Origin of the sequence: Nonlabens sp. (assembly GCF_965660805.1) — a bacterium.
GTDB lineage: Bacteria > Bacteroidota > Bacteroidia > Flavobacteriales > Flavobacteriaceae > Nonlabens.
Genome location: NZ_CBFIBE010000016.1, coordinates 1 through 49,525 on the forward strand (window position 1 = coordinate 1; position 49,525 = coordinate 49,525).

A 49,525-nucleotide genomic window follows, 5' to 3' on the forward strand; every position below is an offset into this window, starting at 1 on the left:
GTGGACACCTGCGTCAAGTAAATTCTTGACTTCTGTGTTATTTGCCATGTTATTGTAGTTTACGTTCTGTCAGATAGCAATGGTTGAGTGGTCATCTCTAGTGTATAGAAAATCGCCAAAACCATTTAGATGCTAAACTAGGTCCCGACGGCAATCGGGATGACAGCAAATTAAAATTAAAAAAAAATATAAGAACAAATCCCATCGCGATGTAATCGGGATGGGATGATAGTTTTTCTCTGAATATTAACGTTTCGAGAATTGGAATTTCTTCCTTGCTTTCTTCTGACCGAATTTCTTACGTTCCACCATTCTTGGGTCACGGGTCATCAATCCTTCAGGTTTTAATACCTGACGATTCTCAGCGTCTATTTCTACAAGAGCTCTGGAAAGTGCTAGGCGTATAGCCTCTGCCTGTCCAGTGATTCCTCCACCATAAACGTTTACTTTAACGTCATAAGTTCCAGTAGTTTCAGTTAAAGCAAATGGTTGATTTACTTTATATTGAAGAGTACCAGTAGTGAAGTAATCTTTAAGATCTTTATTATTAATAGTGATATTACCTTTTCCATCGCTAAGGTAAACACGAGCTACGGCAGTTTTTCTTCTACCTATTTTGTGTAAAGTTTCCATCTTACTTGATCTCGTTTAAGTTGATAGTAGTAGGTTGCTGTGCATCGTGACCGTGCTCAGTACCATTATATACTTTTAGGTTACGGAAAATTGCTGATCCTAATTTATTCTTAGGCAACATTCCTTTAACAGCTTTTTCTACAACACGTGATGGGTCTTTATCATAAAGCTCCTGTGCAGTAAGACTGCGCTGTCCACCTGGATAGCCGGTGTGGCGTATGTATGTCTTTTCAGACCACTTATTACCTGATAGTTGAATTTTATCAGCATTTATAACAATTACATTATCTCCACAATCTACGTGTGGTGTAAAATTAGTCTTGTACTTTCCTCTTAATAGTTTTGCAACTATTGAAGACATACGACCTAGTGGCTGATCTGCTGCATCTACAAGTACCCATTCCTTGTTTACCGTAGCGCTATTTGCAGAAACTGTTTTGTAACTTAACGTATTCACTTTGAACCTGTTTTAAATTGTATCGATTTCATTGGTTAAAATCGGGCTGCAAATGTATGATTTTATATTTGATTGACAAGCAGTGACATTCAAAAAAAATCAAGATGTTTTTTATCTGTGACAAATTTAGTAGAATTCTTGAAGGTTTTGGAATATGCTTTCGCGCAAGCGGGCTCTAGGTTACAACGGTTTTTTCCTTATTTAATTGCGCTCTAATAGTTTCGTTTCTAGAAGTTTATTATTCCTTATATTTATCAAAAATTTATAATGATGAAAAAATTAATACTACCATTACTAGCTACAGCCATGATTTTTATGGGTTGTGAAGATTCTCCAGCACCAGCATCAAATAATAACGCCGCCATAGCTGGGACTTATGTTTTAAGTACCTTAACGGCTGATGTTGCTGTGGACTTAGATCAGGATATGAGTTCAGACGTGGAGCTTACTAATGAGACGAGCTGTTTTGATACCATGACCATTACCTTTAATTCAGATGGGACCTTTTCAAGTACGGTTGCTGAGGTGAGTTTTGATGCTTCAAATAATTTACAGTGTAATACTGCGGTTGAAACAGGTACTTACTCTTATGCAGCTGGAACATTAACGATCACTGTAAATGTGAACGGTGGAACAATAACCGAGTCTCAACAAGTAGTGTTAACTGCAACTACTCTGTCTTTTAATGTAGATGATAATGATGTGGCGCAATACTTTAGTGGTGCTCCGGGAACTCCTGCCGCTTCTATTTCAAGTTTAGACTTTGTTTATGACAAGAATTAAAGTTAATTTTTTTTAAAATTTATGAGATAGTCCCAAGTTGAATTTTTCAACTTGGGATTTTTTTTATTTCAAATACATAATCTTTGAACATTTTATCCTCATCTTCAAAGATATTTGCTATTTCTAGTCCTGATTCTTTTGCAAGCCATTCTACAATATCATCATCATACTTCTGGGAGATCTCACAGTGAATTGTTTCCCATTTTTTAAAGGAAGCTGTTATGTCGAGTTTTTTTAAGATGACTTCACAGGGCTCAGTGGCTATTAAATAACTTTTTGCAGTTCCTGTTTCTGGATCATAAGATTCCCAGTGTTCAAATTGTTCTACTGGAAAATTAGCATCCATTTCCTTGTTAATGCGATGCAGTAAGTTGCGATTAAATTCTTGAGTTACTCCTTGTGAGTCTGCATAAGCATTTTGAATAGTAAGTGGATCTTTCTTCTGGTCAAAACCCATGAATAGAAAATCCTCACATGACATGACCTCTTTTAGTTTTTTTAGAAAATCTATGGCCTGTGGATGTTGTAAGTTACCTATGTTAGAGCCTAAAACAATAATGACCTTAGGTCTTGTATTATAAGTAGCGAGTCTTTCTAACACCTTAAAGTAAGTGCCTTGCTCTCCTTTAACTTCTAGATGAGGTAGTAACTCAGTTAAGGAGTTGCTTAAATCATCTATAGCATGTTGACTTATATCTACAGGAATATAAGTGAAGTTCACTTTGTTTTCTGCTAGTTCTTTGAGGAGTACCTTAGTTTTTTTACCATCACCAGCGCCTAATTCTATAAGGTCAAAAGCTCCTTGTGCGCTAAATAATTCCCGCAACTCCGATTTGTGTTGGTTCATAATATTATACTCAGCTTGCGTGAGATAATATTCAGGCAGCGCCATGATTTGCTGGAAAAGTTCATCACCACGCTCGTCATAGATATATTTAGAGCTTAGGTATTTAGGAAATGCCGTTAGTCCTTCTTTTACGTGGTTTTCAAATTCTAATTGAAAGGTTGCTTTTTTAGTCATAAAGATTGTACGAGTCTTAAACTCGTGAATTGCCATCTTAAATTAGGATGGAAAAAGTTTCTATAAGTAGGTCTAGCGTGTTGTGGTGGTGTGGCTATGGAGCAGCCTCGCAACACTTTCTGGTTGACCATAAATTTACCATTATATTCTCCTAGTGCGCCATCAGGTTTTTTATAATTAGGGTATGGTAGGTAAGCGCTTTCAGTCCATTCCCATCTTTTTCCCCAGTTGAATTGTTTTTGTGCAGCTTCCCATTCAAATTCTGTAGGTAGTCTCATGCCTTTCCATTGTGCAAATGCAAATGCTTCATAATAGGAAATATGAGTAACGGCGCTATTTTTGTCTACTTTTTGAATGCCATTTAGGGTGTATTGTTTCCAGTCGTTTCCTTCTTGATACCAGTACATAGGTGCTGTGATATTGTTTTTTTGAACCCAATCCCAACCTTCAGTATGCCATAACATAACATTTTTATATCCGCCAGCACTTATAAATTCTATCCACTCGCCACAGCTTACCAGATTGCTTGAAATGCGATAGGATTCTAGAAATACACGGTGTTTAGGTTGCTCATTATCATAACAAAATTCACTGTTTGAATGGCCTATTTCATAGATCTGAGCTGGGATTTCCTGCCATTTTTGAGCATCAGAATTTATAAACACTTCATCCTTAACATCACCGTATATAGGTAATAAAGGGTTGTTTCCTAAAATATATTTAATGTCTGTGAGTAATAACTCTTGGTGCTGCTTCTCGTGATGAATTCCTATTTCTAGTATGGGTAAGAGTTCTTCTTTCCAGTGGTTTTTTAAAAGTTGCTCCATGTGGTAGGTGACGTGGGCACGGTATTTATAAACTTCATCCACGCTAGGTCTGGATAAATTACCGCGATCTGTGCGCACTACTCGAGCACCTATACTTTCATAATAACTATTGAAAACATAAGCATATTGCTCATGATATCTCTGGTAGCCAGGTAAGTTCTTATCTAGCAGGAACTCTTCAAAAAACCAGGTGGTGTGACCTAAATGCCATTTAGGCGGCGATACATCTACTATAGGTTGTACCACATAATCCTCTTTTTCAAGAGGCTCACATAACTTATGAGTATGTAACCTTGTGGCTGTAAATAGTTTGAGAAGTTCGTGTGCTGAGTTCATCTTCTCAAAGTTAAAAGGAATTTATTAAAGGCTGTAATAAAAAGGGATCCTTTTATAAATTACTTGGGGTTTGTGTGGTTACGCTTTCGCGAAAGCGTGTTGAAAAACATATTATTTACAAGAAGATTTATGGTTTTCTATTGCGTCTATCATAATCTTTAAAGTCGTTCTCTTGCTTGCCAGCAAATCTAGAAATGATACCAATGAGTAGTGCCAGTAAACCAACTCCACGAAGAACCCAGCGCCATGGAAAGTCACTTGAGTTAGACGTTGTATCATAATTATTGAAATCGTTTTGGTTTTGTAGCTGTTTTAAAGCTTTTTCAAAATCTTTGCGCTGTTGTGCTTTGGTCTTATAAGTTGAGGCAGAAAGGGTAGTGCTTTTAGGTTTTCCTTTCAGGTTAAGGTGTATGGGAGAGACTGTTAATCTTGCACTGGCTGGTATAGAAATAGATTTGTCTCTATAGATTTTGCGGTGGAATAATTCATTAGTCGTAGGGTCATGAAGTTCTACTAAAAACTTAGTAAGGGATTTATGAGCGTCCCAACTTGCGGTAGCCATACCAGGTTCTGAGGCGATCATTTTTAAATCTACCACATAAAAACTAGGTGAGTCTTTAAACTCTGTGTTATCGATTTCTTTAAAATCTGCATAAGCAGGATCACTATCTTGAGCCATAGATAGGCCACAAAGAAAGAATGTTAATGCAAGTAATAAATATCTCATATTATATAGCTACGGCTCCTTTAATAGCTGGATGCGGATTATAATTTTCTAAGGTAAAGTCTTCAAATTTAAAGTCAAAGATGTCCTTTATATCAGGATTCATTTTCATGGTAGGTAACTCACGTGGTTCTCTGCTCAATTGTAACTTCACTTGATCCATGTGGTTAGAGTAAATATGCACGTCACCAAAGGTGTGGATGAAGTCTCCATATTCAAAACCGCAAACCTGTGCCATCATCATAGTGAAAAGCGCATAGCTAGCTATGTTAAAAGGAACACCTAAAAAAACATCGGCGCTGCGCTGGTAGAGCTGGCAGCTTAATTTATTATCAGAAACATAAAACTGAAAAAACGCGTGGCACGGTGGTAGTGCTGCTTTACCGTTTGCTACGTTTTCTGAAAAACTAACACTGGTGTCTGGCATTACACTTGGGTTCCATGCGCTTACCATCATGCGACGGCTATTAGGGTTGTTTTTTAAAGTTTCTATAATCCCTTTTATTTGGTCTATGTCTTCACTATTCCAGTTGCGCCACTGGTGTCCATAAACAGGTCCTAGATCTCCATTCTCATTTGCCCATTCATTCCATATACGTACTCCATTATCTTGCAGGTATTTCACGTTTGTGTCTCCAGTTAAGAACCAGAGCAACTCGTGAATGATCGATTTTAAATGGAGTTTTTTAGTAGTTACCATAGGGAAACCTTCTTGCAAGTTAAAACGCATTTGATATCCAAAAACACTTCTTGTTCCTGTTCCTGTGCGGTCACCTTTATCTATTCCTTGGTCTAATATGTGTTGAAGTAAATCGTGATATTGTTTCATTTGTAAGTTCTTGTAAAGTAGAGTCCTTTATAGGGATTTCAGATCACAAAATAGCAGAATAAATTATCTTATCAAGAAATAAACGGATTTAAAAATGAAGACTTTATTAACTAGTTCTTAATACCCTAAATGATAAATGAGTATTAAACTTTTTGATGGAACCTTTCTAACTGGCTATTTTATGAAACGTGTTAGCCCATGCTATTGCGCTATCTACGTTTTTAAATAGTCCAAAAGAGCCATTATATAAGGATTGTTCTTCTATGGCACGCTCTATTTCTTGTTCAGATATAGAAACAACGGCTATACCGATAAGCTTCTTAGGGTTTATTAATTTGTATACAGACAAATCTATTTGATGAGAAAAGACTCTATTTGCGATATATACAAAGGGTTGTGATGTAAAATAGTTATGCAGGTCATTAAGTAATGTTTTTGCAACTTTTGTGCCTACAGTAATACCATCATTAATGATGCTAACGGCATAGTGATCGTAACAATAGAGGTTTCCAAATTCATATTGAAAATGATGTTTTGCACTATCAATATAATTAAAAGGCTCCATAAGGTTAAACACTATTTTAAGAACTCAAAGTTATTAAAATTATCTTAAAAACCTATTTTTTGTTTAATAAAATGAAGCAAACTACAAACAAAATAAAAATAATGAAGCTAGAGTTTTAGGTTTTTAACCAAATAACATTCCAGCAATGGTAGCGGTAAGTAATGCAGCGCAGGTTCCACCTATGAGTGCCTTAATTCCAAAAGCTGCTAGTGTTTTGCGCTGTCCTGGTGCTAGAACTCCTATTCCGCCTATTTGTATTCCTATAGAGGCAAAGTTTGCAAAGCCACATAATGCATATGTAGCTATAATGATAGATTTAGGGTGCATAATTTTACCAGCCTCTTTAAGATCCTTAAGCGAGCTATAAGCGATAAATTCATTAAGGATCGTTTTTTCTCCTAGTAATTGACCTACTAAAACTATGTCCTCACTGTGCACGCCGATGATCCAAGCTATAGGGGCAAATAAATTCCCTAAAATATATTGCATAGAAAACCCATCATAACGACCATTACTAGAGGATTCTATGACTCCATTAAGACCGGAGTATGCTCCTATTAAATCCTTAAGTCCAAAATTTATTACTGCGATAAGAGCGGTAAATACTAATAACATGGCACCTACATTTACAGCTAGTTTTAACCCGTCAGTTGTACCTCTGGAAATAGCGTCTAAGATATTAGAGCCTATTTTATCTTTAGAGACTTTAAGAGAACGGTCTATGTCTGCAGGGTTTTCTTCAGGAAACAACATTTTTGCAATAACGATAGCGGCTGGAGCACTCATTATGGATGCTGTTAGTAAATGCTTTGTGAAAAGGATTTGTTGTGCTTCACTTTCTCCTCCTAAAAAGCCTATGAAAGCAGCTAATACTCCACCAGCAATAGTAGCCATTCCACCTACCATAAGACATAACATCTCTGACTTGGTCATTTTTTCTAAATAGGGTTTAACGACTAAGGGCGCTTCGGTCTGACCTATAAAAATATTTGCTGCTGCTGCAAGTGATTCTGCACCACTTAAGCGCATGGTTTTACTCATAATCCAAGCGAGTACATAGACTACTTTCTGTAAGATTCCTAGATAATATAACAAGGATGTAAAAGCCGAGAAAAACACAATGGTAGGAAGGACTTTAAAGGCAAATACATAACCCCAACTTTGGCTAGGATCTATAAAGTTACCAAAAACAAACTCTGCTCCAGCTTCACTTACAGCAAGAAATTTTACGACTCCTGTAGAAATAGCATCAAAAATAGAAGCAACACTTTCAAATTTAAGAACCGCAATGGCAAATAAAATCTGTAATGTCAGTCCTACACCTACTAGTCTCCAGTCTATTTTTCTTTTGTTTTTACTAAGGATAAAGCATAACCCTAAAATAAAAATGATACCTATAACGCCTCGATAAAAACTCTCAAAACTAAATCCCAGATCATCTGATATCTCGAGATTAGTAGAAACCGTTTCTTGAGCAAATCCTATAAAACCAGTGCCTATGATAAATAAAAAAGTCAGAATGGTTTTAGAAAAGGAAGGTAGAGTCATAATAAGTAATGGATTTATCGCTTAGATATTTCATCACGCAAGCGTGCGGCGAGTTCATAGTTTTCATTAGAAACAGCTTCATCTAGCATTTTATGAAGTTCCTTAGTGCTTAACTGGCTGTAGTTATCAGTTTTTGATGATTGAGCATTCATAAGTTCATCAATAAAGTCGTCTTCATGAAGGTCTATTGGGTCTTCTCTCAATTCTTTATCAGGTCTTATGTGGGATTGTACACCTGCCTCATCAAGGATGTTTTCATAAGTAAAAACGGGAGCTTTAAACCTTACCGCTAGGGCAATAGCATCACTGGTTCTAGCGTCTATGATTTCTTCAATTTTATCACGTTCACAAATCAAGCTAGAGAAAAACACACCATCTACAAGCTTATGAATTATTACTTGTTTTACCACAATTCCAAAACGCTCGCCAAAGGTTTTAAACAAATCATGAGTTAATGGTCGTGGTGGGCTTATTTCTTTTTCTAGAGCGATAGCTATACTTTGAGCTTCAAACGCACCTATTACTATAGGCAGCTGTCTGTCACCATCTACTTCTTTAAGTACAAGGGCATATGCGCCGTTTTGCGTCTCACTATATGAAATACCTCTTATGTTAAGTCTTTTTAGACTCATAGTTTATGACTCTTTAAAATAAAAAAAGCTGTGCAAAAATGAGTGTTTTTCTCATAATGCACAGCCTTAAATTTAAGAAAATCTTTATAAGTTATTAAGGAATAGTTTTTTTAAGCTTAAAAACCATAATTCAAATCACAAATCAACATTTACCTAACACTTACATTTTGTAGTTACTATGATATTAAAATTGAAATAAGATAGATTATAAGGTTTTAGTAAAACAACTTAGTTTAGTTAGATGGAAGGATTCTAAAATCACAAATTCAACTAATAACTAATAACTAATAACTAATAACTAAGCGTTTGCTGCTTTAAATGCTTTTAATTTTTCAATTAAAGCAGGTACTACTTCAAACGCATCGCCCACTACACCATAGTCTGCCGCTTTAAAGAACGGAGCTTCTGGGTCTGTATTAATAACTACTTTTACTTTTGAAGAACTTACTCCTGCTAGGTGCTGGATTGCTCCAGATATTCCTATAGCAATATATAAATTAGTGGCTACTGGCTTACCAGTTTGTCCTACGTGTTCTCCATGAGGTCTCCATCCCATATCACTTACGGGTTTAGAACAAGCGGTTGCAGCTCCTAAAACAGCAGCAAGCTCTTCTACCATTCCCCAGTTTTCTGGACCTTTTAATCCACGACCTGCGCTTACTACTACTTCGGCATCGGCTATGGAGACTTTATCTGTTGCTTTATCTACTGATTGTACTTCAACTTTAAAGTCGTCATCACTAAGTGATGGACTAAAAGCTTCGGTTGTACAAGCAGTTGCATTTTCTTTCAAACCATAAGAGTTGTTTGCAAGGCCTACTAATTGATGAGCTGTAGAAATCTCAGTCATGGCAAATGCCTTATTTGTAAAAACAGATCTTTTTACAGTAAAAGGATTTGTAGATACCGGTAATTCCATCACATTAGTCGCATAACCTGCTTCTAGGTGCACGCTTAATAAAGCGCCTAAATATTTAGAATTTGCACTAGAGCTTATCACTACAGTTGTTGCTCCTACTGCTTTTGCAGCTTGTGCAATCGCATCAGCATAAGCCGCTGCATTAAATTTCTCAAGTTTTGAGTCGGTAACATTTAATTGTTTTGAGACTCCATAGGTTCCTAAATCTCCTGCGCCATCTGCATGAAATGAAATAGCAGCAACGTCTGTTCCTAACTGGTCTGCGATCCCTTTTCCATAGCTCGCAACTTCATAAGCAGCCTTTTTAAAAGAGCCACCTTCAGTTTCTGTATATACTAATACTGACATAGTTAAAATATTTTGAGAAGAGCACTACGCTCTTACTATTAGTTATGATTGTTGTGGTTCCGCTTTCGCGAAAGCGTATAAAATTATTTCTAGATAGCCTTTGCCTCGTTGTGTAACAAGTCTATAAGCTGGTCTAGGTTATCTGCATCAACTAGTTTTACATCTCCTTTAGGAGCTGGTTTTTCAAATGACACTGTTTTAGTTTCGGTCGCTGTTGCTGAAGATGCCACAACGTTTAATGGCTTTTTACGCGCCATCATAATTCCACGCATATTAGGAATTCTTAAGTCACTTTCTTCTACAAGACCTTTCTGTCCTCCTATAATAAGTGGTAGTGTAGTGGTAACGGTTTCTTTCCCACCATCTATTTCTCTGGTAGCAGTTGCGCTAGACCCATCTATTTCTAAAGAAATACAAGTATTTACAAAGCTAGAACCAGTCATGGCAGCAACCATTCCTGGAACCATGCCGCCGTTATAATCTATAGATTCACGACCAGCAATTACTAAGTCATAACCACCATTTTTAACAACCGTAGCCAGCTCTTGAGCAACGGCATAACCGTCTAAGGCAGGCGCGTCCACTCTTATAGCACTGTCTGCACCTATCGCAAGTGCTTTTCTTAAGGTAGGTTCTACCTCAGCACCTCCTACAGTGACTACTTCTACACTAGCGCCTTGTTTTTCTTTAAACCACATGGCTCTAGTAAGACCAAATTCATCATTAGGATTAATAACATATTGAACACCGTTAGTGGCAAACTGAGTATTATTTTCAGTAAAATTAATCTTTGAAGTGGTATCTGGCACGTGGCTTATACAGACTAATATCTTCATATTTCACAGGTTTTTTATAAGTTTTGAAAACGATTGCGAAAGTAAGCAAAAAAGCCTAAAAAAACTATGCATGCATAGTAAATTTTATCGCTTTAGTACACTAAATCTATGATATGTTTCTTTTTAACGGATTAGTGTAGCTTTTTTAACTTAATTGTAACAGCGTTACGAAATCGTTTTCAATTTTGCAGAATGTATTTTTATGCCTCTATAGGAACATTTTTTATCTTAAAATGTAGCGTACTATCGTTGGGTAAGTTATTTTTGTTGTCCGTTTGTTTTAAAACAGAAGTATATATGAAGACTATACAATTCCGCGAGGCGATTTGCGAAGCGATGAGTGAAGAGATGCGACGCGACGAGTCCGTTTATTTAATGGGTGAAGAAGTGGCAGAATATAATGGAGCTTATAAAGCTTCAAAAGGTATGCTAGACGAGTTTGGCCCTAAGCGTGTGATAGACACGCCTATTGCTGAGTTAGGATTTGCAGGTATCGCTATAGGAAGTACCATGACAGGTAACCGTCCTATCGTAGAATACATGACTTTTAACTTCTCTCTGGTAGGTATTGATCAAATTATCAATAACGCAGCAAAAATACGCCAGATGTCTGGTGGACAGTTAAAATGTCCTATCGTTTTCCGTGGTCCTACGGCAAGTGCTGGACAGCTTGCGGCTACGCACTCACAAGCATTTGAAAACTGGTTTGCAAATACACCAGGTCTTAAAGTAATCGTTCCTTCTAATCCTTATGATGCAAAAGGTCTACTTAAAGCAGCTATACGTGATGATGATCCTGTAATTTTTATGGAGTCTGAGCAAATGTATGGTGATAAAGGTGAGGTGCCAGAAGGTGAGTATGTATTACCTATAGGTGTTGCAGAGTTAAAAAGAGAAGGAACAGACGTAACGATCGTTTCCTTTGGTAAGATTATAAAAGAAGCCTATAAAGCGGCAGACGAGCTAGAAAAAGATGGAATTTCTTGTGAGATCATCGATTTAAGAACTGTACGTCCTTATGATAAAGAAGCGATTTTAAAATCTGTTAAGAAAACTAATAGACTTGTGATCCTGGAAGAGGCGTGGCCATTTGGTAACGTGTCTACTGAGATTTCTCACATGGTACAAGCTGAGGCATTTGACTACTTAGATGCTCCTATATATAAAATTAATACGGCTGATACGCCAGCACCATATTCCCCAGTATTACTGGCAGAGTGGTTGCCTAATCATAATGACGTGGTAGAAGGTGTAAAGAAAGTGATGTATAGAAAGTAAAAATAGAATTATATCATAATAAAGAATAACCGTTCCTTTTAAGGAGCGGTTTTTTTTGTGACTTAATGACTTTTTACCATAGTTCTATTTAAAAAAGGCTAAACAACCTTTATTTCATAACGTTAAACCATTAAAACAACCTTTGTTTTGTTACAAAACAAATAACTTAAAAAGTAGTTTTATATTCGGCGGTTCTTAGTTATATATGAATATGAGTTATTTTCAAGACCTCTTTTTATTACGCTTTCGCGAAAGCGCAACACAAAGAAATTCCCGTTTTTCTATATCGCAGCTTGCAACACTATTGCTCTTTACCTTATTGCTGGCAGCCGGAACAGTAACGGCTCAAACTAAAGTAGGTGGTGTGATTTATGATGAATATGGCGATGGAGTACCGTTTGCAAATGTGCTTTTTCCCGGTTCCAGTGAAGGAACGATTACTAATGATAACGGGCGTTTTTACTTGCAGTCAGATAATAATTATGACACCATTCAAATTTCATTTATAGGTTATGAAACGCTTACTTATACACTCGAAAATAAAGTAAGTTTAGAACTTAATCTTACCCTTAAAACTGAGGCTGCGGCGCTGGATGCAGTAGTGATTTATACCGGTAAAACTTCTAAAAAGAACAATCCGGCACTGGATATCTTAAGAAAAGTATGGGAAAATCGTCGTAAAAATGGATTGAAACAGTTCAAACAATATCAGTACGATAAATACGAGAAACTAGAATTTGACATGAATACCATAGATAGTCAGATGGTAAATTCTAAACTTTTCCGTGGAATGGAGTTCATATTTGATTATGCAGACACGAGCAGTGTAACTGGTAAAACCTATTTGCCTATTTTTATTAATGAATCGCTGGCTACCGTTTATGGTGATAATGAGAGGAATAAAGAGAAAACGGTCGTTAATGCAAATAAAAATTCTGGATTCTCTGATAACCAGACCATCATCGCTTTTGTAAAAGACCTCTATGCAGACATAGACGTGTATGACCGTTATTTGAAGTTTTTTGATAAAAGCTTTACCAGTCCAGTAGGTAAAAGTGGTATAGATACTTATAACTATATTTTAAGAGATACTGCGATAGTAGATGGAGTAGAGGCATATAATATTATTTATTACCCGCGTAGAAAAGGAGAGCTTACCTTTAAAGGAGATTTTTGGGTCGCTGCAGATTCTTATGCGATTAAAGAAATTAATCTTCAGGCTACTAAAAGTGCTAACGTGAACTGGGTAAAAGAAATCTACATGGAACAAGAGTTTGATGTGTTGAACGATAGTTTATTTTTAATTACTCGGGATTACTTTATGAGTGATTTTGCCCTTAATAAAAAGGAGGAATCTAAAGGGATGTATGGTAAACGTACCACGCTATTTAATAACTATGAGTTTGATGTTAAAAAAGAAGAAGATTTTTATAAACGCCGTGTAAATGATTATGATCCTGAAATCTATGATCGTGATGAGGCATACTGGGATGAGAACCGACTGGAAAAATTAAATAAAGACGAGAAGCAAATCTACACTATGCTAGACACGCTTAAGACTAATAAAAAGTTCAAACGTTTATATAACATAGGATCTATTCTCGCTTCTGGTTATTATGAGGTGGATAACTTTGATATAGGTCCAGTCTTTAGTGTTTTTGGGTTTAATGAAGTAGAAGGGTTGCGATTAAGAGCTGGTGGGCGCACGTTTTTTAGTTCTAATGATATGTGGCGACTAGAAGGTTATGGAGCTTATGGTTTTAGGGATAACCAGTTTAAATATGGAATCGCGGGAAAATGGTTGATAGATAAGCAGAGTCGTCTTACCATTTCTGGAGGGAACCGTAGAGATATAGAACAACTAGGAGCTAGTTTAACAAATACTAATGATGTGCTAGGTCGCAGTCTTGCATCTAGTGCCTTAATTACCGCAGGAAATAATAATAGCTTATCGAGTATTAATTTAACAACCTTAGGGTTAAGTTTTGAACCTAAGTATAACCTTGAATTTAGACTGGGAACAAGTTATAGAACCATAAAAAGCGGTGCGCCAGATGTGTTCAGTCTTGATTATTTTGATCCAGAATCAATTACAGGAATAGCAAATGAAACCCGTCAAGCAGATGCTAGTTTAACGATGACCTTTTCACCAGGACGTAAAACCTCTAATTATGGCGTGGATAGAACTATAATTAATAGTGGTGAATATCCTATTCTTTTTGCCAGTTACACACGTGGTTTTAAAGGACTTTTTGATAGTGACTTTGATTTTGATAAAGTACAGTTTTACTACAGTCATCCATTACAAATAGGAGCTTTTGGGAGACTAACGGCTCGTGTAGAAGCTGGTAAAACCTTTGGAGAAGTACCACTTGCTTTATTAAATGTCGTTCCAGGAAACCAGACCTATTTTAATATTAGTGGCGCTTTTAATACCATGAATTTTTATGAGTTTGTGACAGATGAGTATGTTACGGTTCACTTAAATCATAATTTTAACGGTCGCTTATTTTCGAGAATACCTTATTTAAGAGATCTGAATTTAAGAGAACTAGTAGGCGTGCGTGCTGTTTATGGACAGATTAGTGATGAGAACATCGCTTTAAACGCTAGTGGTTTAACTTATCAAGCACCAGAAGATATTTACTGGGAATACAGCGCCGGGATAGGAAATATTTTTAAAGTACTACGCCTCGATGTAAGCTTTAGAGGTGGCTATAATTACTTACCCGATGCTAGATCCATGGCTATTACGGGTAGTTTTGGGTTTAGTTTTTAGAGTGGAAAAGTTTCCGTTATCTATCCCTAAAAAGGTGCGCTAACACATTAATGTCATACATACTCGGAGTAATGGTAACATCGGTACATGTTGGTTTAGTCAGCTTGGTTTAAGCAAATCGACTTTTAAAACTTATAGCGTTGTATAATAATTCTGTTACAATTTCTTAGATATGAGCCTATTCTTATAGAGGTCATTAAAATATCGTTATAGTACCTTTAACATTATTTTATTACATTAGCGAGATTTTAAAAACCAAACAATATTATTTATGGAATCATACATGATTTATATGCCACTCGTACTGGCAGTTCTAGGATTACTTTACATGTTTATTAAGAAATCTTGGGTATTAAAACAAGATGCTGGAGATGGAAAAATGAAAGAGATTTCAGATTACATCTATGAAGGCGCTCTCGCATTCTTAAAGGCAGAATATAGATTACTAGCCATTTTTGTGGCAGTGGTTAGTGTGTTACTCTTTGTGGTATCACTTGTAGTACCTACTACACATTGGTTAATTGTGTTCGCTTTTATCTTTGGAGCGATATTTTCTGCTTATGCAGGAAATGTAGGTATGAAAATCGCAACACAAACTAATGTGCGTACGACTCAAGCAGCACGTACTAGTTTGCCTAACGCGTTGAAAATCTCCTTTGGTGGTGGTACCGTTATGGGATTAGGTGTTGCTGGATTAGCAGTTCTAGGGCTTACAGCATTCTTTATCTTCTTCTATCATTACTTTATGGGTGGCACCTGGACTGATACTGATGCTATGACCATTGTTCTAGAAACACTAGCAGGTTTCTCCTTAGGAGCTGAGTCTATTGCGCTTTTTGCGCGTGTAGGTGGTGGTATTTATACTAAAGCGGCAGACGTAGGTGCTGACCTAGTAGGTAAAGTAGAAGCAGGAATTCCTGAAGATGATCCTCGTAACCCAGCTACTATTGCTGATAATGTAGGTGATAACGTAGGTGATGTAGCCGGAATGGGTGCAGACCTTTTTGGCTCTTATGTAGCAACCGTTCTTGCGGCAATGGTTCTAGGAAATTATGTCATCAAAGATATGGGTGGTGATATTACCTCTCATGGATTTGATGGTATAGGACCAGTTCTTTTACCTATGGCTATTGCTGGTGTAGGAATTATTATTTCTATTATAGGAACCATGCTGGTAAAAATTAAAAATAATGATGCTAAAGAGTCTCAAGTAATGGGTGCGCTTAACATCGGTAACTGGACTTCTATTGTGCTTGTAGCAGCGGCTTGTTTCGGCCTTTGTATGTGGATGCTTCCTGAAACCATGCAAATGGAATTCTTTGGAGAAGGTTTAATGGAGATTTCTTCTATGAACGTATTCTTTGCAACATTAGTAGGACTAGTAGTAGGAGCAGTGATATCTTCTGTAACAGAATATTATACGGGATTAGGTAAAAAGCCTATCCTTAAAATTGTACAACAATCATCTACAGGTGCTGGGACTAACATTATTGCAGGTCTGGCAACAGGAATGATTTCTACATTCCCATCAGTATTATTATTTGCTGGTGCAATCTGGGCATCTTATGCTCTTGCAGGGTTTTATGGAGTTGCACTAGCTGCAAGTGCTATGATGGCAACTACAGCCATGCAATTAGCCATTGACGCCTTTGGTCCTATATCTGATAACGCCGGTGGAATAGCCGAAATGAGCGAGCAAGAACCTATCGTACGTGAACGTACGGATATTTTAGACTCTGTAGGGAACACTACAGCAGCAACTGGAAAAGGATTTGCAATTGCAAGTGCAGCATTAACTTCACTAGCTTTATTTGCCGCTTATGTAACCTTTACAGGAATAGATGGTATTAATATATTTAAAGCTCCAGTACTCGCTATGTTATTTGTAGGTGGAATGGTGCCAGTAGTTTTCAGTGCACTAGCTATGAATGCCGTCGGTAAAGCAGCTATGGAAATGGTTCAGGAAGTAAGACGTCAGTTTAAGGCTATTCCTGGAATTATGGAAGGAACTGGTAAGCCAGAATATGATAAATGTGTAGCTATTTCTACACAAGCATCTTTAAAAGAAATGATGCTGCCAGGTTTATTAACCATAGGCTTCCCATTAGTGATCGCTTTCTTACCATTATTATTTGGTATGGAAAAACTAGCTATCGCTGAGATGTTAGGTGGATATATGGCAGGTGTAACAGTAAGTGGAGTGCTTTGGGCGATTTTTCAAAACAACGCTGGTGGTGCCTGGGATAACGCAAAAAAATCTTTTGAAGCTGGAGTAGAAATCGACGGTGAGATGACTTATAAAGGAAGTGATGCTCATAAAGCAGCAGTAACTGGTGATACCGTAGGTGACCCTTTTAAGGATACTTCTGGTCCATCTATGAATATTTTAATTAAGTTAACTTGTTTAATAGGTTTAGTAATTGCACCTATCCTAGGTGGTCACACTGAAGACGGTCATGCCACTACAACTCCAGCGGTACAACAAGAGGTCGCTGCCACAGCAAGTGCTCAAAACAACAGTTCTATAATTAAAAACACTGATATTCAAAAATCTGTAGATGAGGAAACGGGAATCGTAACAGCTCATGTTTCTTACCGCAGGTCATTAAATGGTGCAACCATTACTAAGACTCAAAAATTTATAGGGACTGAGAATGAGGTAAATGCTAAGATTGCAGCCTTAAATAAAAGTATTTCTGAGTTTAAATAAAAACTTAGTTATTTATAAAATCCCATTCTGGCACAGCTGGAATGGGATTTTTTATTTCAGTAATTTATTACCTATTTTCACATCATGGCAATTTTCAAACGTGACCCATGGATATTAAACGTTTATCGCACTTACAGCGGTAGTCGCCACCTCTACATACGCGGTCGAGCCCTAGAAGACCAGCCGCTCAAACACTACGAGCAGCAAACTATTTATCAAACGCTGCGCAATACTTGGAGAACCTTTAAGACTGATGAGATACGCAACGCGCTTGTGGTACTTAAATTACCTAACGGTCATACATATGAAACTCGTGCAGACCATGAAGGATATTTTCTATTTGATATCGCCATAGAAAATGATCTACGATCACTCACTGATGATGAAGGATACTTGCCTCTTTCAGTAGAATTTGATGAGGATAATGCCGCTTTTGCAAAAGCTAAAAAGCAAAAACGTATTACTAATAATAGTTTTAAAGGCGAGACACTCATACCGCCCAGTAGCGGGAAGTATGGAGTGATTAGTGACATAGATGATACCATTATGCATACTGGGGTAACCAGTTTTCTAAAAATACGGGTAGCCTTTAATACTTTTTTTAAGAATTACGATCGTAGACTACCGCTTAAAGGTGCCGCAAATCTGTATCAATTATTACATAAAGGAGCTTCTGGAAAGGATCAAAATCCCATGTTCTACCTTAGTAATAGTCCATGGAATTTATATAAGTATCTTGAGAAATTCTTAGATTTTCATGGGTTCCCTAAAGGTCCTATTCTATTGCGAGATTTTCCCACGCCATGGGATAGAACTCCTAAATTAAAACGTCCACATAAGGCGCATGAACTGCTTAATATTTTAAAGCACTACCCGTTTATGAAGTTCATACTCATAGGTGATAGCGGTGAGCATGATGTAGATTATTATAAAGACGTTGCTGAGCAATATCCAGACCGTATTATGGCCATTTATTTAAGATCAGTGAACCATGAAAAGAAAATGGCCCGTGTAAAATCCATCGCTGACTCGTTTAAAATATGTCCCATGTTACTTGTTCAAGAATCTACTGAGGCTCTTGATCATGCTCGTGGAATGGGATGGATTGTTTAGTTTCAATCATTCAGTCTACAGTCAGAATTGATAATTATACCAATTTATGTTTCTCTTATCTAGTGGAGCGATGAAAACTTTTCATGTACATATTTACTAAGCAAAAAGCCCAGTAAGCTCACCATCTATTCTATTGATTATATCACCTAGATCCTCTGGGTTATTTACAAAGTCTATGTCATCTACATCTATAATAAGAAGATTTCCTTTATCATAACCGTGGATCCATGCTTCATAACGCTCATTCAAGCGGCTTAGGTAATCTATGGAAATTGTGTTTTCATAATCGCGTCCACGTTTATGAATCTGGTTCACGAGATTAGGAATAGAACTGCGCAAATAGATCATCAAATCTGGAGCAGCCACAAGTTTTTCCATTAAGTTGAAAAGGGTAGAGTAATTATCAAAATCACGCTGCGATAACAATCCCATAGCATGAAGGTTAGGAGCAAAAATACTGGCATCTTCATAAATCGTGCGGTCCTGAATGATCTTTTTACCACTTTCACGGATCTCCAGTATCTGACGGAAACGACTGTTCAAGAAATACACCTGTAAATTAAAAGACCAGCGTTCCATATCTGTATAAAAATCTTCTAGATATGGATTCTCTAAAACGTCTTCAAATTGAGGTGTCCATTTATAATGTTTAGCAAGTAATTTAGTAAGAGTAGTTTTTCCAGCTCCTATATTTCCGGCGACTGCGATATGCATAAGATTATTTCTTCAGGTTGATTGTATCAACAATTAAACGATTGCGGTTGTAAATATAAAGTTTATTGCCTTTTATATAAAGAGATTCTGGCACGTATTCTTTAGAAATTGGTTGTTTTAGTTCGCTTTCGCTAAAGCGGAATTCCTTATCAAATCGGTACCATTTCCAGCCATTACTATTTTTATAGACTAATAGCTCAAAGTCATAAGCCACAGGAAGTTGCACTTCTGCACTAATACGGCTGGTTTCACTAGCATAAGTATTAAAAGAGATAATAGAGTTACTGGTAATTAAATGGCAAAAGTTGTAATCACACTGCATTTTTACCACAGGATTGCTTGTGGGTGTGGTGCTGTTAATGAGTCTATTGTTCACATAATCATAAAGTTCTAACCGCGACATATCCATGTTATAGAGCCACAAACGACGTTCACCAGCGAGCCGTGCATGTTCTATAAATCGCTGAGGTTGTAGCGTGTTAAGATTAAGCCTTAATTGCTCATTCAAGCGGTTATCCAGGAAAACTATGGTTTGCATGTCTCTATAAAACACAAGTATTTTTAATGGATTAATAATATCTACACTGGCGATATCGCCTAGTTGTAGATCATAAAACTCCATACGATCAGTAGGTGATTTTTTATACAAAACGTTATTAGTGCTGTAATACAAATTTTCAAAATCGTCCACACCATAAAATTCATCGCATATAAGCGATATACTTTGTGTAGAGCTCTGTTGTGCTTGTGTAGTAAGCAAACTTGTGAAAAATAAAATCAATAACCATTTCATGCGGTTAAAATACAACCAATTATCGAACCAAGATTCCATTGCAGTAGCAACCTCACCCGTTTTAACTTGAAAAGTAGCAATCGCACTTTACTTTGGCTTAGGTTTTTGAGGCATCGGTATGTAATCAGTTTAAATTAGAATTGTTTAAATTCACTCATCTTTGAACAAGTTAAATAAACATGTTATGAATAGATTGCATATTACACTGATCAGTTTTTTGGTTCTCGCTTTCGCGAAAGCGCATACCGCACAAGCTCAACAAGATTTTAAAGCAAAGGCGACGTACCTGTCACTGACTAAAATCAAAATGAAAAATGACTCTGCCATGAGTAAAAAAGCAGAGAGTGACCCGATGGTAAAAGCGCTCATGGAGCAGCTTAAAAAAGGAAGTCAACAAGAGTTTGAACTAGAGTTTACCAGAACAGAATCTTCTTATGATAAAGTTCAAGAATTAAAAACACCTGGTGGACCGAGTAGTGGAATATCATTTTCATTAACTACTAGTGGTGGTGTGGGAAGTACCATTTATAAAAATATAGAAGATAATACCTATATTAAACAAGGGAATATCATGGGAAAAGATTTTGTGATAAAAGATGAGCTGCCAGAGTATGAATGGAAACTATTGAATGAAACTAAAAAAATAGGAAAATATAACTGCTTTAAGGCTATTTATGTCCCAGAAATAAAACAAGATGAGCAAGAAGTGACTCAAGAAGAAGCTACTGAGGCAGCCGAGTCTGGATTATTAAATATGATGGATGATTATGACCCAACAATTAGCGCATGGTACACTCCAGAAATTCCTATAAGTAATGGACCTGGAGATTTTCATGGACTTCCTGGACTTATCATAGAAGTACAGGAAAACGACACTACCATTTTATTAACGGAACTGGTTTTAAATCCAGATCAGGACTTAAAACTAAAAAAACCTAAAGCTGGTAAGGAAATGAGTCAGGAAGATTTTAATAAACTTCAAAAAAGGAAAATGGACGAGATGATGGAACGACAGGGAAATGGTAAAGGTGGTTTTATCATTCAGAGTTTCTCTACAGGTGGTTAATTAAACCTTTATACTTTTGGATAGTCTTAACTGTTAAGTTAAAGAATCTGTCTAATTTTGCCAGGTTAATATTAAAAGGATTATGAAAAAGATAGTATTATTTATTGCAGTTGTTTTAAGTGGAGCAACTATGACAGCCCAAGATATGTATGGAGAGGCAACCTATATGTCTAAGGTTAAAATGGACAACAGCTGGATGGATAACAATCGCGACATAACACCAGAACGTCGCAAGCGCATTGAAGAGAACATGAAGAAGATGACTGAGAAAACTTATGTCCTTAAGTTCAATCGCACAGAGTCCACTTATAAGGAAGAAGTAGCGCTAGAAGCTCCTGGACAGCGTCGCGGCTGGGGCAGCATGATGGGAACCATGATGGCTGGAGAAAAGTATAAAGACATTACCGGTGGAACTTATACAGAACAACGTGATATGATGGGTAAAACATTCTTAATTCAAGATTCTATACCACAACTAGCATGGAAAATTACTGGTGAGTCTCGTAAAATAGGAAACTATATGGCTATGAAAGCTACAGCTACTATGCCTAGTGGAGAATTTGACTGGGCAAACTGGAGAAGAAAAGGTAGAGGTAAAGATGAAGCAGCAGCCGCTGAACAGAAGAGAAAAGATAGTATAGCCCAAGCAAGTGGTGATTTAACCGCTATGTTTGAAAAACCAGATGAGGTACAAGTAGTCGCATGGTTTACACCAGAAATTCCTGTACAGCACGGACCTGGAATATATGGAGGTTTACCAGGATTAATACTAGAAGTAAATTCTGGAAATACAACGCTGCTGTGTTCTCAGATCACCATTAATCCTGAAGAGCGAGATGAAATCAAGCCTGCAAAAAAAGGAGACGTAGTTACTCAAGAAGAATATGACAAAACTTTAAAAGTAAAAATGGACGAAATGAGACAGCGATGGAGTGGTGGAAGAGGCCGCAGTCGCGGTCGATAATAAGTTAAAATTATAAAAATTGTCTAGATGCGAGACTGACCATCTCGCATTTCTTTAACTAAAAAGTGAGATTCTCATAACCGGTGAATCTACAACCCTATTATGAAAAACAAATTACTCTTATTATCGCTTGCCCTGATTATATCAACAGGTACAGCAATGGCCCAAACTTTTAAAATTACTGGAACTGTAGTAGACAGTTTAGGGACACCATTACAAATGGCAAATGTGATTGCCTACCAGCAAGATAAAAACCTAGGAGCCTTTGGGATTACTAATCAGGCTGGAAACTATAAACTAGAAGGACTCAAAAAAGATAGTACTTATACGATTAAAGTTTCTTTTCTAGGACTCAAACAAATCGAGGAAAAAGTAGAAAACTTACAAGCTGACCTAGTTAAGAATTTTATGATGGTCGCAGGAGCAGATGAGCTCGATGCCGTGAATTTAACGTATCAAATGCCCGTTTCTATAAAAGGAGATACCATAGTCTATGATGCAGATAGTTTTACAAACGGTACTGAAGATAAACTAGGTGATGTGCTTAAAAAATTACCAGGTGTAGAGGTGAATGAAGATGGAGATATAAGCGTAGAAGGTCAGCAGGTAGAAAAAGTTCAAGTAGAAGGAAAGGATTTTTTTGAAGGTGATTCTAGACTCGCCACAAAAAACATCCCTGCAGATGCGGTAAGCAAAGTTCAAGTACTCAAAAATTATAACAATCAATCTCAGCTTAAAGGGTTAGGAAATGATCAAGATCGCTATGTGATTAATATCAAGCTCAAAGAAGGGAAGAAGAAATTCTGGTTTGGAGAAGCTACCGTAGGTGCTGGTTATGGTGGTAATGCTGAGCGTTATCTTATACAGCCCAAAGCTTTTTATTACAGTGAGAATTTCTCCGTAAATATTTTAACTGATTTCAACAATTTAGGTGTGCCTGCTTTTACAGGAAGAGATTTTAGAAGATTTACTGGATTTAGTCGTAGAGATACAAGGCAAAATAACGCGTCTATTAACGTTAGCCAAGCAAGCTCTTTTAATGGAGGAGCAACTAACAGAGCGCTTTCTATTGATAGTAGATTCTTAGCAGGAAATGCTTCTTGGAAAGTAAGTGATCAATTAGATATGAGTGCTTTTGCTATTCTTTCTAGTTCTGACACTCGCGCAAGAACTGTAAATAATCGTACTTTTATTGATAGCGGTTTGGTAGAAGATACAGATGATCAATCTACAGAACGTATTGAGTTAGGGATATTCAAGTTAGGAGCTGAGTATAATCCCAACTCAGACCTTTCTATAAATTATGATGGTCGTTTTAATATCACAAACGAGCGCGAACTTTCAGATTTTGTCTCACAACGTCCAGAGAATTTAACGGGAAACCCTGGAGACCCGTTAGTTGATATTACAGAAGATATAGGACAAGAAAATAGTCAAACGCCTATTTCATATAACCAGTCCCTAAACGCATATTACACCGCTGGAGAAAGACATATTTTTGCCTTAGAGTCTCAATTCTTAAATCAAGAAGAAGACCCATTTTATAATGCGATCCGAAATATTAGAGATCAACAGGATCCAGAACCTTTCAATGGTCAGCTAGGACTTGAACAGGCAGATCCTTTTAACATCAATCAAGAACGTTTTGTTAACACTAATAAGATTGATGCAAAACTGGATTATTTCTACGTGCTTAATAAGAAAAGCAATATTAATTTTACTCTAGGAACTACCGTTTCTCAACAAAATTATAGTTCAGATATTTTTCAAATTACAGATGCTGGAGAAAGGAATGAATTACAAGATGTACAATATAGAAATAATAATGTGCAGTATAATTTTACAGACTTATTTGCCGCAGTACATTATAAGTTTATTACGGGTAAGTTCACCTTTACTCCTGGTGTAACGGCACATAGTTTTAGAACTTATGATTTGCAAAATGGTGTAGAGAATTCTATAGAAACACAACGGTTAGTACCCGATTTTGAAGCGCGATTTGATATAAAAAGTTCGCAAAAGTTGAGATTAAATTATACTCAAAATGTAACCTTTAATGATGTAAACAGTTATGCAGAAGGTATTATTTTCAGAAATTATAACAGTTTAAATAGTGGTAATAACCAGCTAGAAGGTCAGCTTAATGATAATATAAGATTAGTGTACACAAACTTTAATATGTTTAATCTAACTAATATTTATGCCTTTGTTAACTACTCTAAACAGCGAGATGCCATTCAGTCTCAGGTTCAACTTGATGGAATAAATCAGGTAATTGCCCCTATAAATGGTTTGTTACCTAATGAGTCCTTAAACGGTAATGTGGGTTATAGTAGAGAAATTAAAAAAATTAGATTAGGAGCAAATGTCTCGGGAAGCTGGTCTAGTAATAACAACCTTATTAATGGTGTTGAACAGGAATCAGTGAATATCAATCAGTCCTATAGAATAGATGCAAGGTCTAATTTTCAGAAAGGCCTGAATTTTGATTTAAGCTATAATTTAGGAATTAATAATAGTGATAACGGCGCCTTTCAAATTGATGGTACGACAAATACTTACAGTGCTGGTATAGACCTGCAGATGGGTAAAAGATGGTTGCTCCGTGCAGATTATGACTTTAATGACTTCTCAAATAATGCCGGACAGGAAAACACTTTTGAATTCCTCGACGCATCTATTCGTTATCAAAAACCAGAATCCAGATGGCAATACTCCTTAATTGCCACTAACTTATTAAATGCTGAGTCCATTGTAGCAAATAACTTTGGTCAGATTGCAACATCTACTACTCAAACTTTTGTATTACCACGTTACATCTATTTCCAGATGCGATTTGATATATAGACAGTAATTTGTTTTTAATGATAATATTCAAAAGAGCTTCTTCGTAACTAACGAAGGAGCTCTTTCATTTTGATAAATTTATCTCTTCAATGGAGCTTTTTTGTAAAACCTGTTCTTTGTAATAAATCAACGTATCTTCAAGTTTTCAATTTCTTTTCAATTTCTTTTTGATTTTGATTTTGTTTTTAGCTTTAAGTTTGTTTCATGAGCGGTATCTATATTCACATTCCATTTTGTAAACAGGCCTGTCACTATTGTGATTTTCACTTTAGCACCAGCATGAAATATAAAAATGAGATGATTGCTGCACTGTGTGAGGAAATAAGACTAAGCAAGGAGCACCATGTTTTGGAGTTCGCTTTCGCGAAAGCAGATTCTCAAAACTCCATACAAACCATCTACTTCGGTGGTGGAACGCCTAGTGTGCTCGATACTTCTCAGATCAGTCAAATTATTGATACAGTTTATGAGAATTATCAAGTCACTGAAAACCCAGAAATCACACTAGAAGCAAATCCAGATGATTTAACCGAAGCGAAACTCAAAGAACTATCACAATCGCCCATCAATAGATTAAGCATAGGAATTCAGTCTTTTTTTGAAGAAGATTTAAAACTGATGAATCGAGCGCATAATGCTCAAGAAGCTCAGGAATGTATTCTTACAGCAAGATCCTATTTTGATAATATCTCCATAGATCTTATTTATGGTATTCCTGGAATGACTGTAGAGCGCTGGAGAGAGAATATCTATAAAGCCATAGACTTGCAAATACCACATATCTCTAGCTATGCACTGACCGTTGAGGATAAAACACCGCTCAAATCATTTATAGAAAAAGGAATTATAGCTCCAGTAGATGATGAACTTGCTCAACAGCATTTCCATATTTTACTCGATGCGATGCAACTGCACGGTTATAGTAATTATGAGTTCTCTAACTTTGGTAAAGAAGGCTATTTTTCTCAAAATAATACCGCATACTGGACCGGTAAAAGTTATTTAGGAATAGGTCCCAGCGCGCACAGCTTTGATGGTATAAAACGAGGATGGAATATTAATAATAATGTAAAGTACCTTAAATCCATTCAGGCAGGTGAATTGCCTATGGAAATAGAAGAACTCACCACGGTAGATCGTTATAATGAATATATTATGACTGGTTTGCGCACTATTTATGGCGTTTCACTTGAAAAAGTGAGTAAAGATTATGGAGCTAATTTTAAAACTTATTTACTAGATCAAGCTGCCGGTTATATAAAAGACCATTTACTATATTTAGATGGCGATACCTTACAGGTCACGCGCAAGGGGAAATTTTTAAGCGATGGCATAGCCAGTGAGTTATTTATGTTGAATTTGAATTAAAAACTATGAATGTTGTTGAAGAAATAAGACAAGAAAAAATAAACGCTATTGAAGTTGCTAAAGAGAAAAACAAGCAGTTTGAAGAGGCTTACCATCAGATCTATCAGCACAAAATTGTAAAAATATCTAAGAATGTCAGTTTCGGTATGGTAAGAGTATTGCTTATTGTGATTGCTGTCATTTTATTTGTTGCTGCTCTTTTTTGTTTTTTCCCAGGTGCTTTTATAACTGCTATGGAGGAAAGTGGAGAGTATTTAACTCAAACCGACAAAGAAGAAATTAGTTTGTTACTCCTAGTCATAGGATTAATTATTATAACCTTAAGCTTGTTTCATCTCTTCCTAGCTTATGTGATTAAGAGTAATAATAAAAAACGTACTATTATTTTTAAGCTCTCTGGTTTACTCGAGGAAATATTAGAATATCAAGAGAATGATATAAAGGAGCAAAAAAAGAGGTATGAAGTGTATGTAGATGAACATCTAAAAACCACCAAGTAGAAATGAAGAGATGGTATTTCATAGTCTTTTTAACACTAGGTTTATATTCTTGTCAGGATAAAAATGAACTACTCACCACTATCACTTATGATGAAATGGTAGAGTTGCTTACTGATAATAGCCTTACTATACCTAATGATGTTCCTTATTACAGTGTTAATGGTAAATTACTCACCATTAAAGAACGTACTCAACTAGCAAACCATTTACCCTTTGCAGACTGGATGATAAATGCTGATACTGTGCTTGTAAAAGTACAGTTACAAGACCCAGATAAAGTGCGCATCGCTCAAAAGATCAAACCATTACTAAAAAATGGTTCGAGTGATATAAATTGCGATCATCTAGAAGAACTTCTTAAAAGAATCTACACAAGAGATCAAGACGCAAGAACAGATAATCTTAAGGTTCAGGAAATTGATGAGAGTAACCTCACCGTTGTGGAACAAATCATTGAAAAATGTGGTATGCCTACACAAGAAAGCGCAGGGGAATTAGGTCATACCGCCATATGGCTCGTTATTCAACACGCCAGTGCAACAAAACGTAAACAATATTTTCCTATGCTCCTAGATGCCGCAAAAAACGGACTGCTAGAAAGGCAAGACATCGCCTTAATGCAAGATCGCATGCTTATGGATGATGGGAAACCACAACTCTACGGCTCACAAGTGTTCATGAATGAAGACGGTACTTATGAGTTATACGAGTTACAAGATCCAGAAAAAGTAAATGCTCGCCGTATAAAAATGGGCATGGGACCCTTACACGAGTACTTATCTTTTTTCCAGTTAGAGTTTAATGTCCCACAAAAAGATTAGTATGAAAAGAATAATTGTTTTATCTATTTTCATACTTATATCATGTCAATCTAAGAAACATACTATGCAAACTACCATACAGTTAGAAAACGAGCAAATTAATATACATCTAGACCAGCCCATAGACATCAGTCTTGCGGTACAAAATGATGCTGGAGTAGGAGCGTGGTACATAGACCAGCCGCAAATAAGTTATGTTGAGGTAGATGGATATGTGGGAAATGTAAAATTAGGTGGCTCGACTAATTTTAATAATGTTCATTTTAATCCACACAGTCACGGGACACACACAGAATGTGTCGGTCATATTACTGAAGCGTTTCACAGTGTGAATTCAGCTTTAAAAAAGACGTTCTTTAAAGCACAGTTGTTTAGTGTAACTCCAGACCGGCAAGGTGAAGATCTAGCCATTACTACAGCTCATTTTAAAGATTTACAAGCTGGAGTTGAGGCTGTTGTTATCCGTACTTTGCCTAACGCGGTAAGTAAAAAGTCTAAAAACTATTCTAATAGTAATCCACCTTATATCCTGGAAGATGTTATGATACGCTTTCGCGAAAGCGGCATAAAACACATCCTTATAGACTTACCTAGTGTAGATAAAGAAAAAGATAATGGTGCGTTACTGGCTCACAAGGCTTTTTGGGATTTTAACGGGACACAGCGTTTAGACGCTACCATTACAGAGTTAATTTATGTTCCTGACGCTGTAGTAGACGGACTTTATATGCTAGATTTACAGGTCGCGCCATTAGAAAATGATGCGGCACCATCACGACCAGTTCTATATCAAATATTGTAAATTTGAACCATGGAATTACTGTTTATAGGACTTGCCGCAGGTGCTGTGATTGCTTTTTTTGCTTTCAGGGCATTTATGGGAAAGATGAGTAAAAAAGAAAACACGCTCGAACAAAGTGTGGTGCTCATGGAAAAAATACGTTCTGTTTGCAAGTTCATTACCGTAGAAGGTGATTTTGCTGAGATTTATCATTACGAGATCGTAAAGGAGAAAATGATGAGTTTACTGCTGGGTAAAAAGAAAGCTATTATACTCATTAATGCAAAGGCTCACATAGGTTTTGACCTCACAAAAATAACTATGGATAGTGATCCTAAATCTAAGACGATCAGGCTGACTAACTTTCCGCAACCGCAAGTGTTAAGCATCGAGACAGATTTTAACTATTATGATAAAAGAGAAGGCTGGGCAAATTCTTTTACCAGTGAAGACCTTACTGAAATTTCTCGTAATGCAAAGCAACATATCATAGATAAAATTCCTGAAAGTGGTTTAATGCAACAAGCCCGTCAAGAGGCCTTGCAAACGATCCAACTTATGGAAGGACTGGCAGCTACCATAGGCTGGAAACTGGATTATTCTACACTGGTACTGGATGAGGTGGCAACGACTAAAAAACTAGAAGTTTAATGCACATCGATGAATTAAGAGATTATTGCATGAGTAAAAAAGGAGTTACTGAAGAGTTTCCCTTTGACGAGGTCACGCTGGTCTTTAAAGTAATGGGTAAGATGTTTTGCCTAGCTGGACTGGATCGCTGGGAACGTGGTGAGCCAGCTGTTAATCTAAAGTGCGATCCTGAGAAAGCGATTAAATTAAGAGAAGAATTTGATGGTACCGTGATAGGTGGTTTTCACAGTAATAAAAAACACTGGAATACCATTTTTACAGATCAAGCGATGGACACACCAGAACTTAAAAAATGGATAGATCACAGCTATGACTTAGTGGTTACAAAATTAACTCGAGCTCAAAAAGATGCTCTTAAAAACTTATAATTGAAAGATTCCCTAGTAGAAATTTATAAAAAACGCATAGATCGATTTAAGAAGCAGCGAGATATCTTAAAGAATCAATTGCGATTATCTAGCACGCTCAGACTTTTATTATTTATAGCTGGAGCCGCTGGAATTTACTTTTTCTGGTCACAATGGCAAGTTGCTCTCGCTATTGCGGCTGTTACTTTTATAGGTTTTTTAGTGCTTGTTTCCAGGCACGAGAATTTACGTAGAAAAAGAGATTTTCAACAAGCGCTACTAGATCGCAATAAACTAGAATTACAACTACTCGATCGTGATTTCTTACATAGACCTGATGGTGCTGAGTTTTTACAAGAGGAACATGAGTATAGTAGAGATATAGACCTCTTTGGGAATGGTTCTTTTTTTCAGTACATGAACCGTAGTGTCACTAAAGACGGTATCCACACTCTAGCACAGCAGTTTTTATCTAACGATATCGATCAAATACAGAGCAAACAAGAGGCTGTTCAAGAATTATCTCATAAGATAGATTTCAGGCATAACTATGGTGCAACTGCAACCTTGCTTAATAATGAAAAGAATCCTAAAACCATGCTGGCATGGATTAAAGGATATGAGATTTTTGTACCTCAAGTTTTTAAGTGGTTACCATGGGCATGGATCGCAGTGTCGGTTCTTTTAGGAATAGCATATTTTAAAGGTTGGGTAAATGGATACGTATTTGCAGCTTCTTTTTTTGGAGGACTTGCCATTACGGGTAAGTATGTAAAACGCATTACTGCTTTCAGTACAAATATTAGTGAGTTAGAATTATTTTTCCAGCAATACAGTCAGCTCATTCTTGCTGTAGAAAATGAAAATTTTGAAAGTGAACTGTTGAAAAAAATGAAATCTAGGATTATAGTAGGAGACGTTCCAGCCTCTGCTAGATTTCAGGAATTGGCTAGAGCTATAGGTAGATTAGACCAGCGCAATAATATGCTGTTTGGAGTTCTGGCAAATGGTTTTGGGCTATGGGATTTAAAACAAGTACATACCATAGAAGGCTGGTTAAAAGAAAACGCAAATCATATAGAAAACTGGCTAGAAACCGTAGCACAAATAGATGCTATGAACTCGTTAGGAAATTTTGCCTACAACCATAAGGACTACATCTACCCAACCATAGAAACTGGTGATTTTAAGTTACAAGTAAAAGAGGCGATACATCCTTTACTAGATCCAGTAAAAGCGATAGGAAATGACATTAACATATCGAGTGGAGAATTCTTTATCATCACCGGAGCAAATATGGCTGGAAAAAGTACGTTCTTAAGAACTGTTTCCATGAAAATAGTCATGGCAAATGTAGGACTACCCGTTTGCGCACAATCCATAGTGTACAGTCCTATTAAACTTATCACCAGCATGAGAACCAGCGATTCACTGACCGATGACGAGAGCTACTTTTTTAGCGAGTTAAAACGCCTCAAATACATCGTAGATAAAATAGAAACCGAACGGTATTTTATAGTCCTGGACGAAATCTTAAAAGGAACCAACAGTCAGGATAAAGCAAATGGCTCCAGAAAACTCATCGAGAAACTTTCCAGAAAACATGCTACAGGAATTATCGCCACACACGATTTAAGCCTTACTGAAGTTGCTCATGAATATGACAGTATCTCTAACTACTTCTTTGATGCTGATATTACAAATGACGTGCTCACCTTTGACTATAAATTCAAAGATGGCGTTGCCACTAATATGAATGCGAGTTTCTTGTTGAGGAAAATGGGGATTGTGGATAGTTAGGAAAATGAAATTGAACACTGAATTTTTGTTTTTTAAGATAAATCTTGATATTCTTAAATTCAAAGACATTTATATGCTGGCTTGGCTTCTTTTAATATTTTTTCAATTCCCATCCTTTCACTTTTTATCTTTGGCATTATATACTTGTTCATTTTTTTCAGAATACATCTTCAAAGAATTTACTCCATTTACAAGCATGATTTGAACGCCTTTGTTCCCGTTCTTTTGGATAAATGTTTTAGCCTTAGAAGCTGATACTTTTTCATTATTTATATAGTAATTCATGTCATCACCATAAAAATCTATATGATCTAGCGGTGTAGGAAATGATGAAGTGCGATTGTTTTTTACTCGCCAGTTTTCAAAATCTGTATTTTGCTCTAAATCTGAAAATACCATATTACCAAAATAGATATGTTTTACATTTCCGATAATTTCCTCACTATAGCTAGAAAAAGATACATTGATATTTTCTTTACTATCCAGATGATTTTTAATTTTTTGAATTTGGCCACTAGTTTGTTCTACATCTCCTATAAAAACTTTTATTGTTCCTTTTTTAACACCATAGATGAGTTCATTAAAGTCAACTGGAGCTGGCGGCGGCGGTGGCAGTATTTCTGCTATTTTTTCAGAATCTGTTTTATATAGATAGCTCCACGGTTCTACTTTAGAGAGCTGCTCTGTACTCATAGAACTATATAGTGCAATCATTCTCTTAGTATCTTCTTTAAAAATGACGATCCTTTTTTCATTTTTTAAAAACTCTTTATGACGTTCCAGCAGCCAGTTGTATTCTTCTAGTTCTTTTTGGGTTATCGAATCAGGTTCAGAGACTGGTGGTGGCGGTGGTGGTATTTCTCCGGCTTTTAAATTATGTCCTCTATTGAGATATGGCCATGGTTCATTTTGTGCACGTTGTTCATCGCTCATAGAATTAAAAATTATTTGCATTCGAGCTGTTTCATCTTTAAAAACAATTAAATCATTTTGATCCATGTATTCTTTATGCTTTTTAGCAAGCCGATTGTATTCATCTATCAGTTCAGGAGTTTCTCCTACATCTGTGAGTTCCATGATGAGTAATTTATATCCTTCTTTTTTGTAATCAAATTCCTTTCCTTTTTCATCAAAAATTGTAGCTTTTCCATTGATTAGCTCATAAGTAAAAACTCTATTTCCAACTGTTAGATATTCTTGTTTTGAAAAGTTTGAAATCATGATTGTTTTTTCTCCAAATTCTTTTTTTATAGGATCAAGTTGTTTTGTGTTTTTTATTTCTTCAAATTTTGTCTCTTCCTTCCCACAACTCATTACAAGTAATACAAGAACTGGAATAAGCACTAGACTTCTTATAAGTAAACTGGTGTGCGATGTACGTGTTTTCATGATACTAAATCTTTTTTTAATGATAGGAAAATTAAAGCTGTTTGCAAGTGCCGCACTATGGCTTTGCTGCGTGTAATGAAGTAAGGTTTTTTGATAATCATTTACGGGATTGCCTTGTTGAATAACGGCTTGGTCAGCAAGAAATTCATGGTTGAGTTTCATGGAGTATCTCAGGATATATAGCAAAGGATTGAACCAAAACACCACTAGCAATAACTCCATTATTAATATGTCTATAGAGTGTTTCTGGTCCAGATGTGCTTTCTCGTGCTCAAGAACGGCAAGCGGAATTTCATCCTTTTCATACTCTGATTGCGCCACAAAAATGCGTCTTAAAAAAGAGTGAGGTACAGTAAATAGGTTTCTTAATATGAGCTGGTAATTACCATAAGAATCTATTTTATCACCATTTTGAATACGGAAAGTGATGAGGTTTTTTATAAATCTCCATAGCATTATTAGAATACCTATCACGTAAATGAGTAGTGAGACCATTTCCCAATTGATAGCAAATTCCTCGGGCTGGTTGTTGATTTCTAAACTTACGGGCATGGCTGTAAGTTCTGGAATAGGAGTATTTTCTATAGGTATGATAGTAGTCTCTACTACTATTAATGGAATCATACTAGAAATGACTATCGCACTTAGTAAATAATACCTTTTAAAACGATGCCAAGAAGTATTTTCCAGTAATAATTTATAGGTTAACCACAATACAAATAAACAAGCGGTGGAATTTAAAAGAAAATGTTCCATGATTACTTCTTTTTAATTTGACCATCGATAATATCTCGCAATTGTTTTAATTCTTCTTGAGAAAGCTGCGTTTCTTTAGTAAAAAATGAAGCAAACTGGCTAGCACTATCATTAAAAAAGTTTTTAATGAGTCCATTCACGTGTTTAGAGAAATAGTCACTCTTTTTTACTAGTGGGAAATATTCTCTACTACGGCCTAAAATTTTAAATCCTACAAAACCTTTATAGGTCATGCGCTTTAACAGCGTGGCTATGGTCGTAGTCGCAGGTTTAGGTTCTGGATATTCCTCTAGTAAGTCTTTCATAAAAGCTTTTTCAAGCTTCCATAAGTGACTCATGAGTTCTTCTTCGGTTTTAGACAGTTTCATGCTCTACAATATTAGAATGTACTCTACAAATGTAGAATAATATTTTAATTCTACAAGTGTAGAGCGATAATAAGTAAAATCAAAATCAAATGACTGCTCTTAAAGCCGTTTAAATTGCAGATGCGCTGCATAACGGAATCGGCTACTATTTTATTAATTGTTAGATAACAAGGTTTGATTTTCTGCTTTCGCGAAAATTTAATAGATCACCTATATTTAGGTATAGAACCGCGATAGTGATAGTAGCGGCATCCTTTTATGTAGCTTGTGGAATAAAAGATATAGCGGATAGCACGGTCATAAGTAAAAGCGTCTAGCGATAGCAAAGAGGTTTTACTTATGAATCGCCCCAATAAAAATCCCACTCTAATTAATAGAATGGGATAGTTTTTAAAATCAAAAAGGTAATTTAGATTTTGGGTTGAAAAAGAGAATGTGTGATTTTAAACTAAAACTTAAAAACTAATAGCTCACATACTCACAGCTCAAAGATTCACAAACTTACTTACTCATAGCCGTAAAATGTTTGTAAAAATGAGGTATAGTCTCGATTCCTTTTAAGTAATTCCATACTCCAAAATGCTCGTTAGGTGAGTGAATCGCATCACTATCCAGACCAAAGCCCATGAGAATAGACTTAGAATTCAACTCTTTTTCAAACAGGGCAACTATGGGAATGGAACCACCACTGCGCTGTGGAATAGGTGTTTTTCCAAAGGTGTCTTCATAAGCGGCGCTTGCTGCCTGATAGCCTACTGAGTCTATAGGAGTCACATAAGCGGTACCACCATGATGAGGATTCACTTTTACTTTTACACTTGCTGGCGCTATGTTTTCAAAGTGTTTTTGAAACAATTCTGTGATTTCTTGCCAGTTCTGATCTGGCACTAATCGCATAGAGATTTTTGCATAAGCTTTACTAGCGATCACAGTTTTGGCACCTTCACCGGTGTATCCACCCCATATTCCATTTACGTCCAGTGTAGGTCTTATGCTGTTGCGCTCATTAGTAGAATATCCTTTCTCGCCATGTTCTTGCGCTATATCTAGTGCTTTATTATAAGCCTCTTGAGAGAAAGGTGCTTTGGCCATTTCGGCACGTTCTTCTTTACTTAATTCTTCTACTTTATCATAGAAACCTGGGATAGTAATGTGGTTGTTCTCATCATGTAATTGAGCGATCATATCGCATAAAATATTGATAGGGTTTGCCACGGCACCACCATAAAGTCCAGAGTGTAAATCGCGATTAGGTCCTGTAACTTCTACTTCTACATAGCTTAAACCACGCAATCCCGTAGTGATACTAGGAACATCCTTAGCAATCATTCCAGTGTCTGAAATTAAGATTACATCATTTGCGAGTTTTTCACGGTTGCGTTCTAAGAACCAGCCTAGTGATTCACTACCTACTTCTTCCTCACCTTCAATCATGAACTTAACGTTACACGGTAATTCATTATTTACGGTCATGTATTCAAGTGCTTTCACGTGCATATACATTTGACCTTTATCGTCACAGGCACCACGGGCAAAAATGGCTCCATCGGGATGCAAATCTGTTTTCTTAATCACTGGCTCAAACGGCGGGCTGTCCCACAGATTGATAGGATCTGGCGGTTGTACGTCATAATGACCATAAACTAATACAGTAGGAAGGTTTTTATCAATTATTTTTTCTCCATAGACGATCGGGTAGCCAGGTGTTTCACATATTTCTACATGGTCGCAGCCCGCATTTTCTAAAGATTCCTTGATGACTTTACTTGTTTTAATCACGTCATCTTTATAAGCAGCATCGGCACTTATGGATGGGATTTTAAGTAAGTCTATGAGTTCATTTATGAATCGATCTTTGTGCTGATCGACATAAGTTTTAGTGTTCATTGAAATAGTATTTGAGGTAAAGATAAGAAAGGAGAAATTTTTATTTCTGAAAGAATTTGTAATATGTGAAAAGTATGTATATTTGCGCTCCCGAATAGGGAAATTACCAGTATGCGGATGTGATGGAACTGGTAGACATGCTAGACTTAGGATCTAGTGCTTCACGGCGTGCAGGTTCGATTCCTGTCATCCGCACAGAAAAAAGGCTCTTCAGCAATGAAGAGCTTTTTTTAGTTTAGATCTTTTTTTAAATATCCTCTTAACTTTTTATAGATAAATGTATTTGTTCTAATGCCATAGAGCGATATGAGGCAAACTATAATCATAAACAGTAATGCTCCTGTTGCTGCTTGATAGGGATTTAATGTTTTACCTATGAGCTGAGAAAGTCCTAATCCAGTAAGGCTGCCGTAGATGATAATAAAATGCACCACATAAATAGAAAGGGTTTTTTGGCCTATTTTGAAGATCATTTGGTTTTTCATAAAGCGTTCTAAAGCATAGAATAATCCTAACAATATGAGCACATTTCCTAGTCGCGTGAAAAGGTAATTGTAATAGGCAACATCTTTAAACAAGGTAATATCACTCCATTTATATAACCACATAAAAAGGTGTGATGAGTTATAAATAAGTAAACTTCCCACTATGATCAATCCAGATACTAGAATAGGTTTAAATTTTTCTTTACCTACATATCTATAGAATAAAGATGCAATAAAAGCACCTATGGCCATGTAGCCTAGCCACGGTAGAATTGTAAAAATAGAACCGTTTGATTTTGATAAGTAATTTGCAAAAACTAAGGGAATCCTACTGGTGTCTAGTTCTCTATACCAAGGTTCTAAACTAAAAATAGTGATCCCTAGAACCAGCATGACCATCGAGAAAACAAGGGACTTTTTAAAAGTTAAATAGTAAATACCTACGGTGATTATAATGGATAAACCTATAATTTGTAAAACATCTATTACTAAAAAATAGGTTCTAAAAGATCCTGTGAGCCATTCAAAAATGGGAGCTCTAAGTCCATAACCTATGGCTATGAGTAACAATCCTCGCATCAATCCTTTTCTTATACGTTTGGGAGCTAGTCCTTTTTTCTTAGACTTCATTAATAAATAGGTAAAAATGATTCCAGAAATAGTAAAGAAGGTCGGAGCAGTGATTCCTCTGAAGTATGTCCATATTTGAAAAACAGTGCTTTCAGGATTTCTATATTCTGGTGCGAGTAAGGTGTCAATAAAATGACCTTGTAGCATCATTAAGATCGCAAATGCACGTACAGCGTCGATAAAGAAAAGTCGGTTGGTTTTCAAATTTTGTACTAATATGAGAAGTAAAACTAAGGTTTATTTTTAAAGAATTCTATGGATAGTTACTTGTATGTGTTTTTGGTATAGATCAATATTCTATATCAATAAGGAATCAAGAATGTTAAACCAGTAATTTTTATAACACAAACCTCCATAAAACAAAAAAGCCTCTCCTGTTCGGAATCTCGGCTGAGCCGAGACTCAAAAAGTAAAACTCTTGATGATATTATAATCTTGTAGGATAGCCCAAGTTAGATACTTGCGATGCTGTCGTTTCAACATTTTTTCGTTTTTTAAGGCTTCACTTTTAGTGCTAAATTCTCTTATGAAGACTAGCTCCCAATCATTAGTTTTAGATGTGTATTTTGATTTCCCATTTAAGTGGTTCAGGAATCTTTCTTGAATATTTGAAGTACTTCCTTTATAATATACATCTAGTGATTCAGAGAACATCATATAAACAAAATACATAAATATCTTTTAAATCCCTGTAAAACAAAAAAGCCTCTCCTGTTCGGAAAAGCTTCTCAAAAAGTGTCTTGTGACACCTTCTCAAATCCTCAATTGTTTTAGAGGACACACAACTTGAAGTGTTTATTTCGTTGTCAAACGAAAAAAAGCGGTCTGGACGAGACTCGAACTCGCGACCCTCTGCGTGACAGGCAGATATTCTAACCAACTGAACTACCAGACCGTGTTCTAAAGAACTTCGCTAGCACATTTCTGCTTTAGCGGTTGCAAATATAGTTTTCATTTTAATAAACGCAAGTAGTTTTTGAAAATATTTCATTTTTTTTTAGACTTACTTTAAAATAGAACCTTTTACCTTTGTTTTTCAAATACATACATGATTCAACTTCTCGCCACAGATATAGACGGTACGCTGCTCGATGAGCATAGATTCCTATCTACACAGACTATTCAAGCTTTTAAAAAAGTACGAGACATTCCAGTGATTTTAATTTCTGCTCGCATGCCACAAGCTATGTATTACTTGCAAGATGCGTTAGAGAGAAGAGAAATGCCCATTATATGTTATAATGGAGCACTGGTTTTAAATCAACAGGAAGAGATTTTCAGTACTTCTATTCCGTTTTATGATATGCAAGAACTTGCGCAAATCGCACAAGATCATGACTTGCATTGTAGTATTTACAGAGGTGATGAGTGGTTTGTACCTCAAATGGATCACTGGGCAAATCGTGAGGTGAATAATACGCGTGTCACACCTCAAGTGCAGGATTTAGAAACTACACTATCTTATTTTAAAGCCACACAGCAGCAAGGTGGTGCTCATAAAATAATGTTGATGGGTGATCGAGATGCTATGGATTCCGCTTTCGCGAAAGCGAGTCAACTACCAGCTCAACTGCACTTATACCGTTCTAAAGATACTTACACAGAGATCTCGCCAAAAGATATTTCAAAAAAAACAGCTCTAGAAATTTTGATTAAAAACGCTTTTGAGCAGGTTGAAATGCAATATGTTGCTGCTTTTGGAGATAATTATAATGACGTAGAAATGATTGCTGGAGTAGGTCATGGCGTTGCAGTAGAAAACGCACGCGACGAGGTGAAAGCGGTAGCAAATTATCAAACAGCGCATCATAAACAACATGGAGTAGCGCAATGGATAGAAACTTATTTAAAATAAAAATGCGACCTTAATTAAAGATCGCATTTTGATAGTATTTAAAACAGGTATTATTCTACTTTTAAAATGTCTGTTTCTGTAATTCCTCCTAGGTGCATCACACTATTATAATCTGTAATATCTAGTGTAGGATCGTTAGCAAGATCTGCTGGCAGAATAACTACTCTAAAAATTTGGTTATCAGTGTCTGCAGGAGCAAGTAAATTGAAGTCGGTTGTCGATGGTCCGTCCAAGAAAATACGTATATCTTCAAAGGTTGAATCATAATTATATGAGAATTCACCAAAATCACTATAAATGGTTTGTGGTACTAATCTCCATACGTCAGTAGGTAGTCCATCACCAGCTGTAACTGTCTCCCAACTTATATAAACTAAAATCATATCAGATTCAAACACAGTGATATCTACTGGATGAAACCCGCTAATTTCATAGTTATTAAGTGCCGAAAAACTTCCGGTAATTTCGTAGGACTGAGCAACAAAGTCATCTCCGTTTCGTCCGTCAAATCCGCGAGGACCTTGTGGGCCTTCACAAGAAATGAATACTACGGCGAGTGTTAAAAGTAAAGCTAGTTTTTTCATAATTAATTGATATTTCTTTTGATACGTCAATAACCTTGCCTAACTTTAAAAAATGCATTTGAAATTAACTTTTCTTGTCACTTTTATATATTCTTGGGCTGTTGTTGCTCAACTGGATCAAGGAGATACTTTTACTACTACAGGTAACTGGAAAGCTGCCATAGCGGCTTATGAGTCTGCACCTGCAAGTGCTCAAAAAGATTTTAAACTCGCCCAAGCTTATAACCAGCTAGGAAACACCTTTAAAGCGATTCAGTTTTATGAAAAAGGCTTTCAGTTAGACAGCACGAGTATAAAACCACTTTATGAATATGGTAAGCTCTTCATATATAGTCAGCAACATGATAAGGCAGTACCTGTTTTCCAGAGCTTGATAAAACAACAAGGTGGTAACGCCACTTTTTATTATTATCTAGGAGAGGCTTGGAGTGGTTTGAACCAGACTGAGTTGGCTATAACTGCTTATGCACGAGCACTTGAACTTAATGAAGAGTACCGTGCTGCCAGACTGGACTTAATTAAAAACTTGATTAAAAAACGTGATTTTGCACAAGCTGTAAGACTTGCAAAAACTGGAATAGCCATGGATCCTGATGATCTGAAGATGAATAGTTACTTAGCACAAGCTTATGTAAACACTAAGTTATACATGCTAGCTATTCCTGTTTTTGAACATTTATTGGCACTAGGAAATGAAACAGAGTACAATCGCAATGGGCTTGCCTTTTCTTATTACAGCGATCAGCAATTTGAAAAGGCCATAGAACAGTATCAAATTTACATGAAGGATTATGATGATAAAAAACCAACTGTTTATTATAACCTTTCAGTAGCTTATATGAAATTAGAAAAATATCCTGAAGCCATAGATGCTATAGAAACCGCTATTGCTTTAAGAAGACCATTGCTAAATAAAGAGTTTATGCAACTAGCAGCTGTTCATGCTCGCAATGGTGATATTAAAAACGCTTTTTATGCACTTAAAGCTGCTCAAAAAGAACGTAGCGATGACCCTTTAATTAATTATCAAGTAGCCGTAGCAGCAGATCGTTATTTTAAAGATAAAAATACCATAATCCCTTATTATGAAAAGTATATAGAACTCCACGGAGAAAACAGTGATTATGGGGCACTCGCCTCAGAACGCCTGTCAGATTTAAAGCAAGCTGTTTTCATGAACGGCGACGATTAGAAAAATGGTATTTTTACAGCCATGATGCGATTCACTATCTTACTGGTAATCATGCTATGTGCTACGGCAACTTCTTGTCTTACTCAAGAACAACAGGAGCAAGAAGCACAATCAAGAGCGCAACTCAGGCTGCAATCCATCGATTTCACTGCTCCTGATCAGTTGCCTTTATTTGAGGGCTGTGATGAATTAGAAAATGTAGAGATCTGTTTTTATAAAAAACTATATGAACAAGTGGAGCTGCGGTTAAATAATCATCATCTCCAGTTTGAAGTTACAAAAACAGACAGTCTTACCGCCATTATTAGAGTAGATAAAAACGGTTTTATTAAATATGATGGATTGAGCGGTCATACTTTTAGTGATAAAGATATCATGGTAGATTCTTTATTAAAAAATGAATTGCAAGATATGGATCAAATTAAGCCAGCTCTTAAACAAGGTGTTCCCGTAAACTCTGCATACCTGTTACCCGTAATCATTAAACCAGCTACAGCTCCACCTGCCGATTCTTCCAAGTAGTTGTTCCCAAACTTTTAAAAGCTATGATCACTACTAAAAACGGATAGATCATTAATTGAGGTAATAGAAATTCAGGCCATTGTTTGTTTAAGAAAAAACGATTTCCTAAAAAAATGACTATGGTATCTACTACTATTTTAATAGAAGCAAGGGCGATCCATTGAACACTGGTAAGTATATGAAAGGACCATAAGGCAGGAGTTAAAATAAAAAGCAAACTCATAAACAATACTTGAAAACTAACTAACTTGTTCAAACCACTTTTTGTAGCGCTTCCTTTTTGAGCCCAGCGCACCCGTTGCGAGATCATATCATGCCAATTATGCTTTGCGTGCGTTTTTATAATAGCATCTTCAGTTTTGAGATAGGAACATTTTAAAACATCTTCGGCAGTGAGTTTTTCTAATAGGAATATATCATCACCACTAGAAATATGATCGTTTCCATGGTATCCATGAACTTCGTTAAAAGCAGTTTTAGTAAAAGACATATTAGCTCCATTACACATAAACGGTTGTCTTATAGAAAAACTGCCCATGGTGGTCATTTGTAAAGCAACCATCTCGCTATGTTGCAGTTGGGCGATCAAGTTATTGCGAGCATATAAGGCTACTGGTCCTGCTACAAAATGCTGATCAGGTAAGAGTTTATAATGTTCATTAAAGGCTTGTAGCCATTTTTCAGGGAGCGTTACATCAGCATCTGTGCAAATGATGTGTTCGTGTTTTGCGAGTGCTACCGCTTGGGTGATACCATCTTTCTTAGGGCTTGAGGAAACGGGTTTGCGATTCAAGAGCTGTATGGTAATGTGATGATGTTTACTGGTAAAATCTTTCAAAATTTCCAAACTATCATCACGAGAACCATCGTTGATGAATAGGAATTCCACCTTTTTAAAATCGTATTTTAATTGAGTAATGGTATGAAGTAATCCTCTTAAATGCTCTGACTCATCCCGGTAATTAATTATAATACTGAAGCTATTATCTCTATCACTACTAGCAACACTGGCTCGATGTGGTCGTGCCTTATAGGTCCATCCTTCTAGTACTAATCCTAGAACGATAAATAAATAGCCTAATGATATGACTAGGATTAAAAACATCATTAGGTTTTGAGCTTTTTAAAAGGCAATAATACACAGCCTAGCAACGTGGGAAAAAGTGTGTTAGTAATCCAAATAATAGTGGTTGCCATTATAATAAACTCCGCTTGATAAGTACTACCATTAAAAATATAACTTGCTGCCGTCCATTTCACAGGAATATCTGCAATTTGAAACATAGGAACGGCCGACACAGCCAAATAGTTGACCGCAATTTTATCGAGCCAAAAGTGTAGAGCAAGATCACTTTTCAAATAGCTCAGCAGCAACAACCAGTTACCAGCAAAAAGAATATATCGTACCAGCGATAAACCTAGAGTTTTCCATAATACACCATGAGCAAGCTGGCTGATGTTCCATTTTTTCTGAATCCATAACAAACCTAAAATACCCAAGCAACCTAATAGAAACATTACAAATCCAAAGAAAAGAACTCCATCGATATCATTTTTGAGCAATATGCTTAATCCTATAAACCCTAGAATTACAGTCACAGTCATCTGGCATAAATTACCTATAAGAACCCGACTCAAAATTTCTTTATGTTGCTCTTTTTTGAAAAACAATGATTTGAAAACAAACTCACCAGCACGTAGCGGAGTAATAAAACTTGCCGCTTGAGCAGTGAGGCTTTGTGTTACGCTTTCGCGAAAGCGTATATCTTCAACATCACGTACTAACAATTGCCACTTTTTACTTTCCACCAGCCAGCTCGCTAGACTCAATAACAGTATGAGAGTTATGGTGTGAAAAGGAAGGTTTTTTAGAGATTCAAGCACGCTTTCTAATCGCAGCGGTCGTTCTTTCCACTGAAAATAGAGGTATAAAATACAAGCAACAAGCACCAAAATCTTAACAGATGGTGCGAGGAAATGCTTAGCTTTGTTCCACGTGCTGTTCATAGCCCGAAAAATACAACAATTGGTAACAGAAAAAATTATTCTCGGTATAGATCCAGGAACCGCCTTGATGGGATTTGGGGTTATAAAAGTAGTTGGGAATAAAATGAGTTTCCTGCAAATGAACGAGTTGGACCTGCGTAAATACACTGATCATTACGTAAAACTACGCAAGATTTTTGAACGCACTATTGAGCTTATTGATACTTTTAATCCCGATGAAATTGCTCTGGAAGCACCGTTTTTTGGTAAGAATGTACAATCCATGCTCAAGCTAGGTCGCGCACAAGGCGTTGCGATGGCAGCAGGATTATCACGGGATATTCCTGTAACAGAATATGCGCCACGTAAAATCAAGCAATCCATTACAGGTAAAGGAACGGCTAGTAAAGAACAAGTTGCTAAAATGCTACAAAGCTTACTAGGCTTTAAAGAAATGCCTAAAAATCTGGATATGACAGATGGTCTCGCTGCTGCAGTTTGCCACTTTTATAATAGTGGTAGGATAGAAGTAGGGAAAAGCTATACTGGCTGGGCAGCCTTTGTAAAACAGAATGAAAAACGAGTGAAGAAGTAGGCGGTTTTCAGTTTTTCAGTTGTCGGTTTCTCAAGTTACTAGTTCTTATTTTCGGTTATATGAATTTATTTTGTCGCCTGCGGCGTTCTTTCTATTTAACAGGATTAATTCCGCTTTTTTATTTTCGGTTATCATAGGAATTTTGATTTTACCAATTACCATTCACACTTCAATAAGCTCAGTGCAGCGCCCATAACTAATGTACTGACAACAGATGTACTGATAGCTGATTTACCGACAACTGATATACTCTCAATAGACAACTACCGATAACAATTTTAATCCTACCATAACACTCTTATCATATAAATTCCACATCTTTGAATTCTATGAGTAACTGTTTAATCATCTTTACACGCAATCCAGAATTAGGAAAAGGAAAACGACGTCTTGCTGCCACGGTAGGAGATCAGGTCGCTTTTGATATTTATAAGTTTTTGCTGGCTCATACGCGTGAAATCACACGAGATCTTAAGGCTGTAAAACAAGTTTGGTACAGTGAACGGTTGCATCTGGACGACGACTGGGATAACGCAATTTATGATAAACAGGTTCAGGCAGGTGATGATCTAGGAGAACGTATGAATTACGCTTTCGCGAAAGCGATGCAACAACACTCTAAAGTCATCATCATAGGAAGTGATTTACATGATTTAGAACAGCAAGATTTAGAAAAAGCATTTGAACTACTAGATCATCACGATGCGGTGATAGGACCAGCAACAGATGGTGGTTATTATTTACTAGGGTTTAAAAATCACGTACCACAAGAAGTGTTTCAAAATAAAATTTGGGGAACAGATACTGTATTAGAGAACACAATTAAAGATTTAGAAACGTTGAATTATGCAACACTTGCGCCTCGTAATGATGTAGATTATTATGAAGATATCAAGGATGTGCATGCATTTCAACCCTATTTAAAAGATATAAATGTTAAGTAAAAAACAATTACAGGATTCTATAGATTACTTAGTGAATCATGGATTTGAGAAACCAGAAGTAGGAATCGTTCTGGGAACTGGTTTAGGAAAATTAGTAGATCATATTGAGAACCAGATAGTAGCTCATTATAATAGCATACCATCGTTTCCACTGGCAACGGTAGAGTTCCATAGCGGTAAATTGATCTATGGTGATTTAGGTGGCAAAAAAGTAGTGGTGATGCAAGGTCGTTTTCATTTATATGAAGGTTATGATTTTCTAGATATTACCTATCCTATACGTGTGATGCATGGACTAGGAATTAAAAATTTACTAGTTTCTAATGCTGCTGGAGCGATTAATCTGGACATGAAAAAAGGTGATATGATGATCATAGATGATCATATCAATTTGCAAGGTGGCAGTCCGCTGGCGTTTAAAAACGTAGGCGAATTTGGTGAACGATTTACAGATATGAGTGCGCCTTATGATAAAGCAATGAATGAACAATTAGTAGCTATAGCCGCTGCTCATAATTATACGGTTCATACAGGTGTTTATGCCAGCGTCGTAGGACCACAACTAGAAACCAGAGCAGAATATCGCATGCTTAAAATTCTAGGGGCAGATGCTGTAGGAATGAGTACGGTACCAGAAATTATTGTGGCAAATCATTTGAATTTACCAGTATGTGCCGTTTCTGTCCTAACAGATGAATGTGATCCAGAACATCTAGAGCCTGTTAATATTGAAGAAATTATTGCCATCGCTGGTGAAGCAGAACCTAAAATGGTGCAATTATTTACCAGTTTGATTGAGCAATTGTAGACCACTGGGAATAATCGATGAGGGATCAGGAATTATGGTATGATGATGTGCTGTCGCTTGGCGTTACTTTTGAAGTAGAATTTAAAAATTAGAAGATGCGATTTACAGTGATTATGTTTTTAACGATGAGTTTTTTATTCACTGCCATGGGACAGAAACAGCATTTTTATACTAAGTATACTACACGAGCTGGTGATATAATTACTACCACATTAGATCATAATCTATGGGATCAGTTGTTAAAAAAATACGTAGACGAGAAAGGCAATGTCGATTATTATGATTTAAAAAAAGATAAAAAAAAATTAAAAGGATATTTGGGTTATTTATCTAGTAATGCTCCAGATCATTCCTTTTCTAGAAATGAAAAACTCGCTTATTATATCAATCTATATAATGCGGCAACGGTATATTTGATCATAGATAATGATATACCAGCTAGTATTAAGGATATTTCTGGACCTTTTGGTCAGGTATGGTTAAAGAAGTTTTTTACCATAGGTAATAAAAAATACAGTTTAAATAATGTGGAGAAAGGCGTGCTACTTAAAATGGGCGAACCACGAGTGCATTTTGCCATTAATTGTGCTAGCTACAGCTGTCCAAAACTTCAAAACACGGCATTCACCGCCCAAAATCTGGAACAATTGCTAGATAAAGGCGCACGTGAGTTTGTAAATTCTGATAAGAATGATTTAAGCGATTCAAGTAATCCTAAACTCAGTAAGATATTTGACTGGTATAAAAGTGACTTCACAGCGACTGGAAAATCACTAGTGGAATATATGAATCAGTATGCCAGCAATACAATAGCTACAGATGCTACTATTGATTACCTAGATTACAACTGGTCATTGAATAAGCAATAAGTTCCAAAACCGCAGCCACCTATTTCTCGTATATAACCTATGATCAGCATTATTATTCCTGTACTGAATGAAGAACGTACTATTTACGATCTATTAACTCATTTGGTTCATAAAGCGAGTAATCCAGATCAACTAGAGTTTATTGTAGTAGATGGTGCTAGTGTGGATGGTACCCGTGATGAGGTTTACGCTTTCGCGAAAGCGTACTCAAAAACAGCCATACAGTTGATAACCGCCACAAAAGGTCGCGGATCACAAATGCACGCAGGATCACAAATTGCCAAAGGCGAGATCCTTTATTTCTTACACGCAGATTCGTTCCCACCAAAAAACTACGATCAACACATCATCGATGCCGTGAAAAACGGAAATCCAGCTGGATGTTTCAGGATGCGATTTAAAAGTTGGAACTGGTGGTTGATCATCATAGGATGGTTTACCAGGTTTAGCTGGCGTGCCAGTCGTGGTGGTGATCAGTCACAATATATTACTAAAAAGTTGTATGAAGAAATAGGTGGCTATAATACCAGCATTCCTATCTATGAAGATTATGATTTAATTCATAGGTTGTACGATATTAAAACCTTTTATGTAATCCCTAAATGGCTTACAACCAGTGCAAGGCGTTATGAAGAAGTAGGAGTTTATAAGTTGCAGTGGTTTTACTTAAAGATTTACTGGAAGAAAAGAAATGGTGCTAGTATTGAGGAGATTTATCAGTATTATTTACAGTGGTGTGATACCAATCATAAGAATACAGTAAAATGTAAAGCTTAGGATTAAACTTCTCCATTCCATTCTGCATAAAATTGCTCGAGGAATTGCTCCATGTATTGATGACGCTGTTGTGCCAGTCGTTTTCCTGTTTGAGTCTTCATTAAATTTTTAAGCAACAGTAACTTTTCATAAAAGTGATTCACCGTAGGGTTGTCGCCTTTTTTATATTCGCATTTACTCATGTTGAGTTTTGGTGCGATGTCTGGATCGTATAATTTATTGCCTTTAAAACCACCATAATTAAACGTGCGTGCGATTCCTATGGCTCCTATGGCGTCTAGTCGATCTGCATCTTGTACGATAGCTAATTCTTTGCTGGTATAGGTAGCTTCTTGATGTCCACCTTTAAAAGAAATGTGTTTGATAATTTGAGTGACTTCATGAATCGTGTTTTCATCCACCTGTTGATCTTCCAGAAATTCACGAGCCACTTTAGGACCTATGGATTCATCACCATTGTGGAATTTAGAGTCTGCAATGTCGTGGAGTAGTGCACCTAGTTCTATGATCAGTAGATCTGCGTTTTGCTCGCTGGAAGCGATCAGTTGTGCATTTTTCCATACTCGTTCTATGTGAAACCAGTCGTGTCCACCTTCGGCATTTGAGAGTGTTTCCTTGACAAATTTGATGGTAGATGTGATGAGTTGGGAATGGTTCATTGGGTAAAGATAGGCAGGCTTTTTAATTCCGCTTTCGCGAAAGTAAAATTAAAAATTAACAGATTTTGATTTAGACTCGTACAAAGAAAATATGCTTGATAAAAAATCGATTTGCGATCAATTATAGGAAACAGTTAGTGGTTATGAATACAGTTTTTGGGATTCCACAACCCGTATGGCTGTTAGAGCTAGGCGCTATGATTATAGGAACTGAAACCGAATTACTGTTGAAAAGTAGGAACGTCTATCCACAACGATTATTAGATATTGGATTCAGTTTTGAGTATGAGAATTTAGAAGCGTGTTTAAACGAGCTTATTTAATCGTATAACCTACATAATAATTCATGTCAGTTGTGATTATAGATTTTTTAGATGGTAATCTTATGGATTGTTTTTTATGAGATGGTTGTAATAAAACTCTTTTTCCATCGACGGTAATACGTATAGGTAAATTAAAATCAGCAACTGTGTTTTTCCAGTAGTAGGTAAGACTCCTTCTCTTTTGACCTAAAACTAATTCAGGAATACGGACATCACGTAGGTATTGATTAAAAAATCCAGTCAGGTCTACACCTATTGCTTTAGATAGAAAACTTTCAATCTCCTGTGTAGTAACCGTTTTATGATAAAAGGTTTTATTCATATCCCTTAAAATATCACGCCATTTTTCATCATCATTCACGACTTGCCTTAAGGTGTGAATCATATTTGCACCTTTATAATACATATCGCCACTACCTTCATGATTTACATCATAGTGTCCTATTAGCGGTCTGTCATTCAGGATGCTACGACGAGTGCCTATCACATACTCATTTGCTGCTGTAGTGCCATAATGATAGTCTAGAAATAAGCTTTCGCTATAAGCGGTAAAACTCTCATGGATCCACATATCTGCAATATCTTTATTAGTGATACTATTTGCAAACCACTCGTGGCCAGCTTCATGAATGATGATAAAATCAAATTTCATTCCCCAACCAGTACCCGATAAATCACTACCTAAATATCCATTAACATAACGATTTCCGTAGGTGACACTGCTTTGATGTTCCATACCTAAGTAAGGTGCTTCAACCAGTTTAAAACTATCTTCATAAAATGGATATGGACCAAACCAGTGTTCAAAAGCCTTCATCATTTTAGGCGCGTCTTTAAAATGATTTTTGGCCTTTTCAAGATTGTAATCTAGTACGTAATAATCCATATCTAATGGACCTTTTTCTCCATCATAAACTTCAGAAAAATGAGCATAATGGCCTATGTTGATGTTGACGCCGTAATTGTTAATAGGATTCATTACTTCCCATGTGTAAGTTGTTGTTGCGTCTTCTAACTTTTCAGTACCAATTAACCTTCCATTAGAAACATTCATTAAATCATCAGGTACATTTACAGCGATAGTCATTCCGTCTTCTGGTTCATCATACATATGATCTTTACATGGCCACCATACACTAGCGCCTAGGCCTTGGTTAGAAGTCGCTATAAATGGTCTTCCTTGAGCATCTTTTTTCCATGAAAAACCACCATCCCATGGAGCACGTTTTGCTGGCTTGGGATTTCCTTCAAATTCAATAGTGATGGAATCTTGAGTGCCTTTTTGTGGTGTTTCACTTAAAGTGATGTAATACACATTACCATCGCGTTCAAAATCTAAAGCACCATTTCCATCAGTTACTCTAGTAATCTTCATAGGTTCTTGAAGATCTATTTGCATGCGTTGCTGGGATTCTAAAACCGAGTATGTAATCGTGTTCGTTCCTTGAATAAATTTGTTATCGATATCCACGGCAACAAATAAATCATAACGTTCTAGATTCCACCACGCGCGCTCTGGTGTGATGGATCCACGCAGTGAGTCTTGCTTTGTGAATTGTTTTTTATTCTGGAGTAGTTGTGCACTTGTATATTCACTTATACCTAGGATCGTGAAAAACACACAAAAGAGTCTTATCGTTATCAATTTCATTATTTTTTATTTCATGCTCGCAGACTGTGTTCTGTTACTCTGAATTTAATGGGTTGCCTCACAGCTTTTTTGCTATCATGCTCGCAGACTGAAGTCTGCTACTATGAATTTAATAGGTCGCCTATCGGCGATCTTTTTATTTAGTGGAATAAATTCCACTTTTTTCTTGGAGATGATTGTCAGAATTTCGATTTTCCTCATTCCTCATTCCTCATTCCTCATTCCTCATTCCTCATTCCTCATTCCTCATTCCTC

General features: G+C 36.5%; 47 protein-coding genes and 2 tRNA genes. 25 read left to right on the plus strand and 24 right to left on the minus strand.

Annotated elements, in window-relative coordinates; translation table 11 throughout:
* Nucleotides 1-246: 246 nt before the first annotated feature.
* The gene (gene rpsI, locus ACTF48_RS05695; RefSeq protein WP_438962183.1) at nucleotides 247-633 is read right to left on the minus strand and encodes a 30S ribosomal protein S9; all 387 of its coding nucleotides are present in this window, start codon (nucleotides 631-633) and stop codon (nucleotides 247-249) included.
* A gap of 1 nt (nucleotide 634) precedes the next feature.
* Nucleotides 635-1,090 (minus strand): 50S ribosomal protein L13, encoded by a 456-nt coding sequence (rplM, locus tag ACTF48_RS05700; RefSeq protein ID WP_438962184.1) that lies wholly within the window; start codon nucleotides 1,088-1,090, stop codon nucleotides 635-637.
* A 267-nt stretch (nucleotides 1,091-1,357) separates the two neighbouring features.
* Here rplM and ACTF48_RS05705 point away from each other — a divergent pair, with 267 nt between their 5' ends.
* Complete coding sequence (locus tag ACTF48_RS05705) at nucleotides 1,358-1,873, plus strand: lipocalin family protein (RefSeq protein ID WP_438962185.1); 516 nt, start codon at nucleotides 1,358-1,360, stop codon at nucleotides 1,871-1,873.
* Nucleotides 1,874-1,919: 46 nt separating this feature from the next.
* Here the strand turns inward: ACTF48_RS05705 and ACTF48_RS05710 are convergent, their stop codons facing one another.
* The 9 genes from ACTF48_RS05710 to ACTF48_RS05750 form a co-directional block, all read right to left on the minus strand.
* Entirely contained in the window at nucleotides 1,920-2,894 is a 975-nt protein-coding gene (locus tag ACTF48_RS05710) for an L-histidine N(alpha)-methyltransferase (protein WP_438962186.1), read from the minus strand.
* Nucleotides 2,891-4,057, minus strand: a complete 1,167-nt coding sequence (gene egtB / locus ACTF48_RS05715; protein ID WP_438962187.1) for an ergothioneine biosynthesis protein EgtB — start codon at nucleotides 4,055-4,057, stop codon at nucleotides 2,891-2,893. The genes ACTF48_RS05710 and egtB overlap by 4 nt, the downstream gene beginning before the upstream one ends.
* Before the next feature lie 127 nt (nucleotides 4,058-4,184).
* Nucleotides 4,185-4,784, minus strand: a complete 600-nt coding sequence (locus ACTF48_RS05720) for a hypothetical protein (protein WP_438962188.1) — start codon at nucleotides 4,782-4,784, stop codon at nucleotides 4,185-4,187.
* Between the two features lies 1 nt (nucleotide 4,785).
* Entirely contained in the window at nucleotides 4,786-5,610 is an 825-nt protein-coding gene (locus ACTF48_RS05725; protein WP_438962189.1) for a thymidylate synthase, read from the minus strand.
* 166 nt (nucleotides 5,611-5,776) lie between these two features.
* A complete protein-coding gene (locus ACTF48_RS05730; protein ID WP_438962190.1) occupies nucleotides 5,777-6,175 on the minus strand; it encodes a thymidylate synthase in 399 nt (132 codons plus the stop codon).
* A 123-nt stretch (nucleotides 6,176-6,298) separates the two neighbouring features.
* Nucleotides 6,299-7,723, minus strand: coding sequence for a NupC/NupG family nucleoside CNT transporter (locus ACTF48_RS05735; protein WP_438962191.1), 1,425 nt, complete (start codon nucleotides 7,721-7,723; stop codon nucleotides 6,299-6,301).
* A gap of 14 nt (nucleotides 7,724-7,737) precedes the next feature.
* A complete protein-coding gene (locus ACTF48_RS05740; protein WP_438962192.1) occupies nucleotides 7,738-8,355 on the minus strand; it encodes a bifunctional nuclease domain-containing protein in 618 nt (205 codons plus the stop codon).
* A 298-nt stretch (nucleotides 8,356-8,653) separates the two neighbouring features.
* Nucleotides 8,654-9,622, minus strand: a complete 969-nt coding sequence (locus ACTF48_RS05745; protein ID WP_438962193.1) for an electron transfer flavoprotein subunit alpha/FixB family protein — start codon at nucleotides 9,620-9,622, stop codon at nucleotides 8,654-8,656.
* Between the two features lie 89 nt (nucleotides 9,623-9,711).
* Nucleotides 9,712-10,458: an electron transfer flavoprotein subunit beta/FixA family protein gene (locus ACTF48_RS05750; protein WP_438962194.1), complete on the minus strand. Its 747-nt coding sequence runs from the start codon at nucleotides 10,456-10,458 to the stop codon at nucleotides 9,712-9,714.
* A 297-nt stretch (nucleotides 10,459-10,755) separates the two neighbouring features.
* Between ACTF48_RS05750 and ACTF48_RS05755 the strand changes: the two genes are divergently transcribed.
* From ACTF48_RS05755 to ACTF48_RS05770, 4 genes are all read left to right on the plus strand, one after another.
* On the plus strand, nucleotides 10,756-11,736 hold the full coding sequence (locus ACTF48_RS05755; protein ID WP_438962195.1) for a pyruvate dehydrogenase complex E1 component subunit beta: 981 nt from the start codon (nucleotides 10,756-10,758) through the stop codon (nucleotides 11,734-11,736).
* A 211-nt stretch (nucleotides 11,737-11,947) separates the two neighbouring features.
* Nucleotides 11,948-14,515 carry a DUF5686 family protein gene (locus ACTF48_RS05760; protein ID WP_438962196.1) on the plus strand — a complete coding sequence of 856 codons (2,568 nt, stop codon included), beginning with the start codon at nucleotides 11,948-11,950 and terminating at the stop codon, nucleotides 14,513-14,515.
* A gap of 271 nt (nucleotides 14,516-14,786) precedes the next feature.
* Nucleotides 14,787-17,225: a sodium-translocating pyrophosphatase gene (locus ACTF48_RS05765; RefSeq protein ID WP_438962197.1), complete on the plus strand. Its 2,439-nt coding sequence runs from the start codon at nucleotides 14,787-14,789 to the stop codon at nucleotides 17,223-17,225.
* A gap of 84 nt (nucleotides 17,226-17,309) precedes the next feature.
* Complete coding sequence (locus tag ACTF48_RS05770) at nucleotides 17,310-18,338, plus strand: App1 family protein (protein ID WP_438962198.1); 1,029 nt, start codon at nucleotides 17,310-17,312, stop codon at nucleotides 18,336-18,338.
* A gap of 96 nt (nucleotides 18,339-18,434) precedes the next feature.
* On the opposite strand, the gene ACTF48_RS05775 is transcribed toward ACTF48_RS05770, so the two are convergent.
* Together ACTF48_RS05775 and ACTF48_RS05780 are read right to left on the minus strand one after the other, a co-directional pair.
* Complete coding sequence (locus tag ACTF48_RS05775; protein WP_438962199.1) at nucleotides 18,435-19,052, minus strand: deoxynucleoside kinase; 618 nt, start codon at nucleotides 19,050-19,052, stop codon at nucleotides 18,435-18,437.
* Between the two features lie 4 nt (nucleotides 19,053-19,056).
* A complete protein-coding gene (locus tag ACTF48_RS05780) occupies nucleotides 19,057-19,845 on the minus strand; it encodes a hypothetical protein (RefSeq protein WP_438962200.1) in 789 nt (262 codons plus the stop codon).
* A gap of 184 nt (nucleotides 19,846-20,029) precedes the next feature.
* On the opposite strand from ACTF48_RS05780, the gene ACTF48_RS05785 reads away from it, so the two are divergent.
* The 10 genes from ACTF48_RS05785 (at nucleotide 20,030) to ACTF48_RS05830 (ending at nucleotide 30,990) form a co-directional block, all read left to right on the plus strand.
* Entirely contained in the window at nucleotides 20,030-20,911 is an 882-nt protein-coding gene (locus ACTF48_RS05785; RefSeq protein ID WP_438962201.1) for a GLPGLI family protein, read from the plus strand.
* Nucleotides 20,912-20,993: 82 nt separating this feature from the next.
* Nucleotides 20,994-21,875, plus strand: coding sequence for a GLPGLI family protein (locus ACTF48_RS05790; protein WP_438962202.1), 882 nt, complete (start codon nucleotides 20,994-20,996; stop codon nucleotides 21,873-21,875).
* A gap of 102 nt (nucleotides 21,876-21,977) precedes the next feature.
* A complete protein-coding gene (locus ACTF48_RS05795; protein WP_438962203.1) occupies nucleotides 21,978-24,722 on the plus strand; it encodes a carboxypeptidase regulatory-like domain-containing protein in 2,745 nt (914 codons plus the stop codon).
* Between the two features lie 204 nt (nucleotides 24,723-24,926).
* Nucleotides 24,927-26,090, plus strand: coding sequence for a radical SAM family heme chaperone HemW (hemW, locus tag ACTF48_RS05800; protein WP_438962204.1), 1,164 nt, complete (start codon nucleotides 24,927-24,929; stop codon nucleotides 26,088-26,090).
* 5 nt (nucleotides 26,091-26,095) lie between these two features.
* On the plus strand, nucleotides 26,096-26,590 hold the full coding sequence (locus ACTF48_RS05805; RefSeq protein ID WP_438962205.1) for a hypothetical protein: 495 nt from the start codon (nucleotides 26,096-26,098) through the stop codon (nucleotides 26,588-26,590).
* Between the two features lie 2 nt (nucleotides 26,591-26,592).
* On the plus strand, nucleotides 26,593-27,411 hold the full coding sequence (locus ACTF48_RS05810; protein ID WP_438962206.1) for a DUF6624 domain-containing protein: 819 nt from the start codon (nucleotides 26,593-26,595) through the stop codon (nucleotides 27,409-27,411).
* Nucleotides 27,412-27,475: 64 nt separating this feature from the next.
* Nucleotides 27,476-28,213 (plus strand): cyclase family protein, encoded by a 738-nt coding sequence (locus ACTF48_RS05815; RefSeq protein WP_438962207.1) that lies wholly within the window; start codon nucleotides 27,476-27,478, stop codon nucleotides 28,211-28,213.
* A 9-nt stretch (nucleotides 28,214-28,222) separates the two neighbouring features.
* Complete coding sequence (locus tag ACTF48_RS05820; protein WP_438962208.1) at nucleotides 28,223-28,843, plus strand: DUF4230 domain-containing protein; 621 nt, start codon at nucleotides 28,223-28,225, stop codon at nucleotides 28,841-28,843.
* Complete coding sequence (locus ACTF48_RS05825; RefSeq protein ID WP_438962209.1) at nucleotides 28,843-29,211, plus strand: MmcQ/YjbR family DNA-binding protein; 369 nt, start codon at nucleotides 28,843-28,845, stop codon at nucleotides 29,209-29,211. The genes ACTF48_RS05820 and ACTF48_RS05825 overlap by 1 nt, the downstream gene beginning before the upstream one ends.
* The gene (locus ACTF48_RS05830; RefSeq protein ID WP_438962210.1) at nucleotides 29,212-30,990 is read left to right on the plus strand and encodes a MutS-related protein; all 1,779 of its coding nucleotides are present in this window, start codon (nucleotides 29,212-29,214) and stop codon (nucleotides 30,988-30,990) included. It abuts the gene before it with no gap.
* Between the two features lie 117 nt (nucleotides 30,991-31,107).
* On the opposite strand, the gene ACTF48_RS05835 is transcribed toward ACTF48_RS05830, so the two are convergent.
* The 3 genes from ACTF48_RS05835 to ACTF48_RS05845 all read right to left on the minus strand — a co-directional run bounded on the left by ACTF48_RS05835 (nucleotide 31,108) and on the right by ACTF48_RS05845 (nucleotide 35,390).
* On the minus strand, nucleotides 31,108-33,135 hold the full coding sequence (locus ACTF48_RS05835; RefSeq protein ID WP_438962211.1) for a M56 family metallopeptidase: 2,028 nt from the start codon (nucleotides 33,133-33,135) through the stop codon (nucleotides 31,108-31,110).
* A gap of 2 nt (nucleotides 33,136-33,137) precedes the next feature.
* Complete coding sequence (locus ACTF48_RS05840; RefSeq protein WP_438962212.1) at nucleotides 33,138-33,503, minus strand: BlaI/MecI/CopY family transcriptional regulator; 366 nt, start codon at nucleotides 33,501-33,503, stop codon at nucleotides 33,138-33,140.
* A 501-nt stretch (nucleotides 33,504-34,004) separates the two neighbouring features.
* The gene (locus tag ACTF48_RS05845) at nucleotides 34,005-35,390 is read right to left on the minus strand and encodes a dipeptidase (protein ID WP_438962213.1); all 1,386 of its coding nucleotides are present in this window, start codon (nucleotides 35,388-35,390) and stop codon (nucleotides 34,005-34,007) included.
* A gap of 113 nt (nucleotides 35,391-35,503) precedes the next feature.
* On the opposite strand from ACTF48_RS05845, the gene ACTF48_RS05850 reads away from it, so the two are divergent.
* Nucleotides 35,504-35,585, plus strand: a tRNA-Leu gene (locus ACTF48_RS05850).
* A 35-nt stretch (nucleotides 35,586-35,620) separates the two neighbouring features.
* On the opposite strand, the gene ACTF48_RS05855 is transcribed toward ACTF48_RS05850, so the two are convergent.
* From ACTF48_RS05855 to ACTF48_RS05865, 3 genes are all read right to left on the minus strand, one after another.
* Complete coding sequence (locus ACTF48_RS05855) at nucleotides 35,621-36,709, minus strand: heparan-alpha-glucosaminide N-acetyltransferase domain-containing protein (protein WP_438962214.1); 1,089 nt, start codon at nucleotides 36,707-36,709, stop codon at nucleotides 35,621-35,623.
* A 198-nt stretch (nucleotides 36,710-36,907) separates the two neighbouring features.
* A complete protein-coding gene (locus ACTF48_RS05860; RefSeq protein WP_438962215.1) occupies nucleotides 36,908-37,177 on the minus strand; it encodes a GIY-YIG nuclease family protein in 270 nt (89 codons plus the stop codon).
* Nucleotides 37,178-37,326: 149 nt separating this feature from the next.
* Nucleotides 37,327-37,400, minus strand: a tRNA-Asp gene (locus ACTF48_RS05865).
* Nucleotides 37,401-37,553: 153 nt separating this feature from the next.
* On the opposite strand from ACTF48_RS05865, the gene ACTF48_RS05870 reads away from it, so the two are divergent.
* Nucleotides 37,554-38,360 carry a Cof-type HAD-IIB family hydrolase gene (locus ACTF48_RS05870; RefSeq protein ID WP_438962216.1) on the plus strand — a complete coding sequence of 269 codons (807 nt, stop codon included), beginning with the start codon at nucleotides 37,554-37,556 and terminating at the stop codon, nucleotides 38,358-38,360.
* 50 nt (nucleotides 38,361-38,410) lie between these two features.
* Here the strand turns inward: ACTF48_RS05870 and ACTF48_RS05875 are convergent, their stop codons facing one another.
* Entirely contained in the window at nucleotides 38,411-38,944 is a 534-nt protein-coding gene (locus ACTF48_RS05875; RefSeq protein ID WP_438962217.1) for a dihydrolipoamide dehydrogenase, read from the minus strand.
* Between the two features lie 52 nt (nucleotides 38,945-38,996).
* Between ACTF48_RS05875 and ACTF48_RS05880 the strand changes: the two genes are divergently transcribed.
* Nucleotides 38,997-40,136, plus strand: coding sequence for a tetratricopeptide repeat protein (locus tag ACTF48_RS05880; RefSeq protein ID WP_438962218.1), 1,140 nt, complete (start codon nucleotides 38,997-38,999; stop codon nucleotides 40,134-40,136).
* Nucleotides 40,137-40,157: 21 nt separating this feature from the next.
* A complete protein-coding gene (locus tag ACTF48_RS05885; RefSeq protein ID WP_438962219.1) occupies nucleotides 40,158-40,658 on the plus strand; it encodes a hypothetical protein in 501 nt (166 codons plus the stop codon).
* On the opposite strand, the gene ACTF48_RS05890 is transcribed toward ACTF48_RS05885, so the two are convergent.
* Both ACTF48_RS05890 and ACTF48_RS05895 read right to left on the minus strand, forming a co-directional pair.
* Entirely contained in the window at nucleotides 40,627-41,766 is a 1,140-nt protein-coding gene (locus tag ACTF48_RS05890; protein WP_438962220.1) for a glycosyltransferase family 2 protein, read from the minus strand. The two genes, ACTF48_RS05885 and ACTF48_RS05890, sit on opposite strands and share 32 nt — an antisense overlap.
* Complete coding sequence (locus tag ACTF48_RS05895) at nucleotides 41,766-42,665, minus strand: lysylphosphatidylglycerol synthase domain-containing protein (RefSeq protein ID WP_438962221.1); 900 nt, start codon at nucleotides 42,663-42,665, stop codon at nucleotides 41,766-41,768. The genes ACTF48_RS05890 and ACTF48_RS05895 overlap by 1 nt, the downstream gene beginning before the upstream one ends.
* Nucleotides 42,666-42,684: 19 nt before the next feature.
* On the opposite strand from ACTF48_RS05895, the gene ruvC reads away from it, so the two are divergent.
* The 5 genes from ruvC (at nucleotide 42,685) to ACTF48_RS05920 (ending at nucleotide 46,637) form a co-directional block, all read left to right on the plus strand.
* Nucleotides 42,685-43,239 carry a crossover junction endodeoxyribonuclease RuvC gene (gene ruvC / locus ACTF48_RS05900; RefSeq protein ID WP_438962222.1) on the plus strand — a complete coding sequence of 185 codons (555 nt, stop codon included), beginning with the start codon at nucleotides 42,685-42,687 and terminating at the stop codon, nucleotides 43,237-43,239.
* A gap of 329 nt (nucleotides 43,240-43,568) precedes the next feature.
* Entirely contained in the window at nucleotides 43,569-44,183 is a 615-nt protein-coding gene (locus tag ACTF48_RS05905; RefSeq protein WP_438962223.1) for a TIGR04282 family arsenosugar biosynthesis glycosyltransferase, read from the plus strand.
* The gene (locus tag ACTF48_RS05910; protein ID WP_438962224.1) at nucleotides 44,173-44,991 is read left to right on the plus strand and encodes a purine-nucleoside phosphorylase; all 819 of its coding nucleotides are present in this window, start codon (nucleotides 44,173-44,175) and stop codon (nucleotides 44,989-44,991) included. Before ACTF48_RS05905 ends, ACTF48_RS05910 begins: the two co-directional genes overlap by 11 nt.
* A 95-nt stretch (nucleotides 44,992-45,086) precedes the next feature.
* The gene (locus ACTF48_RS05915) at nucleotides 45,087-45,860 is read left to right on the plus strand and encodes a DUF547 domain-containing protein (protein ID WP_438962225.1); all 774 of its coding nucleotides are present in this window, start codon (nucleotides 45,087-45,089) and stop codon (nucleotides 45,858-45,860) included.
* A 39-nt stretch (nucleotides 45,861-45,899) separates the two neighbouring features.
* Nucleotides 45,900-46,637, plus strand: a complete 738-nt coding sequence (locus ACTF48_RS05920; protein WP_438962226.1) for a TIGR04283 family arsenosugar biosynthesis glycosyltransferase — start codon at nucleotides 45,900-45,902, stop codon at nucleotides 46,635-46,637.
* Between the two features lie 2 nt (nucleotides 46,638-46,639).
* Here the strand turns inward: ACTF48_RS05920 and ACTF48_RS05925 are convergent, their stop codons facing one another.
* Entirely contained in the window at nucleotides 46,640-47,296 is a 657-nt protein-coding gene (locus ACTF48_RS05925) for an HD domain-containing protein (RefSeq protein WP_438962227.1), read from the minus strand.
* 143 nt (nucleotides 47,297-47,439) lie between these two features.
* Here ACTF48_RS05925 and ACTF48_RS05930 point away from each other — a divergent pair, with 143 nt between their 5' ends.
* Nucleotides 47,440-47,619, plus strand: a complete 180-nt coding sequence (locus tag ACTF48_RS05930; protein ID WP_438962228.1) for a DUF1731 domain-containing protein — start codon at nucleotides 47,440-47,442, stop codon at nucleotides 47,617-47,619.
* On the opposite strand, the gene ACTF48_RS05935 is transcribed toward ACTF48_RS05930, so the two are convergent.
* Nucleotides 47,612-49,270, minus strand: a complete 1,659-nt coding sequence (locus tag ACTF48_RS05935; protein ID WP_438962229.1) for a M1 family metallopeptidase — start codon at nucleotides 49,268-49,270, stop codon at nucleotides 47,612-47,614. The two genes, ACTF48_RS05930 and ACTF48_RS05935, sit on opposite strands and share 8 nt — an antisense overlap.
* Between the last annotated feature and the right edge of the window lie 255 nt (nucleotides 49,271-49,525).

Excerpts from the sequence above, each read along its gene's own strand:
- rpsI (WP_438962183.1), bottom strand. The coding sequence starts at position 633 with ATGGAAACTTTACACAAAATAGGTAGAAGAAAAACTGCCGTAGCTCGT.
- ACTF48_RS05705 (WP_438962185.1), top strand. The coding sequence starts at position 1,358 with ATGATGAAAAAATTAATACTACCATTACTAGCTACAGCCATGATTTTT.
- ACTF48_RS05710 (WP_438962186.1), bottom strand. The coding sequence starts at position 2,894 with ATGACTAAAAAAGCAACCTTTCAATTAGAATTTGAAAACCACGTAAAA.
- egtB (WP_438962187.1), bottom strand. The coding sequence starts at position 4,057 with ATGAACTCAGCACACGAACTTCTCAAACTATTTACAGCCACAAGGTTA.
- ACTF48_RS05720 (WP_438962188.1), bottom strand. The coding sequence starts at position 4,784 with ATGAGATATTTATTACTTGCATTAACATTCTTTCTTTGTGGCCTATCT.
- ACTF48_RS05725 (WP_438962189.1), bottom strand. The coding sequence starts at position 5,610 with ATGAAACAATATCACGATTTACTTCAACACATATTAGACCAAGGAATA.
- ACTF48_RS05730 (WP_438962190.1), bottom strand. The coding sequence starts at position 6,175 with ATGGAGCCTTTTAATTATATTGATAGTGCAAAACATCATTTTCAATAT.
- ACTF48_RS05735 (WP_438962191.1), bottom strand. The coding sequence starts at position 7,723 with ATGACTCTACCTTCCTTTTCTAAAACCATTCTGACTTTTTTATTTATC.
- ACTF48_RS05740 (WP_438962192.1), bottom strand. The coding sequence starts at position 8,355 with ATGAGTCTAAAAAGACTTAACATAAGAGGTATTTCATATAGTGAGACG.
- ACTF48_RS05745 (WP_438962193.1), bottom strand. The coding sequence starts at position 9,622 with ATGTCAGTATTAGTATATACAGAAACTGAAGGTGGCTCTTTTAAAAAG.
- ACTF48_RS05750 (WP_438962194.1), bottom strand. The coding sequence starts at position 10,458 with ATGAAGATATTAGTCTGTATAAGCCACGTGCCAGATACCACTTCAAAG.
- ACTF48_RS05755 (WP_438962195.1), top strand. The coding sequence starts at position 10,756 with ATGAAGACTATACAATTCCGCGAGGCGATTTGCGAAGCGATGAGTGAA.
- ACTF48_RS05760 (WP_438962196.1), top strand. The coding sequence starts at position 11,948 with ATGAGTTATTTTCAAGACCTCTTTTTATTACGCTTTCGCGAAAGCGCA.
- ACTF48_RS05765 (WP_438962197.1), top strand. The coding sequence starts at position 14,787 with ATGGAATCATACATGATTTATATGCCACTCGTACTGGCAGTTCTAGGA.
- ACTF48_RS05770 (WP_438962198.1), top strand. The coding sequence starts at position 17,310 with ATGGCAATTTTCAAACGTGACCCATGGATATTAAACGTTTATCGCACT.
- ACTF48_RS05775 (WP_438962199.1), bottom strand. The coding sequence starts at position 19,052 with ATGCATATCGCAGTCGCCGGAAATATAGGAGCTGGAAAAACTACTCTT.
- ACTF48_RS05780 (WP_438962200.1), bottom strand. The coding sequence starts at position 19,845 with ATGAAATGGTTATTGATTTTATTTTTCACAAGTTTGCTTACTACACAA.
- ACTF48_RS05785 (WP_438962201.1), top strand. The coding sequence starts at position 20,030 with ATGAATAGATTGCATATTACACTGATCAGTTTTTTGGTTCTCGCTTTC.
- ACTF48_RS05790 (WP_438962202.1), top strand. The coding sequence starts at position 20,994 with ATGAAAAAGATAGTATTATTTATTGCAGTTGTTTTAAGTGGAGCAACT.
- ACTF48_RS05795 (WP_438962203.1), top strand. The coding sequence starts at position 21,978 with ATGAAAAACAAATTACTCTTATTATCGCTTGCCCTGATTATATCAACA.
- hemW (WP_438962204.1), top strand. The coding sequence starts at position 24,927 with ATGAGCGGTATCTATATTCACATTCCATTTTGTAAACAGGCCTGTCAC.
- ACTF48_RS05805 (WP_438962205.1), top strand. The coding sequence starts at position 26,096 with ATGAATGTTGTTGAAGAAATAAGACAAGAAAAAATAAACGCTATTGAA.
- ACTF48_RS05810 (WP_438962206.1), top strand. The coding sequence starts at position 26,593 with ATGAAGAGATGGTATTTCATAGTCTTTTTAACACTAGGTTTATATTCT.
- ACTF48_RS05815 (WP_438962207.1), top strand. The coding sequence starts at position 27,476 with ATGCAAACTACCATACAGTTAGAAAACGAGCAAATTAATATACATCTA.
- ACTF48_RS05820 (WP_438962208.1), top strand. The coding sequence starts at position 28,223 with ATGGAATTACTGTTTATAGGACTTGCCGCAGGTGCTGTGATTGCTTTT.
- ACTF48_RS05825 (WP_438962209.1), top strand. The coding sequence starts at position 28,843 with ATGCACATCGATGAATTAAGAGATTATTGCATGAGTAAAAAAGGAGTT.
- ACTF48_RS05835 (WP_438962211.1), bottom strand. The coding sequence starts at position 33,135 with ATGGAACATTTTCTTTTAAATTCCACCGCTTGTTTATTTGTATTGTGG.
- ACTF48_RS05840 (WP_438962212.1), bottom strand. The coding sequence starts at position 33,503 with ATGAAACTGTCTAAAACCGAAGAAGAACTCATGAGTCACTTATGGAAG.
- ACTF48_RS05845 (WP_438962213.1), bottom strand. The coding sequence starts at position 35,390 with ATGAACACTAAAACTTATGTCGATCAGCACAAAGATCGATTCATAAAT.
- ACTF48_RS05860 (WP_438962215.1), bottom strand. The coding sequence starts at position 37,177 with ATGTATTTTGTTTATATGATGTTCTCTGAATCACTAGATGTATATTAT.
- ACTF48_RS05870 (WP_438962216.1), top strand. The coding sequence starts at position 37,554 with ATGATTCAACTTCTCGCCACAGATATAGACGGTACGCTGCTCGATGAG.
- ACTF48_RS05875 (WP_438962217.1), bottom strand. The coding sequence starts at position 38,944 with ATGAAAAAACTAGCTTTACTTTTAACACTCGCCGTAGTATTCATTTCT.
- ACTF48_RS05880 (WP_438962218.1), top strand. The coding sequence starts at position 38,997 with ATGCATTTGAAATTAACTTTTCTTGTCACTTTTATATATTCTTGGGCT.
- ACTF48_RS05885 (WP_438962219.1), top strand. The coding sequence starts at position 40,158 with ATGATGCGATTCACTATCTTACTGGTAATCATGCTATGTGCTACGGCA.
- ACTF48_RS05890 (WP_438962220.1), bottom strand. The coding sequence starts at position 41,766 with ATGATGTTTTTAATCCTAGTCATATCATTAGGCTATTTATTTATCGTT.
- ACTF48_RS05895 (WP_438962221.1), bottom strand. The coding sequence starts at position 42,665 with ATGAACAGCACGTGGAACAAAGCTAAGCATTTCCTCGCACCATCTGTT.
- ACTF48_RS05905 (WP_438962223.1), top strand. The coding sequence starts at position 43,569 with ATGAGTAACTGTTTAATCATCTTTACACGCAATCCAGAATTAGGAAAA.
- ACTF48_RS05910 (WP_438962224.1), top strand. The coding sequence starts at position 44,173 with ATGTTAAGTAAAAAACAATTACAGGATTCTATAGATTACTTAGTGAAT.
- ACTF48_RS05915 (WP_438962225.1), top strand. The coding sequence starts at position 45,087 with ATGCGATTTACAGTGATTATGTTTTTAACGATGAGTTTTTTATTCACT.
- ACTF48_RS05920 (WP_438962226.1), top strand. The coding sequence starts at position 45,900 with ATGATCAGCATTATTATTCCTGTACTGAATGAAGAACGTACTATTTAC.
- ACTF48_RS05925 (WP_438962227.1), bottom strand. The coding sequence starts at position 47,296 with ATGAACCATTCCCAACTCATCACATCTACCATCAAATTTGTCAAGGAA.
- ACTF48_RS05930 (WP_438962228.1), top strand. The coding sequence starts at position 47,440 with ATGAATACAGTTTTTGGGATTCCACAACCCGTATGGCTGTTAGAGCTA.
- ACTF48_RS05935 (WP_438962229.1), bottom strand. The coding sequence starts at position 49,270 with ATGAAATTGATAACGATAAGACTCTTTTGTGTGTTTTTCACGATCCTA.